Genomic DNA, 57,671 nt, shown 5'->3' on the forward strand with positions numbered 1-57,671 from the left:
TATCTTTTTTGTTAATCAACAAGTTCTGCAATCATACTATGTTTGAGTGGTAGACTACACATTACTAGAAGGAAGATAAATGATGATTGAATCCAGAAAAGAGCCAAGTCAAAGATTCCATGTACAGCAACCACTGTTAAAAATGAAAGATAAAGGCCAAGGATAGGTCGTTTACTTGGTACTTGACTCATATCAATTAATTTTCGGATTGGGTCAGAAGAAGCAATTCCTAGTAATACAGTCCCCACTACACCGTAACTCAATATCGTATCGATATAGATACTATGCGCATGTTCATGATAAGGTGCAAAAATACGAGGATAAGCATGCATGTATGTTAGTGGACCTTCTCCCCAGAATGGATTTTGTTTGAATAAGGTCATCCCCGCATTCCAGATAGATACTCGTTCTTCCATAGATGAATCAAGGGTTCCCATTCGAACTCCTAAATCACTCGAGAAGAGAAAGGCCAAGCCGATACCAAAGACTCCAATACTTAACCAGAAAGCTCGCCAGTTCTTAATGGTTGTGAACAGATAAATAATCGCACCAAAGATAATGGCTGGAAAAGCTGTTCTATTTTGAGTAAAGTTGAGTCCAAATAAATTAGCAAAGATTGCAATTACTGAGAAAATTCTCAACCATCTCAATTTAGTTGTACTAATTAGGTAAAATCCAATCATAATACAGAAGCAACAGATAATCCCATAATAATTAGGATTAAAGAAGGCTACTTCTGCTCGGTTCTGGTGCCAAACCTGCATCTTTGGTGATAAGAAGGTATAATCAAATTTCTTAACGATTTGAAAATGCTCCAGAGCTGCGAAAACTGAAGCTAGCACACTAAGCGATAAAATTCCTTGTAATACTAATCTAAAAAATTTAGGGGTTAAATGCGCCTGGTAATAGTAAAAGAAAATCGCAAAGAGGAACATTCCTAAAGTAGCAACCATCCCCATGACATTTTGTGCTAAAAGAGAGATAACACCACTATAGCCAATAAATATAAGCAAGATAGAATGGTGGCATAATCGTTTTAATATCCCCTTCATCTCTCCTGTAAATATAAGACCTATTAAGTAGGCGATAAAAATAATAACGAAAATATAAAAAGGCAAGAAAATACTTAGAATAACTGCTAGCAAGACTAACTCTTGCTTGGATAAGCCTTTCAATTTTTCAATGATACCTATTGATTTCACAACAGATCCTTTCTCTCTGCGCTATAAAGCTCAGATAAATAAACTATTAAAACATTTTACCATTTTTCAAATGATTTGAAAACCACTTTGTCCATGGCACCCTAACTAAAACTAGGTAAAATTTTATAGTGGGTGAAGATATCTCTTAAACCACGCATCCTTTTTTAAAAATATGGTACAATAAATCTAGTTGTTTCAGAAAGGACCTAGTATGAAATCCTACCAAGAAGTTTACAAAATCTTAGCTCATGAAACAGATTATTTAAGCGGAGAGAAAATCGCTGAACTATTAAACCTCTCTCGCACCTCTGTTTGGAAGGCTATCCAACGCCTCCAACAAGAAGGTTTAGAAATTGACAGTATCAAAAACCGTGGTTACAAACTTCTTCATGGTGACCTAATCTTACCTCAAGAAATAGAAGCTAACAGCCCAATCTCAGTTCAATTTAAACCTATCACCAAATCAACCCAGAGTGATGCCAAGGAGGCTATGGAAGCTGGTGCCAAAGGAGATACACTCTACCTCTCGACTAGCCAAACGATGGGCCGTGGTCGATTTCAACGTCCCTACTACTCTCCAGACAAGGGGGGAATCTATATGTCTCTCCACCTCAAACCCAATCTTTCTTATCTAGATTTACCAGCTTATACACTCTTAACTGCTGCTGCTATTTATAAGGCTGTTAAAAATTTGAGCTTGATTGATTTAGACATTAAATGGGTAAATGATCTGTATCTAAATCAGAAAAAAATAGCTGGTATTCTAACTGAAGCTATCACTTCTGTCGAAACCGGACTTGTTACAGATGTTATTATTGGTGTTGGAATTAACTTTTCTATCGCAGATTTTCCAAAAAATCTGCAAGGGAAAGCTGGAAGTCTCTTTTCTAAAAGCAGCCCCATCACTCGCAATGAACTGATTGCTGAAATTTGGAAATGTTTCTACGAAACAGATGCCGATGAGCTACTTTATCTCTATAAAAAACGCTCCATCGTTTTAGGAAAAGAAATTTCCTTCAAGAAGGATCAGGAAATCATCTCAGGAAAAGCCTGTGACATTTCGGATCAGGGCCAACTACAGATAGAATTAGCAACTGGTGCAAAAATCTGGCTCAATAGCGGTGAAGTTTCGCTTACCAAATGGTAAATACTCGTCAACAACATAAAAATCGACCTCTCTATTGAGAAGGTCGATTTTCTTATCGTTTATTTTTTCAAACGTTCAACATCACGCGCAATAACAAGTTCTTCATCCGTTGGAATGACAAGGACACGAATTTTTGCAGCATCTGTAGAGATGTCTCCAGTTACACCAAAAACATTTTTCTCTGGATCTACATCACAACCAAACCAAGAAATGCCTGAGATGACTTTCTCACGAACAAGTGTTGCATTTTCACCAACACCAGCAGTAAAGATGATAGCATCTGCTCCGTTTAGGACTGCCAAGTATTGGCCAATATGTTTTTGGATACGGTCAACATACATTTCAAAGGCCAAAGTAGCATCATGATTCCCTGCTTCCATTGCAGCAATCACATCACGCATATCACTAGACTTCCCTGAAACACCCAGCAATCCTGACTCACGATTAAGAATACGACTGATATCCTCAGGCTTGTTAAAGTCCTCTGTATATTGCATTAAATAAGGAATGATAGCTGGATCAATATCCCCTGTACGAGTTCCCATCATAACACCACCAAGTGGAGTGAATCCCATTGATGTATCGATTGATTGACCACCTTTAACAGCTGTGATAGAAGCACCATTACCAATATGGCAAGTGATTAATTTCAATTCTTCTAGTGGGCGACCCAATAGTTTTGCTGCTTCTTGAGCAACATATTGGTGACTTGTACCGTGAGCACCGTATTTACGAACCTTGTTCTCTGTATAGTACTTAGTTGGTAATGGATAACGGTATGCTTTTTCTGGCATTGTTGTGTGGAATGATGTATCAAAGACAGCTACGCTTGTGATATCTGGCAACAATTCTTTGAAGGCACGAATACCAGCAGCATTTGCAGGGTTGTGCAATGGAGCAAGAAGTCCTAGTTCTTCAATTTTTTCCAAGACATCGCCTTCAACAACTGTAGACTCTTTGAAGTACTCACCACCTGCAACGACACGGTGTCCAACACCAGTAATCTCATCATAAGATTTAATAATATTAAAACGAATCAAGTCATCAAGCAAAATCTTAACAGCTAAGGTATGGTTTTCAATATCAAGAACTTGTTCTTCAGAACGACCATCAAATTTAACTGTAGAAACAGAATCCTTCAATCCGATTCGCTCAATCAAACCTTTTGCAAGTACCTTTTCTTCTGGCATTTGGTAGAGTTGCCATTTCAAGCTTGAGCTTCCAGCGTTAATTGCAATGGTTTTTGTCATAATGTTTCCCCTTTTTTAAGCGTTTTCAACTATTATATCAAAATTTACATTAGATTTCATGTTCTTGACACCAATTTTGAAAATTTTCCTTAAATTCCATCAAAATTTCAGGGTCACGAAGACTCGTAAGTGGATAAACAAATGGTTCAATCCCTTCTCCCGTCTTCTTCTGTAGAACAAAGATTGTTTTAGACTGAGCTCCGTGTGCAAAGAGATCCTCTGGTAAAGCTATGATTGCCACTAGTTGAGCCTGGTCAGTGAGCCATGATTTCAAAAGTTCACTCTGAGGACTTGTCAGGAGATCTATTGGAGCTAGAAAAATCGCATAGCCTCCTGTTCTGAGATACTTGAGTGATTGTTCCATTAACAAATGATGAGCATAAGTATGTTCATTCTTAGCTGCTACTTGATAACGTGAGGCTGTCTGATCATCTGGATAGTAACCGACAGGCAGGTCGCTCACAATGATATCACTTTCTTTTAATACTTGTGGACGTACTGCATCTCCTTGGACAAATCCCATTTGAAGATCCATTACTTCCGCCATGCTTGCCGCTAAGTCAATCAAGAGGTCATCAAGTTCTATTCCCAGGTAATCTACCTTTTTGTTCATGGACGTTAAGAAGCTAGCTCCCAGAATTCCCATCCCAGAACCCAACTCTAATAGACTCATATTTTCAGCAGGGAAAAGTTGTTCTATGATAAAAATCATCAAGTGACCAATCGCATCCGGTGTGAACTGGTGATTTGCTTGGAGAGGTTCTGTTTGCGCTGCCTTCATTAACAAAAATTGATAGGTCCGTAACCACTCCTCTTTTCGAAGTGCCAAACGTTTTAAGGCCTGGTTATTTTTTTTGACTTGCTCCAGAGCGGTTTGACCATCGAGATAGATCCCATTTTGTTCAATCAAGGCATCATAAAAACTTGTCGCCAAATCGTTTTGAATGATTTGGACATTTTCTAATAAATAAGTATATGCTTGTTCAATTTTTTCAAAATCCATAATCTTATCTTACCAAATTCAGAGCTGATTTTCCAGATTTTCATAATACTGAAAACAAATTAAAAACCTCTGAGATAACTCTCAAAGGTTTATTCTACTATTTACTATTTTCAACAGCTGCTGTTACAAAGGCAGTGTAGAGTTCTTCTGGGCGGTTTGGACGACTTGAAAGCTCTGGATGGTACTGACAAGCCACAAAGAATTTATTTTCTGGGATTTCCACAATTTCGACCAAGCGGTTGTCTGGTGAAACACCTGAGAAGACAAATCCTGCTCCTTCAAACTGTTCACGGAAGGCATTGTTAAACTCATAACGGTGGCGGTGGCGACGTTGGACCACTTCTTTGTTATGATAAGCTGCAGCTGCCTTGGAACCACGTTTCAACTTAGAAGGATAAAGTCCCAAACGAAGGGTTCCACCCATGTCCTCAACATCAATCTGATTACGCATGATATCGATGATAGGATAGTTTGTATCAGGATCAAGCTCTGCTGAATTAGCCCCTTCAAGACCTAAAACATTTCGTGCAAACTCAATACAAGTCAACTGCATACCCAAGCAGACTCCAAGCATTGGTACATCATTTTCACGCGCATATCGAATCGCTTGAATCTTACCCTCAGTACCACGTTGACCAAAACCACCTGGAACGATGATTCCATCAGCATTAGCTAGGAGTTCTGCTACATTGTCAGCTGTCACGTCATTAGCATTAATCCAATCAATCTTGACTTCTGTATCATTGGCATAACCAGAGTGTTTCAAGGCCTCTACGACAGAAATGTAGGCATCTTGCAACTCGACATACTTACCAACAAGAGCAATTTTGACTTGTTTTTTGAGATTCATGACCTTGTCGACCATAGCTGACCACTCTGTCATATCTGCTGCCGGTACATCAATCTTCAAATGGTCACAGACGATTTGATCCATGCCTTGTGCTTGCAGATTAAGTGGGATTTGGTAAAGATGATCCACGTCCAATGACTCGATAACTGCTTCTGGTGCCACATCACAGAACTGGGCTAGTTTGTTTTTAATCCCTTGTCCTGCAGGTTTTTCTGTACGAATGACCAACATATTTGGCTGGATTCCCAAACCACGTAATTCTTTGACAGAGTGTTGAGTCGGCTTGGTCTTCATTTCTCCAGCTGCCTTGAGGTAAGGAAGCAAGGTGGTATGGATATACATGACATTTTCTGCGCCGACATCAGACTTCATTTGACGAAGCGCCTCTAAGAATGGAAGTGACTCGATATCTCCGACTGTTCCACCAACCTCTGTAATAATGACATCAGAGTCAGTCGTTAGGGCAGCACGCTTGATTTTTTCTTTCAAGGCATCTGTAATATGTGGAATGACTTGGACAGTTGCTCCAAGGTATTCTCCACGACGTTCCTTGCGAAGGACTTCACTGTAGATTTTACCAGTTGTCACGTTTGAGAATTTATTGAGGTTGATATCTATAAAACGTTCATAGTGACCCAAGTCCAAATCTGTCTCAGCCCCATCATCTGTAACAAAAACTTCCCCGTGCTGATAAGGGCTCATGGTCCCTGGGTCAATATTGATATAAGGGTCAAATTTTTGAATAGTTACCTTCAAACCACGATTCTTCAAAAGACGCCCAAGGCTCGCTGCAACGATACCTTTCCCAATAGACGACACCACTCCACCAGTTACAAAAATATATTTCGTAGACATAGATTCCTCTTTCTAAAATGCTCAAGGTCCTATTCGCTAGTAGGGGAGATAGTAAACAAGACCTTCATCAATAACCACAATCCAGGATAAAAGTTCCCGGAAAAACAAAAATAGCTCCCTAATAACTAGGGAGCTCCGACCTCTAAAAGAGGTGCCCGAACAATATCTTACCTCAATTTGACTCATTTGTCAAATATCACTCTTTGCTAGATTTATAATTCTACTGCAGAAAAGAAAACAACAAGGAGATTTCCTTGTTGTTTGATATTATTCTTCTTCTTCCTCAGAATCTTCGTCATCTTCTTCAACGAGATCCACATCTTCCCCAAGATCATCTGGTGCGATTTCGTTGATTTCAGCGTCGTATGCTTCTACTTCGTTCTTCTCATCATCTGGATTTTCATCATCATAAGAAAGAGCTGGATCTTCTTCGTAGGCATCTTCATCTTCTGGATCATCTGCGCCATAATCAATGGCATCAGCATCTCCGTCCATAAAGGCATTAACGCGTTTTTTCTTAGCTTTAGGAGCTACTTCCTCATCATCACTTTCCTCAAGCGCAATGATTTCTTCGTCAATTTCATCTACTCCATACCATGAACGAAGTCCCCATTTGTTATCTCCAAGAGAGATAAAGCTACCATCGAAGTTCAATTCTGTATAGAACAAAGGTAGTGCTTCACGAATATCGCTATTAGAGGTACCAAGATAGTTTTGGATTTCATTGACCAAATCGCTAAAATGCATTTCGTGATCGCGACCACGGAGTTCCAAGATGGCACGAGCCACCTCAATCATAGATAGTTCACTTTTTTCTTGCCCAGCAAATACTTCTAATTCCAAAGCGTTTCTCCTCATTTTTTACTACTAACGCCAAAGCATACAAACTCTGGTCTCATTTTATCATGTACTCTTTATTGTACGATAATTTTCTTTATTAGTCAAAGGTTTAGAAGAAATTAATGTGAAATATTTCAGCTAATTGATACTCAATGAAAATCAAAGAGCAAACTAGGAAGTTAGCCACAGGCTGCTCAAAACACTGTTTTGAGGTTGCAGATGGAAGCTGACGTGGTTTGAAGAGATTTTCGAAGAGTATAAAAGACCTGGGAGATAGGCTCTCAGGTCCAATACATTATTTATAGTTCATAGCTCGTTTAAAGGTTTTCCAGATGCCTAAATCATCCGTCTGGAGGACCAAACTAGCATACATACGTCCAATAAAGGCTGTTGCAGTCACGGCAAATACAACTGTTATAGCAAGCGAAATCCATGCTTCTAAACTACTTGCATAGCCATTAATAGCCCTGAAAGGCATAAAGAAGGTTGAGATGAACGGGATATAAGAACCAATCTTCAAAATCAAATTATCCCCAGAAGTTCCTAGGGCAGTTACCCCAATAAAACCTACCATAATCAAAAGCATCAAAGGGGACAAGGCCTTACCAGAGTCTTCGGGTCTAGAAACCATAGAACCTAGAAAGGCTGCCAAGACCACATACATAAAGAGACTGACCAAGACAAACAACAGGGTATTGACTGAAAAGGCTTCTCCCAAATGGTTTAGAATACCTGAATTAGCCAAGAAAGGCATATCTTTAAAGAATAAAAGAGCTCCAAATCCTCCAATGACATAAATGCCAATATGAGTCAAAATGACAAGAAGTAAGGCAATCATGCGCGCGTAAAAGTAGTGGCTAGCACGAATACTTGAAAAGACCACTTCCATGATTTTAGTTCCTTTTTCACTGGCTACTTCTTGAGCGGTGACACTAGCATAAGTAATCAAAATCATATAGAGGAAGAAGCCTAGTCCTGCAGCCGCAAAGGTTTGGACCATCTTTTTATTTTCCTTGGCTTCATCAATCTGCTCTGAGAATTGAATCGTTTGCGCCAAGTGTTGTTCCTGTTCCTGAGATAAATGTGCTTTTGAACGGTTTAGTTGGTATTGGAGTTCATTCAACTTAGTGGTCACAGCTAATTTAATACCACTCTCTAGTGAAGTCTCTCCATGATAGACCGCCTTTAACACACTATCTTCTTGATTAATAGTCAGATAACCTTTTATTTTCTCATCCTTGATGGCTTCTTGGGCACTTGCTTCATCCTTATAGTCAAAGTTAATGCCATTGGTCGACTTGAGCCCCTCTGTTACAGCAGGTATCGAACTAACCACTGCTACCTTATTATTTTGAGCTAGAGAAGAACCTTGGAGATACCCAATTCCTCCAGATAACCCGATAAAGAGAAATGGCGAGATTACCATAAAGAAGAAACTCCAGGATTTGACATGACGTAGATAGGTTTCTTTGATTACAACCAACATATTTCTCATACTTCCACCCCTGATTCTAGTTTAAAGATTTCATCAATTGTCGGAGCTTGCTGATCAAAGGTCGCGATATAGTGTCCTTGAGTCAAGATAGCAAAGAGCTCCTGTCCAGCATTTTCATCATCTAGGATGAGCTTCCAAATTCCCTGCTTGGTCAAGCTAGCATGAATGACATGTGGGAGTTTTTCCAAGTCTTCCTGACTCTTTTCACTTGCGACAAAGAGTCGCGTTTTGCCGTATTGATTACGAACATCTTGGACTGGTCCATGCAAGACGACACGCCCATCACGAATCATAAGAATATCATCACATAGCTCTTCGACATTGGTCATGACGTGGTCTGAAAAGATAATGGTTGCACCACGTTCTTTTTCTTTGAGGATAACCTGCTTGAGCAATTCGGTATTGACTGGATCCAGACCACTAAAAGGTTCATCTAGGATAATCAAATCTGGTTCATGCATTAAAGTAATGATTAGCTGAATCTTTTGTTGATTCCCTTTTGAGAGACTCTTAATCTTGTCTGTCAGTTTCCCCTTGACTTCCAGTTTTTCCATCCATTGAGGGAGTTTTTCTTTGACTTCTTTGGCATCCATGCCTTTTAAGGTTGCAAGATAGCGTACTTGTTCAAGAACTGTCAATTTAGGCATGAGACTACGTTCTTCGGGTAGATAGCCAATCCGAGCATAGGTTTCCTGACGAATTTCCTGACCATCAAACTGAATCTCGCCCTGATATTCTAAAAATTTCAAAATACTATGAAAAATGGTTGTTTTCCCAGCTCCATTTTTCCCAACTAGACCTAAAATTCTTCCAGGCTGAGCTTGAAAGTCAACTCCAAACAAGACTTGTTTGGGACCAAAATTTTTTTCAAGATTGCGGACTTCTAACATAATCCACCTCCTACTAATCTTATCCTCATTATACTCCTTTTTTGGGGCATTACAAGGATTTATGTACATTTTTATTCGTAGAATTTGCTTGGGTTTTTTCATACCAAAAATAATAAAATTTACATTTATTTATCTTTCCAATATTCGGCATTTGCAAAGATAAAAAATCCACCCCTAGGGATGGATTTTAGACTTTTAACGCACTTCTGCATGCACTTTTTCTTCGAGTGATGCTTGGATTTTTTCCATATAGCGTGCGACTTCTTCGTCGGTCAAGCTATCTTCTGGATTTTGGAAGGTCAAGCTGTAGGCCATTGACTTCATACCAAGTCCTAGTTTTTCACCTGAGAATACGTCAAAGAGTTTGATGTCTGTCAAACGTTTCACGCCCGCAGATTTGATAGCATCAACTACATCTTGGTGAGTCACTTCTGCTTTGAGAAGAAGAGCAATATCACGGCTAACTGCTGGGAATTTAGTGATTTCCACAAATGGAGCGGCTGGTTTAAGAGCTGTCTCAATAGCTGAAAGGTTGAGCTCTGCTACATACGTTTCTGGAATATCGTAAGCCTTAGCTGTAACAGGATGTACTTGACCGAGGAAACCAAGGACTTGGTCACCGAGTGAGATCAAGGCTGTACGTCCTGGATGAAGACTAGCAATTTCAGAGGTTGCTGTATAAGTCACTTCAAGACCCAAGCGAGCAAAGAGGGCTTCCAAAATTCCCTTAGCATAGAAGAAGTCAACAGGAACTGCTGCTGTTTGGAAGTCTTTTTCAGCAACTAAGCCAGTCAAGGCAAAGGCAAAGCTATTGATTTCGTTTGGCAATTCTTCTTTTGGATTACCAGTTTGCTCGAAGACTTTTCCAATCTCATAAAGAGCCAAGTTTTTGTTCTTACGCGCTACGTTGTAGGCAACTGTATCAAGGATACCAGAAACCATATTTTGACGGAGGACCGAACGATCCACGGTCATTGGCCACATGAGCTCTGTTAAATTGCTTGGCGATGTAGCAAATTCAACGGCTTTTTCAGGGGTTGTCAGAGCGTAGGTAATGATTTCTGTTAATCCTGCTCCTTCAGCAATGGTACGAACTTGACGACGGAGTTTTTGTGTCGCAGTCAATTCACCAGCTGTCCCATCGTCTTTTGGAAGACTGGTTGGCAAGCGGTCATAACCATAGATACGTGCGATTTCTTCAAAAAGATCAGCTTCAATAGTGATGTCCCAACGGCGACGTGGAACACTCACAGTAAAGGAATCAGCATTTCCAGAAAGGCCGAAACCAAGGCGACGGAAGACATCTTCAATATCTGCGTAGGAAAGCTCTGTACCGAGGACACGGTTGACGTCAGCAAGAGTTGAAGAAACTTCTACATCTGAAGTGTCGAGCTCACCCGCTGAAACGATGCCCTTACGCACGGTTGCACCTGCAAGCTCTGCAATCATGCTCGCTGCCGCATCAAGGGCTTCATTGACAGTTGCCACGTTGATGCCTTTTTCAAAGCGAGAAGATGATTCAGAGCGAAGGTTGAGACGACCACTAGTCTTACGGATCGATTTGCCATTGAAGACAGCAGCTTCAAGGACAACACGAGTAGAGCTTTCAGAGATTTCTGTAGCCTGACCACCCATAACACCTGCAAGGGCTACTGGTTTATCAGCAACAGTGATCACTAAGTCATTTGTTTCCAACTCACGCTCTTCACCATCCAAGGTTACCAATTTTTCACCAGCACGTGCTTCACGCACACGGATCTCGCTTCCTTCAAAGGTATCTAAGTCAAAGGCATGCATCGGCTGACCAAAGTAAAGAAGGATATAGTTGGTCACGTCCACCACGTTGTTGATTGGACGGATGCCTTCATTCATGAGGAGGTTTTGCAACCATTGTGGACTTGGTGCGATGGTCACATTGTCCAAGATACGGGCTGCATAGTATGGAGACTTGTCTGTGTCAATGCTGACAGAAAGAGCATCGGCTATAGCTTGGTCTGTTTCTGAAAGAGCAAATTCTTTAAAGTTAACTGCCTTGTCATAAATCGCTGCTACTTCGTACGCTACCCCACGCATAGAAAGAGCGTCTGCACGGTTTGGAGTGATAGAAAGCTCGATGATTTCATCATCCAAGTCTAGGTAAGAGAAGACTTCATCTCCTGGAACAGCATCTTGAGGCAAGATTTGGATCCCATCTGCGAATTCTTTCGGTACAACAGAATCAGAAATGCCCAACTCACCAAGTGAACAGATCATCCCGAGTGACTCTAAGCCACGGATTTTTCCTTTTTTGATCTTGTAGTTATCAGCAATGCGTGCACCTGGAAGAGCTACCATGACCTTGATGCCAGCACGCACATTTGGTGCTCCACAGACGATTTGACGAGCTTCTTCTTCACCCACATTGACTTGGCAGACATGGAGGTGTGTTTCTGGTACATCTTCACAAGACAAGACTTCTCCGACGACAATTTTTGAGAGACCAGTAGCTGGTGATTCCACACCTTCCACCTCGATCCCTGTAGTTGACATTTTCTCAGCCAACTCTTGTGATGGCACATCAATGTCCACCAATTCTTTTAACCATTTGTATGATACTAACATAATTCTGAGTATAAGATCTCAAGGAGCGAGACCTTTTCGATTCCTTTCTTTTTCTTTGAGGCAGTCCTCACCATTTCTCATTGAGAGAAAATGATTAGTACAGTATAGGACTGTGTTTCAGGTTTCAATCTTATTTAAACTGTTCTGAGAAGCGGACATCGCCTTGGTAGAATCCACGGATATCGTTGATTCCGTAACGAAGCATAGCGACACGTTCTTGACCAAGACCAAAGGCAAAACCAGAGTAAACACTTGCATCAATCCCACTCATTTCAAGGACACGTGGGTGAACCATTCCGGCACCCATAATCTCGATCCAACCTGTTTTCTTACATACATTACATCCGTCTCCGCCGCACTTGAAGCATGAAACGTCAACCTCAACAGATGGCTCTGTGAATGGGAAGTAAGATGGACGCAGACGGATCTGGCGCTCTTCACCAAACATTTTTTGTACAATCAACTGAAGAGTTCCTTGAAGATCGGCCATAGAGATGTTTTTCCCAACAACCAAACCTTCGATTTGGTGGAATTGGTGACTGTGGGTCGCATCGTCTGTATCACGACGGAATACACGTCCTGGTGAGATCATCTTCAAAGGACCTTTAGAAAAATCATGGGCGTCCATAGCACGCGCCTGAACTGGAGACGTGTGGGTACGGAGCAAGATTTCTTCTGTGATGTAGAAAGTATCCTGCATATCACGAGCTGGGTGATCTTTTGGAAGGTTCATACGTTCAAAGTTGTAGTAGTCTTGCTCTACTTCAAATCCATCCACAACTTGATAACCCATACCAATGAAGATATCTTCGATTTCTTCACTGGTTTGTGTAAGGACGTGACGGTGACCTGTCGCAACTGGACGACCTGGGAGAGTCACATCAATACTCTCACTTGCTAGTTGAGCTGCGACTTTCTTTTCTTCCAAAAGCTTAGCTGTTTCTTCAAAAGCGGCTGTTAAGACATCACGAGCTTCATTGACGTGTTTTCCGATAACAGGACGCATTTCAGCAGAGACATCTTTCATCCCTTTGAGAATTTCAGTAAGCGATCCCTTTTTCCCAAGGACTGAGACACGCAAGTCTTGCATCTCTTTTTTATTTTCAGCAGTAATCTGCTTCAAGCTAGCCAGCGTTTCTTCACGAAGCGCTTTTAATTGTTCTTCAATAGTTGACATAATTCCTCCATCAGTCGCTCGTAGATAAAAAGAAAACCACATGCCAAAAACTCCACTCGGAGCGTTGACACGCGGTACCATCCGTTTTCATCTGACAAGTCAGACCTTCATTTCTAAATCCATGCGCAAGTGAATTCACTCAACTTTCATATAGAGAGCTTGCAGTCACGGCTCTCCTCCCTGATATACTTCCCTTGAGTTACTAGTCTTGCAGATTCCTATTTAATTACTAAATATTTTATCAAATTTCAAGCATTCTTGCAAGATGTTTTGCGACTAATCAACATAGTCTCCACCTTCAAAGCCATAATACTCTTCCAGACTGAGGCCACTTGCAGCGATTTCTTTGGCTTCTTTACCAACATAGCGAAGGTGCCATTCCTCAGCCATATAACCAGTTTCTTTTTCCTTACCTTTGAGGTAACGAACGACAAAACCATAGTCTGCCGCATGGTCTAGTAGCCATTGGGCAGCCTTTTCTTCAGTCACTAAATCTCCATTTGTATCAATAAGATCAAAAGCTAAGCCAGTTTGGTGTTCACTATATCCAGGCCGAGCCGATTCACGATCAGCAGTTTCTTGTCCATCTTCAACAATATATTTTTGATAAAGTTTTTCTTGTGATTCGTAGCTTCTAAAACCGCTGTAATCATCGCTAATTGCAAATCCCTCTTCTTGCATGGCAACAATCAACTTCAACAACTCTGCTTTAGCTGTGGGATTTTCCCCTGGATTGTAATCTTTTGACATAGGATAGTGCTTATTTGCAACTACAATCTCATCGTACTTACCTTGAATGCTGTAGTGATCTCCTTTGTTGACTACTTCCGCTTTCTTTTGCTTACTTTCCTCGCTACTAGTTGTAACTTCTTGCTCCCTTATGCTTTCAGTTTTTTCTTGAACAGTTGATTGCTCTGAAGAAGTTTTTGCGTCAGGAGTAGCTGATTTTTCTTGTGAACAAGCTGCCAATGTCAAGGCTAATAATCCTGATAATACAAGATATCTTTTCTTCATCTTTAATCCTTTCATTTTACTATCTGGTTTAAAGTTTCTGATAATGTCGCAATCAAGTTTTCCAGTCTCCGATCCTTAACTTGATATTCTTCAGCGACCATTTCTTCCCAAGGAACCCACCAGACTGGACCACGCCCATTAAGTCCGTGTCCCTTCATATCACCCTCTCGTCTTGGAAAAATATGCCAGTGGGCATGTGCATCTCCATTTCCTAACAACTCTACATTCATCTTTTCAGCAGAAAAGGCCTTATAGACAGCTTCCTGAACCAGACTCATTTCCTCTAAAAAGCGGAGTTTGAGACTTGGACCTAGATGATGTAATTCTGTAACATGTTCTTTTGACAGGAATAAAGTATAGCCTTCAAAATACTGGTGGTCTCCAATGACAACATAGCCTGTTTCTAATTCCTTCACAAAGTAGGGATTGTCACCAGTCTTGATGAGTTCAATTCTTTGGCAAATCAAGCACATCTTAGTCCACCAAGTCACTCTTGAGATAAGCATCTACCATACGCTCAGTAGCCACTACAGAATCAATATGAGTACGCTCATAAGAATGGCTTGACTCAATTCCTGCTCCTAGAAGAGCGTGCTTAACCTCTGCTCCAGCTGACATGGCTGCAGAAGCATCCGAACCGTAAAATGGATAGATATCTAGTTTAAATGGAATGTCTTGCTCTTTAGCTAAAGCAACTAAATGTTGACGGAATTCATAGTGGTAAGGACCCGAAGCATCTTTGACACAGATAGAGACTGTGTACTCGTCCGTCTGCTGGTCATCTCCCATCGCTCCCATATCTACTGCCATATATTCGACAACTTGACTAGGGATACTTGAGTTAGCACCATGCCCCACTTCTTCAAAGACTGAAAAGGCAAAATGCGTAGTAACTGGAAGTTCAATTCCTTCTTCTTTATAGACTTTAAGGAGATTGAGGAGAATAGCTGCGCTGACCTTATCATCCAAATGACGCGATTTGATAAAGCCTGAATCAGTCACCACAGTTCGTGGGTCAAAACTGATAAAGTCTCCAACTTCGATACCGAGTTCGCGTGTTTCTTTTTCGTTTGTTACTTTTTCATCCAAACGTACTTCCATATTGTCCTGCGTACGTTCCGCAGTTCCAGCATCCTTATAGACGTGACAAGAAGTTTGGTGGATTAAAATGGTACCTGAAATAGCCTTACCTGTACTAGCCACATGAACAGTACAGTTTTCCCCCTCAATCATGTTCCAAGGGTATCCACCGATACGATCCATTTTGAGACGACCATCTGGTTTAACAGCGCGAACGATAGCTCCCAGGGTATCCACATGGGCAGTTACATAACGTTGTTTTTCATCATTTTTACCTTTAACAGTAACGTTGACACCACCTTTGGCAGTACGGACAGGTTGATAGCCTAACTTTTCAAGTGTCTCAACTAAATAATCAGTAATCTCACGTGTAAAACCTGTTGGCGATGCGATAGCAGTTAGTTCTTTAATATATTCTACAGTTTGATTCATTTCTTCACCTCTTCTTACCATTATATCACTTTTCCCATTTTAGTATGTGTAAAAAGGAAAAACTGACATACTTTGATAATGAAAGTATGTTATGGTATAATAAAAGTAGTTCTTATGATGAAAGGAAAAAATATGAACAGATATTTCAAAATGACGCTTCTCTTAGCCTTACCGTTGGCATTCTTGTTGGGATGTTCTAAACAATCAACAACTTCTAACTCTTTAAAAGCAGAAACAAGTGAAGTAAAATCTACCGAAACTGAAACTACTGAGGCTGAAACTACAGAAAAGAAAGCTGAATCAAAAACTGTAGCCTTTGTTCATGACAGTAATCCAGGAAGACATTCTACCTTGACATACACTGTTGAAGGCGATGATGTTATGAAACAAGAAGTTTATAATGTTTTTGAACCTGAAGTACTCAATAAGAGCGCCGATGAGATTAAAGAACTTATCGTGAAAACTTATAAAGGGTATGAAGGAATTAAGGGCGTTACACAAAATATCGAATTCAAAGATGGAAAAGTCGTCCATACCATGGTCATTGACATGACTGTAGTCAATCTTGATGAGATGAAAAAAGCAATGCCAAATGAATATTCAGGAGCTGGAAAACGTGTAAGTTTTGCAAAAACTAAAAAAATGCTTGAGGATCTTGGGTATACTGAAAAAACGAACTAAGAGTAATAAAAAAACCTTGGCAGATGCCAAGGTTTTTTATTACATCTCAAAAGCTTCACTTTCTTGTTTGTTAGGAAGAACAAGAGAAAGTAAAATTCCGATAAAAGCTGGTACTAACCATGGCAATGAAGCCTTAGCAAATGGTAGAGCATTCACAATGTTGGCAAGGAAGGTCACTTCAAATGAACTTCCTAAGACGCTAGCTATGGCAATAGCAGTTACAAGTCCCATAGTCAATTGCATCCCTGGTTTTGAAAGTGGTACAAATTTGTTCACAATCACAATCATAACAATCACAATGGTGATTGGATACAAGACAACTAGTACTGGCACTGAGTACTTGATAATGGCACTTAAACCAAGGTTTGCAATAGCAAAACCAATCAAAGTAAAGACAGTCGCATAAACCTTGTAGCTGATTTGTGGGAAACGTCCGTTAAAGAACTCCGCAGTTGACACAATCAACCCTACAGTAGTTGTAAAGCAAGTTACGGTTACCATAGCTGCAAGGAAAAGCTGAGCAGTAGAACCAAAGATTTCTTGAGTCGCTTGAGACAAGATATAAACTCCAGGAGTTCCACCCTTCATCGCTTCTTCTGTAACTGGGAAATGATTCCCAAGGAATCCTAAACCGATATAGAGAGCACTAAATCCTAAAGCTACAACGATTCCAACGACCCAAATAGTTGAAATGTATTCTTTCTTACTTGAAAATCCAAGCTGTTTCAAGGTTTGAACAGCGATAACACTAAAGGCAACAGAAGCAAGCGCATCAAGTGTATTATATCCCTCAAGGAAACCTGCACCAAAGGCTGAAGTTTGATAGGCACCTGATGCTGCTTGCGCTGCGTTCCCACCATATTTAAAGGCCCCAAGGATAACCAAAACAACAATCAAAATCGCAAATACTGGAGTCAAGATTCGTCCGATACGATCCAAAATCTTTGAAGGGTTAAGGGCGATTAAATAGGCTGCAACAAAGTAGAGAATGGTAAAGACAATCAAACCTAACCCCTTATCTGCTTCGGCCAGGAGGGGACTAATACCGACCTCAAACGATGTTGTTGCTGTACGTGGAATGGCAAAGAATGGACCAATCGACAAGTACAAAGCTGCAAGATAAATCGTCGCAAACCATGGAGAAATTTTCTTAGAAATCTCATAGATATAACCCTTAGGATTAAGGGTCCCAATAATCAAAGTTAGGACGGCAATCCCAACACCTGAAAATACAAATCCTGCAATGGCAGGAAGGAAGTTTTCTCCAGACTGTGCGCCTAGAGTTGGAGGGAAAATCAAGTTACCTGCTCCAAAAAATATTCCAAACAGAAGTAATCCTGTTAAAGCACCTTTTTTAGCCATAAACTCTCCTTATAAAATTAAATTACTTTCTTAGTATAACATGTTTAAAGGCATGAAAAGGCTATCTCGAAATAATTCTAAAATGTTTTCAATTTTCTGATTTTTAGAGCAAAAAAAATCCCTTTAAAACCTTTCTTATTTTCGGTCTCAAAGGAAGTTTTTCTTATTCTAAAGCATCCATGCCACCTTGGACATTGATAACTTCGTAGCCCTGCTCTGCAAGGAATTGACAGGCGCGTGCTGAACGCATTCCTGATTTACAAATCACGTAGTAAAGCTGGTTTTTTTCCAGTTGTTTATAAGTATCCGCTAGTTGGCTGAGAGGGAAATTACGAGCACCTTCTAAATGAAGAGCTTCAAATTCCTCTACTTCTCTCACGTCCACTAGAGAAAGTTGCTCATTTTGATAAAGCTGGTAAAATTCATCGAAGGAAATTTCTTTCATTCTTTTTCTCCTAAAATTGTTTTAATTCTTTTTTTCAAATCTGGAACCACTTCTTCCTCAAACCAAGGATTTTTTTTCATCCAAATTTGATTACGTGGTGATGGATGCACCAAAGGAAAATAATCAGGTAAATAATCTTTAAAGCGATGCACACGGTCCGTCACCTTACCACTAACTTTCTCATGCAGATAGTAGGCTTGGGCATACTGACCAATCAAGAGTGTTAATTGAATATCTGGCAATTCCTTCAAAAGTTTTGGATGCCATTTTTCTGCAAAACCTGGACGTGGTGGTAGGTCACCCGATTTTCCATGACCTGGAAAGTAGAAATCCATGGGTATGACTGCAAAGTAACCTGAGTTATAAAACGTGTCTTCATCTACACCCAACCATTCTCGCAAGCGGTCACCACTTTTATCCTTCCAGTAAAGTCCTGCTTCTTGAGTTTTGAGTCCAGGAGCTTGCCCAATGATATTGATACGAGCTGTTTTTGGTGCTGCAAATAGTGGCTCGATACCCTGCTCAGTATAACTGGCATTCTGTGGATCTGCCATAATGGCTTGCTTGATTCTTTCGATTTGAGACATTTGCTTTCCCTCCAAAAAGAAGTCCAAGCATAAAATCTCGGACTTCTAGAGCATTATTTGATCAATTCGTAGATAGCTTCAGCGTAGATGGCTGCTGCACGGAAAAGATCGTCCAAGGCGATAAATTCGTTGGCTTGGTGCATAGTATCGATAGAGTCTGGGAACATAGCACCGTAGGCTACACCACGCTCTAACAATCGTCCAAATGTTCCACCACCGATGACTTGTTCGTGACCTTGAAGTCCAGTTTGTTTTTCATAAACATTCAACAAGGTTTGAACAAGCGGATCTTCCATTGGCACATAGTGAGGAGTGTGACCATGTTCAGAAAGGCTGACTGAAGCAACTGGCAAGCTTTCAAGAACTGACTTGATTTGCTCTGGGCTTGTTCCTTTTGGATAACGGAAGTTGAGGGCAATAGTATTGTCAGCACTTGTTTCGTCAAAGCGGAAGACACCCGCATTCATAGAAAGGGCTCCCATCTTTTCATCCACATGAGCAACCTTCAAATTCTTGCCTTCGTGGTCATTCAAGAGAATCTTTCCAGCAATGTCAAGGTAGTCTTTTGCAGGTCCTTCAAAAGCAAATTGGCTGAGGAAGAGAGCAAGGTAAGTCGCACCATTGACACCTGAAGCAGGCATAGCTCCATGAGCTGATTTACCAATTACAGTAACCCTGTACTGACCGTTTTCTTCTTGAATTTCTCCTCTGAGTTTGTGCTCTGCAACGAAGGCATCTAGTTTAGCTTGCAAGTCAGCCAAGTCCCCTGAAACGACTGCAGTTGCTGATTCTGGCACCATGTTTTCACGCAAACCACCTGTAAAGCTGTGAAGACGTGTTGCACCAGTATTTTCACCAGCAAAGTGAAGGTATTCTGTGATATTTCCTTTTTCACCATTGATGATAGGGAATTCAGCATCTGGAGAGAAGCCAAAGTCTGGTTTTGCAAGCCCTACATGCTCAAAGTAGTAGTCCATATCTGCCCAACCTGACTCTTCGTCAGTTCCGACGATGAAACGAACTTTCTTAGAAGTTGGAAGTCCCAATTCTTTGATGATTTTCAAACCATAGTAACATGCTGTAGTTGGCCCCTTGTCATCAGAAGCACCACGCGCATAAAGACGACCATCTTTGATAGTTGGAGTGTAAGGATCAGTATCCCATCCACTACCTGCTGGCACTACGTCCATGTGGGCAAAGATTCCGAGAACTTCTTCTCCTTGACCAAACTCGAAATGTCCGGCATAGTTGTCGACATTTTTTGTTGGGTATCCGTCACGGTCTGCGATTTCAAGGAATTTCTCCAAGGCTTTTACTGGACCAGGTCCAAATGGATGCTGCGCATCTGCCTTGCTGTCATCACGTTCTGAGTTGATTTCCAAAAGGCTAAACAAGTCAGCCAAGAGGTCTTCTTTGCGTTTTTCTACTTCTGCTGTAAAATCAATAACTGTCATTTTTTCTTCTTTCTATCTTTTCTCGATAATTTCATCTACTGGCAAGCGGTAGCTTGGTTCTAACTTCTCATCTGTGTAACCAACTGTGATCAAAAGTTCTGGACGGAAACGTTCTTCGATTTCCAAGACTTCATTGGCTTTTGATTTGTCAAAACCAAGGATAATGTTTGAACCAATTCCCTGGTCAGTCAGTGCAAGGACCAAGTTCATAGCTACTAGTCCTGCATTAAGAGCCAAGTAGTCACTAACTTGTTGATCGCTGTAACGCGCAAACTCAGCTGGAAGATTTTTCAAAAAGTACTGAAGTTGCTCTTCTGAGAAATTGTTGGCACCACCAGTACGGGCAATCTTGCGAGCACGTTTAGCTAAGTCTGTATCTGTAAACAAGGCAATGGTTACAGGTGCAGATGCTACTTGCTCAAAGTTTGAACCGTAAGCCAATTTTGCTAATTCAGAATTTTTCTCACGAACCACGACAAATTTCCAAGGCTGGCTATTATGAGCACTTGGTGCCAAGGTTGCGATTTCAATAGCTGTACGAACATCCTTCGGATCGACAGGTTTATCAATAAAATGCTTAGTCGCATGACGTTTTTTATTTAACTCAAGAAATTTCATAAGCAAGTTCCTTTTCTATTTCTATTGCTTCCATTTTACCACATTCTGAAAGAGCTTGCAGAGATTTTTCATATGTAGAGATCTTTATCCCATCTCTTAACCAGGAATTACAAGCTTTTCGATTTAGTTGTAAGCCATAATAAAAACTTTCTGCACAAGAAAAAGTAGACGATTAGTCGCCTACTTTACTCATATTATTGCGCTGATACAATTTTACTTGCAGATTCAATCGCTTGTTTCATAGCATCACGTGCAGTCTTCAATTGTTGAAGGAAAACAGTACGTGCTTCTTCTGGCATTTCTGTATCATCAGAACCAGCGCTTGACAAGCCATCATTAAATGCCTTTCTTGAAGTTTCTAGTGAGTTAAGAGCAGGTTCCACTTGTTGTTTATAAGCATCTTTTTGAGCCTCAGGAACTTTGTCACCGATTTCTTCAACATATTTCTTATAGCCGTCAATCAACTTACCAAAAAGAGTTTTCATATCTCCAATTGTTTTAGCGTTGTCAATTTCTTCATCTGTTAGAAGAGTAACTTCAGATGTGTTTGTCTTTGAGTTATCTGTTTTTGATGAAGCTGATGTTTGTTCAGTCGTGCTTGAAACTTTACTTGCAGAATCAGAAGATTTATTTCCACAAGCTGCTAAAGTTGCAACTGATAAGAGCACAAGGCCCGCAGTAAGAAGTTTTTTCATGACTATCTCCTTTAAATAGTTTTATGATACCTATATTTTAAAATAAAATAGTTTTATTGTCAAACATTTACCGAATTATTGAAGCTAAAAAGCTCATTGAGTTCACTATTTTTAAAATCTATATTAAATTTATCGAAAATGTTCAAAAGATTATCCAAGACCGAGGTTTAGACTTGAACGTAGTCGACTTGGAAAGCAATGATAATCCAAATAACTACATTATCTTCTCAAGCGATGGAAAAAAATTAAAGAACAATTTTACAAGGTCCTCAAAGAACTCTACCAAGACGGAACCCTTGAAAAACTCAGCAAAACCTATCTCGGTGGTTCCTACCTACCAGATCAATCTCAATTACAATAAGATATATTAAAAACGATTGGCTAGTCCAATCGTTTATTTAGTATCTGTTAATCAAAGCAACTCTTACAAAAAATCAAAATAATTCTTCACATCCTCCACATAGCCATGCTTTTCAATTAAACTAGCTAACAAATCTCTATTATGGCCTTGATAGTTGTCCTCTCGCCGCAATTCTTCATACATTTCGATAAAGGGAAGGCCCTTGGTCTTGGCTGATTCTAGCTCTGCTTCATAGTCATAAACAACCTTACGAAATTGGATATTGACTAATTCACCATTTTCAACCTCAAGTAAGGCATACTGGGCACGGTGATTTTTCAGCCCTACCCAGTCAAAATAAGGCATACCAATCGAACCTGGATTGATGATTTGTTGACCTTGGCTACCATAACGAAGCAATTGCTTGTGAACATGACCATAGACGGCTACATCAGTAGTTTCATCAAGTAGCTGGTCAAATTTTTCGGTATCATTTTCAACCAGCAAATCACCACCATAATTTTTCTCAGGTAAATTATGTGAAAGAGAAAAGCGCAAGCCTTCTACTTCTTTCTTGGCTACCATAGGTAGATTTCTCAACCAATCAATATGCTCTGGGTTTAGACGCTCCATCAGATACTGGGTCAATCGCATAAGCTGAATTTCTTGGGGATCCTCTAAACCATATTGCCCATCTAAAGCCTCTAACACACAATCATCCCAGTTACCTCGAACAGATGCTGTAATGGGAAGGTCTTTCAAAAGAGCCACTAAGTCATTTGCTCCCGGCCCAGGAAGAAAAATATCTCCCAGAAGCCAATATTCAGTCGCTCCCAAATTTTTAGCGTCCTCAAGCACTCCAGCTAAGGCTGTCGTGTTGCCATGAATGTCTGATAAAATTGCAATCTTATGGTTCATTTTCTGCTCTTTCTGTATTGGATAGCATTCAGGGTATCCAAATCACTCTTATTTTTCTTCATTATAGCATAAAATCGCTAGAAGATTTTCACATAGAAATATTATCACCAAGATTCTTTTAAAAATATGTCAAAAATAGTTGACATTTTATTTTTTAAAAGATATACTATAGTCAAATATATGTGACATAATCAAATAAGGAGGAAGCATGAATCGTGTGAAAGAATTCCGCAAGGAATTGGGCATATCCCAGCTCGAACTTGCCAAAGATATCGGTGTCTCTAGACAAACCATCAACATGATTGAGAATGACAAGTACAATCCTACTCTGGAACTCTGTCTCAATCTCGCTCATAGCCTCCAAACAGACCTCAACAGTCTCTTTTGGGAGGACGAATTTTAATAAGGAGAAGAAAAATGAAAAAAGAAACTCTCACTGAAAAACTCATCAAACGCACTTACGGCATTTCTGGACCAATTGATGAACACAAACAACGTGAGGCTGACCGCATCGGAAATAAAATCTTTATGGTTCTCTTCTACCTCATGGTTTTTGGCAATCTCATTCCCTTTGTCCTTGCTTACAAATATCCCCAAATGGTCGCTTTCGGATATCCAATCATTATTTTTCTGGTTTCTATGGCTTGTGCTATCTATGTTTCCACTCAAACTAAAAAAACAGGTATTACTGCTATTGATCCTGAAATGTTGACTTGTAAAGAAAAGAAACAATTGCACTACCCTGGACTTAAGGCTGGTCTAGTCTATGGAGTTTTTATGTTCTTTGGCATGCCACTTCTCAATGTCTTAACGAATGATGACAAGAACTATTTCACCTCTCTTTTCAATTTAGGTCATTTCACATCAATTCTATTCGCAGCCTTCTTTTTCGGATTAATGATGCAACTTGTCGTCTGGCTTCGCATTCGAAAAGCCAAAAAAGATCAAGACGACTATTAGGAGGAATCATATGAAATCATTACAAACTTTAATTCTCAGTCATATTTTGGTCAGTATCTTTATGACCTTTTTCCTAGTTTATGGCTATCTTACACGCCCTTTTCTGATCATCTTCCTGCTAGCCCTTCCTGTCTTGAACAAAGGACAAAGATTTCAGAAAATCACATCAAAAAAAATACGCCTCCTAAACGCATCTCTCTGCTTTATCCTCGTATCTCTCCCACAACTAATTACGAATTCTATGGATTGGAGATATCTCCTATTTCTAACCATCTGTATAATTTTTAGTTTGGTCTACTTCTATACTCTCTATCAACTCTTTAAAGAAGTTAAGCAAAAAGAATGTTATTAATCGCTCTAAAAAACACCCCCCCTAACACTTCTCCGTGCTAGGGGGTCTTTTAGTTTCTTAAATATCTCACATATTCTACTAATACGTAGACAAGGATTGTTAAACAAATGATCGTTTCTAACCAAACGAGGAGGTTAAGAGCTGGAAACTGTAGGATACCCTGGGCCATTTTCAAGGAAGTTGCCGTGATGATGGTTGGGAAAGTTAGAGCTGAAAAGGATGGTTGAAATCCCTGTTTTAGAATTCTCGGCAAGCGACCAAGGACAAAGAAAAAGAAAGTCTGTGATGCAAGAATCATGACCAGTAAAACCCAGCTAGGAAGACCTGGGCCTCCTATCCGAACCAGTGCTGCCAACAGTAGAGAAAATGGAGCACAATAGATTCCTTCTTGACCCATTAAAGCTAGTGGCAATGGATTCTTTTTCAAATCTTGATAAATGAGAGGATACAGGATGAGGGTTAAGATAAAACCAAAAATCCAAGCTCCATAGGCAATACCAACTATCCCCACCACGGGGTAGGTCAAGCTTGCTACTGCTATTCCTACATAAAGAACAGTCCAAGTCGGTGTAGCACTAGCCCTTGGCTTAGTCTGAACGTAATTGATAGTAAAGTAGATGATTAAGCCTACATCTAGTAGAAAGGCAAACCACCAGAGAACCTGCGCAATGAAGTTCAAGCTAACTGGTAGAATTCGCAACAAATAGGTCGATAAAATCATCCCTGCCATGGGAAAGGTCGCCATTCCCGATAATAGAGGAGCTTTCTTAAGTTCTTGCTGGCTTTCTTGCCAATCACTAAGATGACTGTATAAAAAATAAAACCATAAAATCAAGCCTGACAAACTAAAGACGTGGGATAATAGTGGAAAAATATCCAGGATGAGATTGCCTGCTCCAGCCAATCCCAATAAGCACCCTGAAAAGGCTAAGGGGAGTTTCTTCATGTTAACCTCCGAAAATAACGTTACTATCAGTATAGCATAATTAAAGCTCAGCTAGACAAGCCTTCATCAATTTTTTTTGGCTATAAAACGATTGTCCCCTTTTAAAATACTCACTAACAATAATGATTAAAATAAATTCATCAAAAGAGTACCTATCACTTGATAGGTACTCTTTTAACATTTCATTCTATAGCTTGGTTAGCCTTTAAAGGTAACGATAGTCGCTCCAGAACCACCTGCATTTTGTGGCGCATAGCCAAAGCTCTTGACTTGCTTGTTTCTTTGGAGATATTTAGTTACTCCTTCACGGATGACTCCTGTACCGATACCATGGATGATGTCTACTTGAGCCATGTTGTTGAGCAGGGCTTGGTCGATAAAGGCATCCAAGGCTTCCATAGCCTCCTCATAGCGTTTGCCACGAAGATCAAGTCTAGCTTGCGGTGCTTTACCAACAGCACGCTTGACCACGTTGACTTGTTTCTTCTTGACTGGTGCTTCTTGCTGAGCTTGTACCAAGTCAAACTCTTTTTCTTCAAGCGTCATCTTAATCAAGCCAACCTGAGCCTCCCAACGACCATCCTTGAGTTGATTGGTCAAGGTACCTCGTTGACCATAGCTTAAAACGATGATATCATCCCCAACTTTTGGAGCTCGTTTCTTCTTGGCCTTTTGAAGAACCTTGTTTTTAGAAAGATCAACTTTTTCAGGTGCTAATTTTTTGAGCTTAGCCTTGGCTTCAATAATTTCATGTGGTTTTAGTTGAGATTTGCTGTGAAGATTTTTAAGAATATCATCACTTTCAGCCAGAGCCAATTCAACGATTTCGGCAGCTTGCTCACGTGCCTTATTGAGTTCTGTTTCCTTCTCACGATTGAGTTCATTGTAGAGTTTTTTAAGCGCACGGTTCATCTTGAGGTTTTCCTGCTCAACTTGGCGAATATTCTCAAGACGTTTACGGCTTTCAAGTGTCTGCTCTTCTAATTGCTCAATGATGCGATTAACATCATTGTCTTGATTAATCTGCTTGCTAGCGTCACCTACGATAACATCTGACAAGCCGAGACGTTTAGCAATCTCAAAGGCATTGCTTCGACCTGGTACGCCTTGCATAAAGCGATAGGTTGGGCGCAAGCTAGCTGTATCAAATTCCATACTGGCATTTTGAACATAGGCCGTTTCAATACCATAGGCCTTGAGTTCAGGATAGTGAGTGGTTGCCATGGTCTTGACCTGACGCAAGCGTAAGTCTTCTAGGATTGACATGGCAAGAGCAGCCCCTTCTTGGGGATCTGTACCTGCTCCAAGCTCATCAAGTAGCAAGAGCGAGTTTTGATTGACCTTGCCAAGAATATCAACAATATTAGTCATATGACTAGAGAAGGTTGACAGACTTTGTTCAATGGATTGTTCATCTCCGATATCCGCAAAGACCTCCTCGAAAATCCCCACACGACTTCCCTTATCGGCCAAAATCGGCAAACCTGACTGGGCCATCAATTGCGTCAAACCTAAGGTTTTTAGCATGATGGTCTTACCACCCGTATTGGGACCAGTGATAACGATGGCTGTTAGATCCTTACCAAAGTGCACATCATTAGCAACAGCATTTTTCACAAGAGGATGACGAACATGAAGGAGTTGAATCTCCTGTCCTTCAGAGACTTGTGGAACCACTGCTCCTGTCTCCTGGATAAAGCGGACCTTAGCCCGAATCAAGTCTAAATGCCCAATAATCCATGCATCATTAGCAATTTCAGCCGCATGAGGTCGCACTCGCTCAGAGAGTTCTTGAAGGATACGCATCATCTCATAGCGTTCGTCTGCACGAAGACTGGCGATTTCTTCACTCAGCTTGACTACTTCACGCGGTTCGATATAGACAGTGTTCCCGCTGGCAGAAATATCATGTACTACACCGGCAATCTTATTACGATAGGTATTCTTAACTGGAAGAACTTGGCGACCATTTCGACTAGCGATGATACCTTCAGTCAACATCTGTAACTTTTGCTTGAGAAGATCTTGCAGGACATCACGGACTTGACTTTCACTATCATGGATTTTACGACGGATTCGTGCTAGTTCTTCACTAGCAAAATTCTCAATAAATCCAGCCTCGTTGATGGCTTGGAGATTGCCCTGTAGATGTGGGAAGTCATGAAGTTTCTCAAACCAATTTGCCAAGTGGTCCAAGCGTACATTTTCAAGATTATCATAGAAATTTTTCAGTTCACGGCTGGCAAAGATGACACGTTTGAGAAGGAGAAATTCCTCTATGTTGAGATCAGCACCCATCTCCAAACGTTTGCAGGTAGCCGCAATATCTTTTGTTGCCGAAATGCTGAAATGAGGATGCTCAACAAAGAGTTCTTGCATCTCCTTCATCTCTGCAAAGGCTTGTCTAATTTTATCAGCTTTATCTGTTGGGACTAGCTCTTTTAACTGCTCTAGTCCTTGTTCCGTCAAAAGATGAGGCTCAAATAGAGCCTTGACCTTGTTAAATTCTAACGTTTCTAGTATTTTTGTATTCATCTAATTTCCTTAGTAAAAAAGTAATGACTTTTCTTATTTTCAACTTTTTTAATTCAATCTCTTACTTTTCGAAATTGTAAACAAAAGGCTAGGAATAGTTCCCGCCCTTTTTATCCGATTATTTTTGTAACCCAAAGCTGTTTAATAAAATTAGTTGTGAATGGAATGCTTTGGATGATATGTCTAGCTACAAAGCTATTTTCAAGTGAATTTTGAACAATTTGTAATGGCACAGTCGCGAGAATCGTTAGCATCATCTGGAGGACAAACAAGGTCACACCGACTGATAGCACACCCGCACCGATACGGTAGTATTTCCCATCAAGTATCTTACTTGGCACCAGGTTTACAAAAAGACCAAGCAAACGGCCGATGCAGTAAAAAATCGTAAAGGCTAAGAGGAAGCCGACACCTGCATAAAAAACCTTATCTAGTTGGAAAAGTTGATTGGATGGGAAAAAGAATGTTCCCTGTCCTTCCTGCGGATTAGCATAAGGGATTAATAAATTGAACTTCTGCCCTAAAGATTGGTAATATTTGCTTGCAAAATAAGCAGAGACAATCGTTGCTACAAGATAATATGCTTGCAAAATAATTCCTCGGCGGTAGCCTATATAAAAGCTCCAAGCAAGGATTAATAAGAGTAGAATGGAAATCATAGGGAATCCTCAATCTTACTCTGCTCTTGTTTAGCCGCAACCACCTTATAACGGAGCGATTCTAACTCTTGCTCCTTATCATCAAATTCAATCTCACGGCTGAGCTGTGTTGACAAGCAGTTAACTGCTAAAAGGATAGCTACTGTCTCATCATCAGCTCCAGGCATTTGTTCTTTGATTGCTTCATACTTTTCTGTCGCAACTTTAGCAATCTCCTCCATGAAAAGATTATCATGCTCAGTTGTCAGCGTTAATGTTTTTTTCCCAAATGTAAACTTGAATCGATTTAAATTTGCCATAAAATTCACCTCACGATATTATACCAAATTTCACTAAGTTTGTCAGTTTTTACCAATTCTAGCGCTTTTATGGTACAATAGAGACTATGGCAAGTATCACATTAACTCCGAGTGAAAAGGAAATTCAGGCTTTTGTTCAAAAGCATGAGCATGCCCTCACTCCTAGTAAAAATCCTTATATTCGCTACTTTTTAAAACTTCCTCAAGCCAGTGTTTCTGTCTATACATCTGGGAAAGTCCTCTTGCAAGGAGAAGCTGCTGAAAGCTATGCTAGCTTTTTTGGTTATCAGGTAGCACAAGTAGTTAGCGGGCAAAATTTCCCCTTAATTGGAACAGATGAAGTCGGAAATGGTTCCTACTTCGGTGGTCTGGCTATAGTGGCGTCATTTGTAACTCCTGATCAGCATGACTTTTTACGAAAACTTGGGGTTGGAGATTCTAAAACACTAACTGACCGAAAGATTCGTCAGATTGCTCCCCTTCTTAAGGAGAGGATTCAGCATCAAGCACTCCTTCTTTCGCCAAGTAAGTATAACGAAGTCATTGGGGAACGTTATAATGCTGTTTCGGTCAAGGTAGCTCTTCACAATCAAGCAATCTATCTCCTCCTTCAAAAGGGAGTTGAACCTGAAAAAATTGTTATTGACGCCTTTACTAGCTCACAAAATTATGAAAAGTATCTAAAAAATGAAGCCAATCATTTTCCTAATCCAATCACGCTAGAGGAAAAAGCTGAGGGCAAGTACTTGGCTGTTGCAGTTAGCTCCATTATTGCGCGTGATCTCTTCCTAGAAAATCTTGAAAACTTAGGGCGAGAGTTAGGCTATCAACTTCCAAGTGGTGCTGGAGCTGCTTCTGATAAGGTAGCTAGCCAAATCCTTCAAGCATATGGAATGAAAGGCCTCAACTTCTGCGCCAAACTTCATTTTAAAAATACTGAAAAGGCCAAAAAACTTCTATAGAGGTGAACCATGAAATATTTAAAATCATTTATAAGAGAATGGGGAATTTTCTTCCTGATTATTGCATTAGTAGGTCTCAGCCGTCTCTTTCTCTGGAGCAATGTTCGTGTAGAAGGACACTCCATGGACCCTACTCTAGCTGATGGAGAAATTCTCTTCGTTGTCAAACATCTCCCAATCGATCGCTTTGATATAGTTGTCGCTCATGAAGATGAGGGAAATAAAGATATCGTGAAGCGAGTCATCGGATTGCCAGGTGATACCATCCGTTACGAAAATGATAAGCTCTACATCAATGGACAAGAAACCGATGAGCCTTACCTAGCTGATTATCTCAAACGCTTTAAAGAGGATAAACTTCAAAGCACTTATACTGGGGATAGTTGGGATGGAAAAAAAGGTGAGTACTTCAGAAGTCTTGCTGAAAAAGCTGATGCCTTTACCTTAGATGTTAATTTCAATACTAGCTTTACCTTTACTGTTCCAAAGGGAGAATACCTCCTACTTGGTGATGACCGTCTGGTATCAAGTGACAGTCGACATGTTGGTACTTTTAAAGAAAAAGATATCATTGGAGAGGCTAAATTCCGTTTCTGGCCACTCAAACGTATCGGAACATTCTAATAACACTAAGAGGCCGAGAACACGAATCTCAGCCTCTTCTCATTCTATTCTGAATGATCTTTTCTCATTCATGAATGTAAAGGAATTATATGGAAGTCTATTTTACAGGTACGATTGAACGTATTATTTTTGAAAATGTCAGCAATTTTTACCGTATTCTCCTCTTAGATATAGAGGATACCAATGCTGAGGACTTTGATGATTTCGAGATCATTGTTACAGGGACCATGGCTGATGTCATCGAGGGAGAAGAATACACTTTTTGGGGGCAGATTGTTCAACACTCCAAATATGGAGAACAACTGCAAATTACCCGTTACGAAAGAGCAAAACCAACTAGTAAGGGATTGGTCAAGTATTTCTCTAGTAGTCATTTCAAGGGAATTGGTCTTAAAACCGCTCAAAAGATAGTAGAACTCTATGGAGAAAATACTATCGATGAAATCCTTGAACATCCTGAAAAACTTGAAACTATCTCAGGGCTGTCTTCTAAAAGTCGTGAGGCCTTCGTTTCCACACTTCGCCTCAACTACGGGACTGAAATGGTCTTGGCCAAACTTGCCAACTACGGTATTCCTAATAAATTAGCTATTCAAATCCAGGATACCTATAAAGAGGAAACCATCGATATCGTTGAAAATTATCCCTACCAACTGGTCGAAGATATCAAGGGCTTGGGCTTTACTATCGCTGACCAATTAGCACAGGAATTGGGGATTGAGAGTCAGGCACCTGAACGCTTTCGAGCAGGTCTTGTTCATAGCCTTTTAAATGCTTGTATGGAAAGCGGGGATACTTATGTTGAAGCAAGAGATCTATTAGAAAAAACTCTAACCCTACTTGAATCCTCACGACCTGTTGAACTGGAGCCCAGTCAGCTTGCACAAGAATTATCCAATCTCATTGAGGAAGAAAAAGTTCAACAGGTTGACACCAAAATCTTTGATAACAGTCTCTTTTTCGCTGAAGAAGGGATTCACAATCACCTCATTCGCATTCTTGAAAAAGAAGAACCCAATAAACATGAAACAGAAATCATCCAAGAGCATATTGCTACGGTTGAAGAAGAATTAGGCATCCAATACGATACTATTCAAAAGCAGGCAATCTGCGACGCTATCCAAAACAAGGTCTTTATCCTGACAGGTGGACCTGGTACGGGTAAAACCACTGTTATCAATGGGATTATTGGTGTTTATGCTCTAATGGAAGGACTTGATCTCAAGAAAAAGAGCAATCTACCGATTCTCCTAGCTGCTCCAACTGGTCGCGCGACTCGTCGTATGAATGAGTTGACAGGCTTGCCAAGTGCAACGATTCACCGCCATTTGGGGATGACTGGAGACGACGATACCAGTCATTTGGAAGATTATCTAGATGCTGATTTTATCATTGTGGATGAGTTCTCAATGGTGGATACCTGGCTAGCCAACCAACTCTTCTCCAATATCTCCTCTAATAGTAAAATTCTCATCGTAGGCGATAGTGACCAGTTGCCATCGGTTAGTCCTGGTCAAGTCTTAGCTGACTTACTCCAGATTTCGAGTATTCCTCAAACACGCTTGGAAAGAATCTACCGTCAGAGCGAAGAATCAACCATCGTCACCCTTGCTAGTCAGATTCGTCAGGGAATTTTACCTGCAGATTTCACTCAGAAAAAAGCAGACCGTTCCTACTTTGAAATCGCTAGTAGCCATATCCCTGCGACCATTGAAAAAATCCTAGATGCTGCTATTAGAAGTGGCATTCCTGCTCGTGATATCCAAGTTCTAGCTCCTATGTATCGTGGTACAGCAGGAATTGACGCGATCAATCAACTCATGCAAGAACTGCTCAATCCTCTTCAAAAGGGACAGATCAGTTTTGAAGCAAGTCAGTTTCATTATCGCACAGGCGATAAGGTCATTCATCTGGTCAACGATGCAGAAGTCAATGTCTTTAATGGAGATTTAGGCTATATTACAGACCTGATTCCTGGAAAATACACTGAATCCAAACAAGATGAAATTATCATCGATTTTGATGGCAACGAGGTTTCCTATCCTCGAAATGAATGGTACAAAATTCGCCTGGCCTATGCCATGAGTATCCATAAGTCACAGGGGAGTGAGTTTCCAGTTGTGATTCTGCCAATTACCAGTGCTAGCAAGCGCATGCTGGAGCGAAATCTCATCTACACTGCTATCACTCGCGCCAAAAGCAAACTCATCCTACTTGGTGAACTACAGGCCTTTGACTATGCGACCAAGCACATCGGAACAGCTCGCAAGACCTATTTAATTGAACGTTTCAGCAACTTAACTAAAAGCTCTGAAGAAGTAAATGAGCCTATTCTTGAAACCACAAATCAATCTACCCCTCATCAATCCTACATCCTGACCGAAGAAAACTGGTCTAGTATCCCAGCTATGATTGGAATTAGCCAGGATGACCTTCAGGAGTTTTTCGGAAAATAAAGCATAAGAAAACCCACCGAATCCGGTGGGCTTTTTATCTTTTCAGATTATTTTACTGTTGCAGTGCTTGTAATCAATTCAACAGCTTTTTTGATTGTGATATCGTGTTTCAACATATCTGCTGAAAGCAAGCTTTGTACTTGGGCAACTTCCATGTTGTAATCTGCAGCCAATTGCTCGATTTCTTTTTGGATTTCTTCTTCAGTAGCGTCAAATCCTTCAGCTTTCGCAACCGCTTCGATAACAAGGTTAGTCTTCGTACGTGACTCAGCTTCTGCTTCGTATTGTTTGTGAAGGTCTTCTTGAGTAGTTCCAGTGATTTGGAAGTACATGTCAGGGTTGATACCTTGACGTTGCAAGTTGCCAAGGAATTCATTTACTGAACGGTGAACTTCTTCGTGGATCATTTCTTCTGGAAGATCAACGATTTCAGCATTTTCTACAGCTTTATCGATTGCTGCACCTTCAACGGCATCTTTGTATGCTTCTTCTTTAGCAGCAGCCAATTCTTTGCGGTATTTTTCTTTCAATTCGTCAAGAGTTTCAACTTCTTCGTCGATATCTTTTGCAAGTTCATCATCAAGTGCTGGAACTTCTTTAGCTTTAACTTCGTGGATAGTTGTTACGAATTTAGCTTCTTTACCTGCAAGGTCTTCTGCTTGGTAGTCTTCTGGGAATGTTACGATAACATCAACAGTTTCACCAGCTGAGTGACCTACCAATTGGTCTTCAAATCCAGGAATGAATTGTCCTGAACCAAGTCCAAGTGAGAAGTTTTCACCTTTTCCGCCGTCAAATTCAACACCGTCGATAGAACCAACGAAGTCGATAACAACAGTGTCACCTTCTTCAGCAGCACCATCTTTGATAACCAACTCAGCCAAGTTGTTGCGTTCGCGTTCGATACGAGCATCTACATCAGCGTCAGTCACTTCTTTGTCTACATCAACTGAAACTTCAAGGTTTTTGTATTCACCCAATTTAACTTCAGGTTTTGTAACAACTTCTGCAGTAATAACCCAGTCTTGACCTTTTTCCATAGAAGTTACGTCAATTTTTGGTTGAGCAACTACTTCAAGACCAGCTTCTTTAACAGCTGCTTCATAAGCATCTGGCAAAAGAGCATTCATTGCATCTTGGTAAAGGGCTTCTTCACCAAATTTTTGGTCGAAGATAGGACGTGGAAGGTGACCTTTACGGAAACCAGGAACGTTAAGAGTTTTCTTTACTGAGTTAAATACACGGTCCAATTCTGGTTTGATTTGGTCTTGAGAGATAGTGAAAGTCAAGACACCACGGTTTGTTTCTTTGTTTTCAAATGATACAGACATTCTGTCATTTCTCCTTAAAATTTTTAATACAGTCCATTATACCATATAGTAGCGAATTTTTTCAAGTAATGGATGCGCTTTTCCTCCATGCTTAAGTTGCTTTCAAACTTCTCTAAAATTCGTCAGGGCCTACCAAGTGGTGCTGAAAGGCATAAACAGCCACCTGGGTACGATCACTAACCTGAAGTTTAGCAAGGATGTTTGAAACATGAGTTTTAACAGTCTTTAGAGAGATAAAAAGCTCATCTGCGATGCGCTGATTTTCATAGCCTTTAGCGATTAGTTGAAGGACATCTCGTTCACGAGCTGTCAAGTCTTCATGTAATTCGACGTGATTACGGTTGTATTCTACCTTCTTGCTCACCTCTTGTTCAATAGCAAATTCACCTGCTGCTACCTTACGAACTGCGTGTAGCAACTCATCTGCGCTCGAAGTCTTGAGCATATAACCCCTAGCTCCAGCATTCAGAACTGGCATGATTTTTTCATTGTCTAGGTAAGAAGTCACAATCAAGATTTTAGCCTCTGGCCATTCTTTGAGAATAGCAAGTGTAGCATCAATCCCATTGACTTCAGGCATAACAATATCCATGACAATCACATCAGGACGCAGTTCCAAGGCCATAGAAATCCCTTCTGCGCCATTGGTTGCTTCTCCTACAACCTCAACATCTTCCTGTAATTCGAAATAACTTTTTAATCCCAGACGCACCATTTGGTGGTCATCTACCAATAATAGTTTCATCATTACTTCCTCTTATTTATCTAAATCAAGCAAGGGAATGCGGATATCAACAGCTAACCCTTGCTTGGGTGCCGTTAATAGTTGTATGGTTCCTGCCATATCTTCCACTCGTTCTTTGATATTCCGTAAACCATAACTCAGTTCGTCGCCATCATCTAGCTGAAAACCACGACCATTGTCCGCCACCTTCAACTGCAATTCAGTTTCCGTTTGATAAAGGTAAACATCTAGACAGGAAGCTTGAGCATGGCGAAGGGTATTACTGATCAATTCTTGGACAATCCGGAAAATATGTTCTTCAATCTTTTTAGGTAGTGCAGTTACCTGATATTTAAAGCTTACCTTCAGCTCACTTTTTTCTTCTAGTTCTTTAAGGAGTATCTGAATCCCCTCCACCAAACTCTTTTGTTCCAGTTCAATTGGTCGTAAATGCAAAAGAAGAATACGCAAGTCTCTTTGAGCTGTCTCTAAAATGGCAGTCACACTCTGAAGCTGAGTTTGCATCTTTTCTCTATCTAATTTCGAAGCTTGTTGGCTGAGCCCAGATAAAATCATATGGGCAGCAAAAATTTCTTGGCTGACCGTATCATGCAAGTCACGTGCGATTCGTTTGCGCTCCTTTTCAATAATCACTTCTTCTTTGACCAAGGCTTGATTGTCTGCTTTTTGAATAGCTTCTGTCAACAAACCAAGCTTTCCTGACAAGTTTCTAAAACTTGCGTCTAAATCAGCATCTCCCAGACTTTCAATATCTTTACCAGCTAGCAGACGTTTGAGATTTGCTTGGATTCTTCTTTTTGAAATTTCATCAACCAATGTCCAGAATAGGACTAATAAAAAGGCTAGGGCAAAACTAAACATCAGGGCTAGAAAAAGGACTTTTTCTGTTTTTTCTAAATCTTGGAAGAGAGAAGTCCACTCTAAATCCAGAACCTTAAAAATGCTTCGAAATAGAAAGGCAACAAAGAGAAATGAGGTGAGTCCAATTAAAATATAGGGCTGTTTTTTCATCCGCGCACCACCTCAACATCTCCAACCATAGTTGTCAAAAGAATCTTAACACTCTTTGGACTCTTGAGATAATCTCTGGTTTCTTGGTGGAATTGTTCATTGCGTAAAGCACGTTTAGGTTGATCAAAGAAGGTTAAATCTCCATACAGAGAATTGACACTAAGGCTGACTTCCACATCCACTGGTACGATAATTCTAGTTGTACCGACTAGTTTTCTCAAGATGATGACATTATCGTGATTGCTTAAAATTACGTGCTCTAGATGAATGGTATCCTTCCCCATAAGACGAAAAAGGTTGATATCATCAAAGCGGCAAGTCTGGTAACTTGAAAAATGATGGAGGTTCCCAAACCAGCGATTTTTCTCTCTCTTCACCGTCACTACTTCTTCAAAAATCAGATTGGTGTCTTCTCTTTCCTGATTCATCATAGGATAAAGCAAGAACAGGCTGTAAATCAAGGCTACAAAAATCGCTAAAATGACAAAGGGATTGAGCATGATGATAAATAAAAATAGGATACTCACCGCCACTAAAATGAAGTTATTACCCTGTCTTCCAGTATAGTATCGAATCAGCAGTAAAAACAAAAGCAATATCAGCAGAAAACGGGAAAAATGCTCTGATACCATCATAATCAGAGCTCCTGTCAATAAACAAGCTTCAATAAATAGAAAAATTTGAAATTTTCGCATGTATCCGTCCTCTCTATTTTATTGTATCACAAAACCAAAATGTCACATCAGTCTGAGGAATGATAAAAAGACCGGGACCAAAATCCCGACCTCCTTATAGTTGATCTTTTGCTTCTTTTAATTTCCCATAAAGGAGATAGTCGACCTTTTGCAAATCCTCAATCCTTGCACAATTAAGGGCACACATAATCAAGCGTAGGTCTTCCTTCCAACCTTCAACAATGGAAATAACGACATCAACTGAGTAATTCTCAACCAGCTCTAACATGGTGCGTGAGAGTCCAACCGCCTTGGCTCCAAAGACCAAGCATTTGATGATGTCTAGTGGATTGCGAACTCCTCCGCTTACCAGAAGCTCCATCTTATCTTTCCAGTCTTGGGCATTGATAAGAGCCTGCATGGTTGATTGCCCCCAATCATTGAGGTAGTCCCGTTGACCGCTACGACGATTTTCGATATAGGCAAAACTAGTTCCCCCACGGCCAGACAAATCAACCGTACGTATGCCTATCTCGTATGCCTTAGCAATGGTCTTCACATCCATGCCAAAGCCGACCTCTTTTAAAACAAGGGGAACAGAGATTTGATCAGCATAATCTTTCAGATTGTTTTGCCACAATCTAAATTGACGCTCACCTTCTGGCATGAGCAATTCCTGCATAACATTCACATGAACTTGTAAGAGAAGGGGATTCATATCTGTTACAGTTTGTAAGCCTAGTTCTACAGGTTTATCCAAGCCAATGTTGGTCCCAAGAAGGAGGTCAGGACGATTCGACTTGACAGAGAAAGAATTGTCCGATGGATCCTTAAGAGCAGCACTGTAAGAACCTGTTACAAATAAAATCCCACAGGCTTCAGCCACCTGAGCCAATTTTTGATTGATTTCTCTGCCCCGATCACTCCCACCCGTCATGGCGTTAATATAAAAAGGAAAATCCCATTTCCGCCCTGCAAATTCTGTCGAAAGATCAATCTCATCTAAGTCATATAAGGGTAGTGAGGAGTGGATTAACTCCACCTCATCAAAACTATTATAAGAACTTTTTTGTTCAAGGGCATAGCGGATGTGCTCATCCTTCCGATTCGTCGTCATGTCCTATCCTTTCTTGATACAAGAGCTCAATCCCTAGATTAGCCCAGCGTTTTTTCAGTAATATGGTCGAATCTTGGTCAAAACTGAGAGCAATCCCACAGTCTCCACCACCAGCACCACTACTTTTTGCAACAGCTTTTAAGTCTCGGCTAGCATCTTTTAATTGTCTGAGCGAAGGTGTATAAATATCTGAACTCAAGCCTTCTAAAAGTTGGCTAGCTTGTTCTAGCAAGTCAATAATGGTTTCTTCTTGACCTGCCTCCAAAGCTTTTACCAAGTTAGCTACCGTTTCTTTTGAAGCCTGCAAGAAGCTAGCGTTCATATTATCCTTGATTTGCTTGACCATTTGACTTGATACAGCCACTTCCTTGGTCCAACCCACCAGAAAGTCAAATGTTAAGACCGGTTCAACGCTCGCGATTGAAAATCCCCAATCACGTACTAATACAGTTGGCAAGTCTTCTTTTTCTAGCCATTCTGCCACTTTCTCACGGTCAAATGACTGATAGAGGACCAGGTCTTCTGATACGATACAGGCAATGTCCCCCATGGAGCCATTGTCCCCACGTTTAAGAAGTACAGCACTAGCCAGTTTAAACAAAAGGTCTCTTTCGCCTGGTCTTTCATAGAAAGCAAGCATGCCCTTGATGACCAAGACAACAACACTACCACTAGAACCCAGGCCAAACTTCTTGCCCTCACGCTCCATTTTCCCACGAATGTCTATGGAAAAAGGTTGCAAGTCAACTCCTTGGGCAGTTAGATACTCCTCCACCAAGGCAACTGTTTCTTGAATCAAGGCATAAGAAGAATCCGGTCGCATGTCTACACTATAGGAAAACATATCTGAGTAGAGTCGATAGGCATCAGACGCTTTAATCTCAGCCGTCATATAGATGGGAATAGCCTTTATTAGCGCCAACTGTCCTGGTTCTAAAATGGCATACTCACCAGCCCAGTAGAGCTTCCCACAAGTTTTAACAATCGTCATCTTGGCTCAAATCCTTTGTTTTTGAAACGATTAAGCGATAGCGTTGACCTAAGAGTTCTGATAGATGTTCCAAGTCTTTTTCTAAACAAAGAACCTTGACATTAGGACCCGCATCCATGGTGAAGTAACAAGATTCTCCTTGTTCCCTAAGCTGACGAACAAAATCCATAGCCTCATAACTTGCATCTGTCAGATAAGAGAACGGTGGATTGGCTGTCTTTGTCGTAGCATGCATGGCAAGAGCGTTCTTTTCTGTTAATACTCCAACTTTCTCAAAGTCATTTTCCTTGAGATGGACTAACATATCCTTGTAGTCTTGTTCAGACTGACGAATCCACTCATCAAAAGTTGTCGAAGTCTCCACACAGAGCTTCATCCCATCTCGACTGGAAATTGGTTTTTTCTGGTCTTCCAAGACCAACATAATCATAGCTAATTTCAAGTCAGTTTCGACAGGATAGATTTCTCCACTATCCTTGTCCCAGGCTGCCAAGGGGCCATAAAAACTACGAGATGAGGAACCCGATGCAAACTTAGCTTCCAAGGCCAATTCTATGCGGTTCAGCCCAAGTTGGAAATAGGCATTACAAGCTTTGACTAGAGCAGACAAACCACTGGAACTTGAAGAAAGGCCTGCTGCTGTTGGCATATTGTTCTTGGTATCGATACGAACAAAACCTGCTCCTTCAGGACGGTAGCGGTCAATGATTTTACTCATCTTTTTATGTTCAGCTTCATTTTGCAACTGACCATTGATGTAAAATTCATCTGCCCTAGCATCTGCTGGCAAAGGTGAAAGTGTCGTCTCCGTATACATATTTTCTAAAGTCAGAGAGATACTGCTAGTTGCAGGAACCATCTCTTTTTCTGCTTTCTTACCCCAATATTTGATAATAGCAATATTGGCATAGGAACGTACTGTTACAGGCTTTCGATCCATGTCTGAACAGCTCCTTTCTCTTCTAATCTTTCTGCGAGTTCTTGCGCTTGGCTCAAATTAGCTACTAAAGTTATGATGCAGCCTCCTAGACCACCACCACTCATCTTGGCACCTAGAGCTCCATGTGCAAGAGCAGTTTCAACCAAGGCATCCGCTTCAAGGCTACTAACTCCGATTTCTTTTAGATTCCCATGAGCTTTGGTAAGAATCTCTCCCAGCTTCACGGCATCTTTTGTTTTAATTGCTTCTTCAGCTTCTTGGGTCAACTCTCCAAGTGCATACAAGAAAGGTAAAGCTTCCTTACCCTTGCTCTCTACAACTTGAATAGCTTCACGAGTGTGTCCATAGACTCCTGTATCTGCAATGACCAGATAAGCTGATAAATCCATGGTTAATTCTTCAAAACCAACATTCTTGATAAAACGGATAGGCTGGTCACTAAGACAGGTCTTGGCATCCAATCCACTAGGATTCATATGTGCAATCATCTCAGCGCGATTGACCAAAATCTCTAACACTTCATGTGGAAGTTCTGCTTGGTAATAATCAAATACCGCACGAATGGCCGCAATGCTAATGGCTGCTGAGGACCCCATCCCCCGTTTTTCAGGAATAGCCGAGTCAATTTGACAACGAATGCAAGCATCCTGGATATTTAGGTACTCAAGGGAAGCATAAACAGCCATGGACAAGGTGTCTTCTTCAAACAGACGCCATGGTGTCGCTGCTGGAACCACCCGACAAGTCACTTCAACCTCTAAAAGAGGCAAGGAAATGGCTGGGTAGCCATAAACCACTGCATGCTCTCCTATTAAAATAATTTTACTATGTGCCTGACCGACACCAACTTCTTTTGTCATTTAATCCTACTATCAGATGAAAATCATCTGTCTCTAGAAAAAATTTTAGAACTTTATTCCTTTCTATTTTATTATATTTTCACAAAAAAAGCGATTGTTTCCTTTCACAATCGCTTGTTTTCATTACTGTATCCACTCGCCATTAAAATTTACGTAGTAGCCACCTACTGTGGTATTTACAGCTAAGGCACCTGAACTATAAGCATAGTACCATTTACCATTAACTTGGAACCAGCCTGTCACCATAGCTCCTGACGAACGGAGGTAATACCAAGTATTATCGACATAAATCCAGCCAGTTTTCATATCACCGTTTTGAGCATCTAGGTAATACCAAGTTGAACCATCTAGATACCAACCGGTCGCCATAGCACCTGATGAACGGAGATAGTACCACTTATTACCTAAGTACTGCCAACCAGTTTGCATAATACCAGTTGTTGGATCGAGATAGTACCAAGTTGAGTTATCATTGGCCCAACCACGTACTAGCTCCCCAACTGTTAAACTGTTGACACGAGCATCGAAGCCACTATCCTTCTGTAAATAATACCAGTGCCCCTCATCATGAACCCAATCGGTTTTTAAGGTGTGATAACTTCTTTGGTCTTCAAAATAGTAGACTCGTTTCTCTGCTGGACTATCATATTGTTCCCCATGATGTTTGTTGGTATTTGTAGCAGTTTTTGCTTCCAAAACTTGCTTGCCAACAAATTCTTGTAGTACCCCATCTTGACCAAAGTAATACCATTTTGACATTGGCATGAATTCCAACCTCGTACCATTTGGATAAGGACCAATGGTACTTCCTTGATATGGAAACGGAATGTATTGCCAACCAACAACCATTTCACCATTATAATCAAAATAATAGGTTTTTCCATCAATCACTCGCCAGGCCGTTTCTTTGATGTCACCCTTCTTGTAGTAGGTTCTACCATTTTCTTGGACAAATTGCCAGCCTTCTGAATCAGCATCATCCGCAAATACCGTATTTGTTGCTAACAGACCAAAAAAGAATACTGCTAAGCCGACTTGCATCATTTTTTTCAAAAATTTCATTCTTGTTTCCTCCAAAATGATTGTAGCAAAGACAAAACTATATGTCAATATATAAAAAACTTCAAAAAAGCAGTTACCAAACTGTAACTGCTTTTCTATTCTTGCATGGTGTAACCAACACCACGCACGGTTTTAATGTAGCTCTTTTGACCTTTTACATCAAGTTTGCTACGTAAATAACGGATATAAACATCCACAATATTGGTTTCGGTCGCACTTTCATACTTCCAAACACTTTCCAGCAACTGCTCACGAGTTAAGACCTTCTTGCTTCCCATAAGGGTTGCTAAAAGGTCATATTCACGACGTGTGAGAGCAATCATCTCATCTCCACGATAGACAGTGTGGTTTGCTAAATCCATACGCAGATTTCGATAGGATGTAGGAACCTTCATTTGACTACAGTGTTGGTCTATAAAATCCCGACCTCGGAAAATTGCTGCAATACGAGCCACTAGATCATCGATAATGACTGGCTTGTAGATATATGAAACAGCAAAACGTTGGATTGTTTCAACTTGGTCTTGCAATTCTTCTCGATGGTCCAAGACCATGATAACCGAAGCTGGCTTAGTCCGACTCAACTGTTCTGCAAAATCCTGGGCTGTCATATCCCCTAGATGAGCATTCAGTAAAATCAAGTCATAGTCTGTCTGAAGAGCCATGGAGAGGGCTTTTTGTCCCTCTTCTACCTGATCAACTCGGTATTGCTCTTTTTGGAGTTCCAGACTTAAAAAATGAGCTAGATTTCTTTCTTTCTCAAGTAATAAAATCCGTTTCCCCATGGCTGACCTACTTATTTTTCGTCATACCAAGAGTAGTGGAATGTTCCTTCTTTGTCTTTACGTTGGTATGTGTGGGCACCAAAGTAATCACGTTGTGCTTGGATCAAGTTCGCTGGAAGGTCAGCTGAACGGTAGCTATCAAAGTAAGTAATAGCTGCAGAGAATGTTGGTACTGGTACACCTGCTTGAACAGCAAGAGCAACAATATCACGAACAGATTGTTGGTACTTAGCTGTTACATCCAAGAAGTACTCATCCAAAAGAAGGTTGGCAAGATCTGCATCACGGCTATAAGCATCTGTAATCTTTTGCAAGAAACGAGAACGGATGATACATCCAGCGCGCCAGATAGATGCGATATCTGCAAATGGCAAGTTCCAGTTATTTTCTTTAGAAGCTACACGCAATTGCGCAAAACCTTGTGCGTAAGAAATGATTTTTGAGAAGTAAAGGGCTTGACGGATCTTTTCAATCAACTCAGCCTTGTCTCCTTCAAATTTGAAAGCAGCTGGTTTTGGAAGCACCTTGCTAGCGTGTACACGTTCTTCTTTGTAAGTTGAGATATAACGGGCAAATACTGACTCAGTAATGAGTGACAATGGCACACCAAGGTCAAGAGCTGATTGACTAGTCCATTTACCAGTTCCTTTGTTTCCTGCAGCATCCAAGATATAGTCTACGATTGGTCCGTCTTGACCTTCGTCATCTTTACGGCCCAAAATATCAGCTGTGATTTCAATCAAGTAGCTGTCCAACTCACCCTTGTTCCACTCAGTAAAGATTTCAGCCATGTCTTCAGCAGAGAGGCCAAGCAAGTGTTGCATAAGATCGTAGCTTTCTGCGATCAATTGCATATCACCGTACTCGATCCCATTGTGGACCATTTTTACATAGTGACCAGCTCCATCAGGACCGATGTAAGTTACACATGGTTTACCATCTTCTGGAGCTTTTGCAGAGATTTCTTCAAGAACATCTGCTACCAAGTCATAAGCTTCTTTTTGTCCCCCAGGCATGATAGAAGGACCTTCAAGGGCACCTTTTTCACCACCAGAAACACCTGTACCGATAAAGTTGATACCTGAGTTCGCCAATTCTTCATTACGACGAATAGTATCTTTATAGAAAGTATTCCCTCCATCGATCAAGATATCACCTTTATCCAAGTGTGGAAGAAGGGCTTGAATGGTCGCATCTGTACCAGGTCCTGCTTGAACCATAAGCATGATACGACGTGGTTTTTCAATTGAGTTTACGAAGCTTTCGATATCATAGCTTGGCACGAAGTTTTTATCAGGGTGGCAAGCAATCACATCTTCAGTTTTTTCTTTACTACGGTTATAAATAGCAACTGTATAACCACGGGATTCAATATTAAGGGCAAGGTTACGACCCATTACGGCCATACCAACAACACCAAAGTTAGCTTTTGTCATGTGACACTCCTCTTGTTTAATATGTTTTATTTTATCATGTTTATCTGTGAAAAGAAAGAATTTTATAACAATTTGACTAGTAGTCTAAATCATCCGCATGGCCAGAACCATTCCCAACAAAGTATCCTGTCTTACAGTTTAGAGTGAAGAGATAAGTTCCATCTGGTTTATAAAGGTTGTAATAACCATTGCCATTAACAATATTTACAGGTTCCAAGATATATTGGTTTCCAGTGATATATCCACGTGCACGGGATGTCTCAAGTATTCGTTCAAGGACACCATCTGCAAAAGTCCAGGCAGGATTACTAGTATCATTAACTACGGATTGATTATACGGCACTCGGCTAACACTTCTTTGCAAATTAACACCTTCGCTCGACAATCCACCATTAGTAGATGACGCAGTCTCGTTTGTTGAAGTAGATGGACTACTTTCTGTAGTTGGACTTGAAGCTTCTTGGCTAGCAGCAGTCGTTGAAGCTGTACTTGTTGTTGTACTTGCTAATTGACTCTTACCAAGACTGATTGCTTTATCTAGAAGTTTGTCAATTTCTGTATTACCAGTCTTGATATCTGTAAATTTAGCATCCGCTTTGATTTTTGCATTTGTATCCAAAACACCATCTGTAATAGCTGGAGTTTCAAATTGAGAATTTACTTCTTGAATTGCTTTTATCTGTGTTTCTAAGCTATCATATTTTGATTTGGCTAGAGTATGTTCTCTCGCTCCTTCAAGTTTATCTAGAAGTTCCTTCAATTGATTCAGTTGACTAAACTGGCTATTTTTAAGAGCTGTTTTGTTTTCATCGGTATAGAATGTATCGTAGAGAGTATTAAATTGTTCCAAAACTGACTGATTACTTACCAGACCTGAATCTGCCGCTTTCGTTTGAATTTCTTGAGAAGAACGAGAAATTTGGCGATAAACGTAATATGAACCTCCCAAAATTAAGAGGAAGACTAAAATAATGACTGACAGGATTGCCAATTTTTTCTTACTTTTTGGCTTCTCAATAGGCTGATCAGAACGAGACAAGGGTTGCAGTTGTTCGTCAGTTTCTTCATCAACTACTGCAGCTTGCGAATTAGCAACTTCAGCCATTTCAACAGCATCCAATTCGTCTTTAAAAGGTTGCTCGAGAACTTTTGTTTCTTCAGCATCAACTTCTTGAGCTACAATCTCCGTGGTCTCTGCAGCTACTGCAAGAGCAATTGCTTCCTCTTCTGAACTTAATGCACTTTCTTGTTCAGTTGTTTCTCTCACTTCCTGAATCATATCGTCCAAGCTTTGAGTGGATTCCTCTTTTTTCGTTTGTAAATTTTCAAATTTGTCTGCTTCGATTTCTTCACGGTGTTGCTTGATATATTTGTCTAAGATGGTATCATCTGGAGTCACACCTGCTTCAACCTCTTCGTTCTTACGAATAGCCTGACCAACCGTTAAATCTTTAGCCTCTTCAAATTCAAATTTAGATTCTTGCTCACCTTTATGATGACGATCGCGTCTTTTCTTACTCATCTGCATTCCTTTCTTTTTTAACATCTTGCCTTTTCACACGTTGACCAAAATATTGATATAAATCAACTTTCAAAGTACCGTTATAGAGTTTCCGTTTTTTATCTGCCTGACTACCATATTTACTTTCAAAAGCTTCATCACTAGTCAGGATAAATTTACTCCATGTTTTAAGGGGGGCAAATACTTCTCCCATCTCAGCATAGAGCTTGGTTACTCCTGCATCATCTGACAAGCGTTCTCCATACGGTGGATTCGAAATAATAACTCCATTGATCTTGTCCGTTCGCAAATCCTGCACGCGCATCTGCTTAAAGTGGATATCCTTAGAAACTCCCGCAGCCTGAGCATTTGCCTTAGCAATTTCCACCATGCGGCCATCGATATCACAGCCCATAATGTCTAGCTCAATTTCACGATTAATCTTCTTGCTAGCTTCCGTACGAATTTGCTGAATTAACCGGTCGCTAACCCAGTTCCAATCCTCGAAAGCAAAGGAACGGCGTAAGCCTGGCGCCATATTACGGGCAATCATAGCAGCTTCAATACAGAAGGTTCCTGAACCACAGGTTGGATCAATCAAAGGTTTATCTGGATACCAATTTGATAATTGCAGGATAGCCGCTGCCATGTTTTCTTTGATTGGAGCTCCACCCTTTTCTGTTCGATAACCACGTTTGAAAAGGCTAGAACCACTTGTATCAATCATAACAGTCGCAACATCTTTCAAAATGGAAACTTCAATCTTGAACTCAGGACCATTCTCCATCAGGGGAACACCTTCTGGTCGTGCATAGTGTTTCTGCAATTTCTTGACAACAGCCTTTTTAGAAATAGCTTGAACACTTGGTTCATTATGAAGTTTTGATTTGACACACTTAGCCTTTGAAATCGGGAAACGCGCTCCAAGTGGCAGATAGTTTTCCCAATCTAAGGCAAAAACACCTTGAAAAAGTTCTTCAAATGTTTTTGCGGGAAAAGTTCCAACAACAATCTTAATCCTATCCGCAGCACGTAGCCACAGATTGCTTTCAATGATTGTCTTCACATCTCCTTCAAAGCGAACGCGACCATTCTCAACTTGGCAGTCATAGCCCAGTGCACGCACTTCTCTACCTACAACAGCCTCCAAGCCTGCCGCAGCAGTCGCGATTAAATTAAATGTTTGTTTCATGTCAGTCTTTAAAGACCTTTCTCTTGTTCACCTTTAAAAAATGAGGTTGAGAAAATTTCTCAGCCCCAACCTATATGCAATTTTCTATAAGCCATGTTTTGTTCCAGAAGTGACTAGGACCACTTCTTTCGATAATCATCTGTCTACCACTAACAGCTGAAAGCTGCAGCAGTCAGAGTACTACGTTCGTTTCCGTGCACTCCATGCCCCGACCAAAATTTGGGTTGCTAGCTTGAGGGGTTTACCGCGTTCCACTCTCTCTGTTTCCAGAAAGACTACGTCACTGTGGCACTTTCAGAGCTACTAAAACATATCCGAAAACTTAGTCTATTCACTCGCCGTAACGATTTCTCGTCCCTAGGCTTATGGTTTCGCCTAGCACAAACACTACAGGCATCACAGCCTGTGCTAGCATGGACTTTCCTCATGAAAAGATAAACTCTCCACGCGATTATCCAAAAATTGCACAACTGTATGATTCTTAGAAATCAGAATTTTCTACGATTTGTTTGCCAAATACTTCTTTTTCAAGACGATTCAAGCGTTTCAGGATATCAAAATTAGTCATAGAAGTCGTACTTCCAAGCTCAGCAGGTTCAGACGTTATAGATACAGGTGCCGCCTGAGGTTTGTTCGCCAATTGCTCTTTCAATTCTGCGACTTCCAAACGTAGTGATTTAACCAACGCTGCATAGGTTTCATAGTCCTTGATAACGTCATCTAAGAATTCATCTACCTCTGCTTTACTGTATCCACGTACTTCTCTTCCGAAATCCTGCTCAAAAATATCCTTTGCTGTAAAAATAATACTTGCCATGTCTCTCTCCATTCTCAGTTACTAGTATTATTATATAAAAAAAGGCAAACAAAAAGCAAGGTCAAAGCCTCAATTTTCGGAAAAATTTTCGGCTATTTCGTTTAATTCCTCAAATGTTAATCTTTTTGTCATATAGTTGTCTTTCTTTTTCATCAGTTCGTAAAAAAATCTCAGTTTTGTTTCATTTTCTTCATCGTAAAAAAGATAGGCTCCATCTGTATTTTCGAGTAAAAAAATCTGATAATCTCTCAATTGGACTTTGTGCTCATAAGTTGGATAGGCATATTTGACAAAATCGACCTGTTTAAAATCACTCAATTTGACCTGGTTAGCCTCATTCCAGTTTGATCCATGTGTCTCAAAATCAAAAATAGTCGCTAGTTGAAATTCATAGGCCTCCTTCATGTCTCTAGCTACTTCTAAGACCCAGTGTTCAAAACCAAGAGTGCCTGTGAAAACTAGCCATTTCAACCCTTCCTCAGCTAATCTTTCCAAATCTCTACGAATGGCTTTTTTGATAATTTTTAACCGAATATCCTTTTCATTTAACAATCCTAAATCAAAAGCTGAGTATCCTAAAACCAAGGCTGTATGCATTTTTTCACCCTTTCTGTTGACCTTTGTGGTATAATAGAGTGATGTTATTGTACCAATAAGGAGGATTATGGTCAACTATCCACATAAACTTTCATCTAAACCAAGTAAAACTTCTCTGCCCCAAACTAAAAATTTCGCGAATAGAGGGATGAGCTTTGAAAAGATGATAAATGCTACGAACGACTACTATCTATCACATGGAGTAGCAGTCATTCACAAAAAGCCAACCCCAGTTCAGATAGTTCGAGTCGACTACCCTCAACGGAGTCGCGCTAAAATTGTCGAAGCCTATTTTAGACAGGCTTCAACTACTGACTACTCGGGTGTTTATGAAGGATTTTATATCGATTTCGAAGCCAAGGAAACCAGACAAAAAAATGCTTTCCCGATGAAGAACTTCCACTCTCATCAGATTCTGCATATGGAACAGGTTCTTGAACAAAAGGGTATATGCTTCGTCTTAATCCACTTTTCTTCTTATCAGGAGACATATTTATTACCGGCGATTGACCTCATCCATTTTTATCATCAGGATATGGGAAAAAAATCAATGCCGCTTGATTATATTCGAGATCATGGTTATGTGATTGAGCAACAAGCCTTTCCTCAAATACCATACCTCGATATCGTCAGACAACATTTACTAGGTGGTAAAACAATATGAATAAACATTTTTTCTGGCGCATTGCTAAATATCTAGGAATTGGATTTTTAGCAGCTTTTATTGCTGCAATATTGATTGGTGGAAGTGTCTTCTTCTACTATGTATCTAAAGCACCAGAACTTTCTGAAAGCAAACTTGTCGCAACAACTTCAAGTAAAATTTACGACAGTAAAAACGAATTGGTTGCTGACTTAGGAGCAGAGCGTCGTGTTAATGCTCAAAGCAGTGACATTCCTATTGAACTTGTAAATGCAATAGTATCAATTGAAGATCATCGCTTCTTTAATCACAGAGGAATCGATAGCATTCGAATAGCTGGAGCTTTCCTGCGAAACTTAACTAGTAGAGGTGGCCTCCAAGGTGGTTCAACCTTGACGCAACAGTTGATAAAATTAACTTACTTTTCAACATCATCATCAGACCAAACAATCGCACGTAAGGCCCAAGAAGCTTGGCTAGCTATTCAGTTAGAAAGAACTGCGACCAAACAGGAAATTTTGACATATTACATCAATAAAGTATACATGTCAAATGGTAACTATGGTATGCAAACTGCAGCTCAAAGTTACTATGGTAAAGATTTAAAAGACCTATCAATTCCACAACTTGCTCTTCTAGCCGGAATGCCACAGGCACCTAACCAATATGATCCTTATTCTCATCCAGAAGAAGCAACAGAACGTCGTAATCTAGTCCTATCAGAGATGCAAAAGCAAGGCTATTTAACAGCTGAACAATATGAAACGGCTATAAATACACCTATCACTGATGGTTTACAAAGTCTTAGAGGAAGCAACTCTTATCCTCCATACTTAGACAATTACCTCAAAGAAGTGATTGAACAAGTTGAAACAGAGACAGGCTACAACCTTTTAACTACTGGAATGGATGTCTACACTAACGTAGACCAAGACGTTCAAAAACGACTTTGGGATGTATACAACACGGATGAATATGTAAACTATCCAGATGATGAAATCCAAGCAGCTTCTACTATTATTGATGTATCAAATGGTAAGGTTATTGCTCAACTCGGCTCTCGCCACCAAGCTAGCAACGTATCTTTTGGTATTAACCAAGCCGTTGAAACCAACCGTGACTGGGGTTCTACCATGAAACCAATCACAGACTATGCCCCTGCATTAGAATATGGCATTTATGACTCTACTGCCTACATGCTAAAGGATGTTCCGTACAACTATCCAGGCACTAACATTCCTGTTTATAACTGGGATAGAGGGTATTATGGTAATATTACCCTTCAAACTGCTATCCAACAATCTCGTAACGTACCAGCCGTTGAAACTCTCGATAGAGTTGGACTCGATAAAGCAAAAGGTTTCCTAAATGGTTTAGGCATTGATTATCCAACCATGGTATACGCAAACGCAATTTCAAGTAATACGACCGAATCAGGTAAACAGTACGGTGCAAGTAGTGAAAAAATGGCTGCTGCCTATGCTGCTTTCGCTAACGGTGGTATCTATTATAAACCAATGTACATCAATAAAATTGTCTTCAGTGACGGTAGTTCAAAAGAGTTCTCTGATCAAGGTACTCGCGCTATGAAAGAAACAACTGCCTATATGATGACAGAAATGATGAAAACAGTATTATACTCTGGTATAGGTCGAGATGCTTATATTTCATGGCTTCCACAAGCAGGTAAGACTGGTACATCAAACTATACTGATGAAGAGATTGAAAATTACATTAAGAGATACGATTATGTCGCACCTGATGAAATGTTTGTAGGATATACCCGCAAATATTCAATGGCTGTTTGGACAGGTTATTCAAACCGCCTCACTCCAATCGAAGGAGATGGATTTAGAGTAGCGGCCAACATCTACCGATCAATGATGGAGTACCTTTCCGAGGATGATCACCCAGGTGATTGGACAATGCCTGAAGGTCTATATCGTAATGGTGAGTATGTCTTCAAAGTTGGCGCTCGTAGTAACTGGATTCCCCAAACAACTCAACAATCCTCAACAACAGCTTCCAGCTCAACAACTGAAAATCAAACTTCAGTAGCTGAAACTACTAGCCCAAATACCGCTCAGAATCCAACTGCTCCAAATACAAATCAAAACCCTCAACAAAATCAAAATTCTCAAGGACAACAATAATCAAAAAAACCTAGGAAACATCTTCCTAGGTTTTTATTTACCAAAAGATGGAGTTAATCACTAACTCCATCTTCTTTTATTTTACATGGTTTGCAAGATCTTCTTGCGCTTTTTTATTAGATTCTTCTTTTTCTTTCTTCCATTTATCTTGAGCTTTTTGATATTCATCAGCAGTTACTGGTTTATCTTGAAGTTCAAGGTACTTGTACAAGAGGGCTTCACTCATACCCTTGTTACCTGAGTATGCAAATGGAAGAGTATATGGCACCATCTTAGACAACATTGGACGTCCAGTTTGAGAAGTTGTTGGAATAATCAAAGCGCTATCTGTCAACCAAGCTTGGGCAGCAGCATATTTATCATAACGTTTTGAAACATCAGTGTTTTCGTTCCCGGCTTCAACAACCATCTTTTCGTAATCTTCCAAACCAACTTGTTTGGCAGCAGCGTTGTTTGTACCAGCATCAAATCCTAGATAAGTCTTCGTATTTTCACCAACAGATGGTTTGATGATATCAAGGTAGGTAGATGGGTCAATATAGTCTGGAGACCATCCAACGTTATCTGAGAGATCCCAATCTTCTCCAGCAGCTGTTTCAGCAAAGTAGGTAACATTTAAGACTTCATCTTTTTGAAGTTGTTGAATATCAACAACGACATTGTCAGTTCCTAATGTTGCTTCAAGTGATTGTTTCAATGACTGAACACGTTGAACTTTTGTAGTATTAGTTTGGTCAACTGGCATATCCAAATGAATTGGGAATTGAACGCCCTCTGCTTGGAGAGCTGTCTTAGCTTTAGCAAATTCTGCTTTCGCTTTTTCAGGATTGTAAAGACCATCTTGAGCATCATCTAGATTCACATCTTTCCACTCGTCACCATAGGTTACCAATTTTTCTTTAACTAAGTCACCAAAGTTTTTACCATCAGCTTGAACAAATGTTGGTGGTACGAACAAGTTACGAAGAAGTTTGCTTGCTCCGCTTTCTCCATTAACTTGAGAAGCATAAGCTGTTCTATCAAAACCAAAGGCGATAGCTTGACGGAAGTCTTTGTTTAGGAGAGCTTTCTTAGTTGATGTCTTTTGCTCATCTGTAGTCTTAGAAGTGTACTTGTAAGACTGACGGTCAATATTTGTTCCAACTAAGAAAGTAGCAGAATCTTGTGGTGTATAAACGATGTTATCCTTAAATTCTTTTTCAAGTTCAGGATATCCTGCACTTGTTGGGAAGAGACGAGCCATTGAGAAGCCGCCATCCTTAAAGGTGTCTGCAAGTTTGCCTGTATCTTGACCATCCCAGAATGATAGTTTTACTTTATCAATATGAACATTGTCCTTATCCCAGTAGTTTGGATTCTTTTCAAATTCTACTGAAGATTTTGCTACCAATGATTTCAACAAGAAAGGACCGTTGTAAAGAATACTGCTTGGATCAGTTGCTTTGGCAAAGTCACTTCCTTTAGAAGTAAGGAATTCTTCATTGACTGGTGCAAGAATACCCATGGTTGTCTTAGAGTTCCAGAAGCTTTCTGGTTTATTCAAAGTGTATTGAACAGTTTGATCATCAATTGCCTTGATTCCAACTTCTGAGAAGTCTTTTACTTCACCTTTGACATAAGCGTCAAGACCTTTAATGGATTCTTGAACAAGATAAAGGGCCTCTGACTTATTATCAGCTGCATATTTAAGACCTGTTACAAAGTCTTGAGCTTTCACAGGTGCATACTCTTCACCTTCAGAAGTGTACCACTTAGCATCTTTACGGATTGTATAAGTGTAAGTCAAACCATCTTGAGATACTGACCAGTCTTCTGCCATAGATGGCACGAAGTTCCCGTAACGGTCATTCTCCATCAAACCGTCAACAACATTACTTGTGATATTCGCAACTGCAGCCTTACCCGTTGTCAGATAGTTGAGGCTGTCTGGATCTGTTTCATAAACGTAAGAAAAAGTTTTCTCACCTTTTGCACTAGAGCCTGAACCTGAACAAGCTGCCAAAACACCTGACGCTAACAGAGTCACTCCTGCTAGGGCCATTACTTTTGAAAATTTCATAATAAACTCCTTTTTGACTTTTTATACATTATAGTCCCTTTTTCGCCAAGTGTCAATACAATTTTCAGAATTTTTCAAATTGATTTGAAAATTTTTTCTTCCTATAGTTTTAATATGAAAATCTTTTTAGGAAAATTTCTATCATTGACATTTATCAACTATAGCTTTATGATATAATGAAAGAAGAAAGTTGAAAGGAAATACCATGTCAAAAGAAGTTATTGTTGAAAGTTTTGAACTAGATCATACGATTGTAAAAGCTCCTTATGTCCGATTGATTGGAGAAGAGACTGGACCGAAAGGAGATATCATTTCTAACTTTGATATCCGCTTGGTTCAACCAAATGAGGACTCTATCCCTACTGCTGGACTTCATACTATTGAGCACCTCTTGGCTAAGCTAATCCGTACTCGCATTGATGGTATGATTGATTGTTCCCCATTTGGTTGTCGTACAGGTTTCCATATGATTATGTGGGGACGTCATACTAGCGCTGAAATTGCTGCTGTCATCAAGGATTCACTAAAGGAAATCGCTGAGACTACAACTTGGGAAGATGTTCCTGGAACAACCAGTGAATCTTGCGGAAACTACAAGGATCACAGCCTCTTTTCTGCTAAGGAGTGGGCAAAATTGATTCTTGAACAAGGAATTTCAGACGATGCTTTTGAGCGTCATGTCATTTAACAAAAAAAGAACCAGCTTTTCAGCTGGTTCCTTTTTTGATTCACAAAACCTTGATTTAGGCTTTTTCACGAATGACCAAGACACCATCTTCCATGTCAGCTTCAAGGTGTTTAGCATCAAGATTATCCAAATGGAAGTCTGTTACTTTGTCACGGATTTGTTGTTCAACCACACGACGGAGTGGACGAACACCCATGACTTCATCGTAGCCTTCTTCAGTCATGTATTCTTTAGCAGCTTCGCTAACTGCCAAGTCAATGTCTTTCTTAGAAAGAGTCTTGTTAACTTCAACCAACATAAGGTCTACAATCTTAGAAAGATCTTCTTTGCTCAAGTGTGAGAATTCGATGACAGCATTGAAACGGTTAAGGAATTCTGGACGGAAGTAAGGTTTCAAACGATCCATAAGTTCTGGTTTATCTGCATCTTCTGTCAAATTCGCTTCATAACCAAAGCCAGCGTTTGAAGTTGCGATAATCACAGTATTCTTGAAGTTTACAGTGTTACCTTGACCATCTGTCAAACGACCATCATCCAAAACTTGGAGGAGAAGTGTAATCACTTGAGGGTCAGCCTTTTCAATTTCGTCAAGAAGGACGATTGAGTAAGGGTTACGGCGAACACGTTCTGTCAAAGTATTGCTATTGTCATCATAACCAACATAACCAGCTGTTGTACCAATCAATTTAGAAACGGCTGTGCGGTCGCTATATTCTGACATGTCCAAACGGATGATAGCATCTTTAGTTCCGAACATATCAAGAGCCAATTGTTTAGCCAACTCAGTTTTACCAACACCAGTAGGTCCTACAAAGAGGAAGCTACCAATTGGACGGTTACCTTCGTCAAATCCTGCACGGTTACGACGGATGGCACGTGCCACTGCTTCAACGGCTTTATCTTGACCGATAACCTTAGTTTGCAAACGGTGACCCATATCTTTCAAACGTTCGATATCAGTTGCACCCATTTGTGACACTGGAATACCAGTCATACGTTCTACAGATTCAGCCACATCATTGACAGTCGCTGTCACCTTGTGATCTTCTGTATGGTTAGCAATTTGCTTTTCAAGTTCTTCGATACGAACTTTTGCATTTAAAGCTGCTTCATAATCTTCTTTAGCAGCCGCAGCCTCTTGTTTAGCTTTTTCTTCTTCAATTTCATGTTCCACTGCATGCACATCTGTCACTGGGTGTTGTGCTGCCAAGTGAGCGGCTGTCACATCGACCAAGTCGATAGCCTTATCAGGCAAGCTACGTTGTGGAATGTATTGAACAGAGTAATCAACAGCTGCTTTCAATACTTCATCTGGCAAAATGACGTTGTGGTGTTGTTGATAAAGATCACGAATACCTTGAAGAATTTTGAAAGTATCTTCAGCAGATGGAGCATTAACTTTTACTTCGTTGAAACGACGAGCAAGGGCAGCGTTTTTCAAGATTGTATTACGGTATTCATCTTGAGTTGTTGCCCCAATCACTGTCAATTCCCCGCGTGAAAGAGCTGGTTTCAAGATATCAGCAAGACCTTTAGATCCTTGACCATCTCCTGTGCTACCTGCACCGAGGATTTGGTGGATTTCGTCGAAGAAAAGGATAATATTTCCAGCTTCTTTGACTTCGTTTACCAAGTTTTGAATATTTTCTTCAAAGCTACCACGGTATTGAGTGCCAGCTTCAAGTCCAGAAATATCAATTGAAATGATTTCTTTGTTCTTGATTGCTGCTGGAACATCACCATTCACAATAGCTTGTGCAAGGCCTTCTACTACAGCAGTCTTACCAACACCAGCATCACCGACAAGAACTGGATTGTTCTTAGTACGGCGTGAAAGAATCTCAGAAGTTTCTTGAATTTCCTTGTTACGTCCAATAACCGGATCTAGCTTCCCTTCACGAGCTTCAGCAGTTAAATTACGTCCAAGTTTAGCAAGAATACCGTCTTGTTTCATACCTTTCCCTTGAACGTACTGAGCTTGATCACTTCCTTCGCTAGGAAGTTGACCTGTTTGACGGTAAATCGCGAATTCTTCAGGTGTTACTTCACGACCGTTAATCAAGTAACGACGATTTTCAGAACTGTATCCACGCATACCACCCATCAATTGGTTAAATAAATCATCCATGTTGTTAAAGTTATTAAAGTTGTTGTTCATATTTCATACCTCGTTTAATTTCAAAATTTGCAAGTCATTTTTTGACTTTCTCTGACCTTTATTTTAAAAATTTTAGACTAGCACTTTGCTACTCTACGTATAATTTCTGGTTTCTCTTTATCCAATACAGATTTTGTAATTGGAATTCTAAAAATACTAATGTTCATCATAGGTTGTACCTCATTTCTAGGTTTTACCCATACTTTGACCTTAAGATAAATTACACAATCACCTTAAAATCAAGGTTTTCTAAGGATTTCCTTATCCTTATGTTCTTAGTATACCACTTTGGTCAGTATTAGTCAATAGATTTGACCAATTTTGACCAACTTTTTTTAAATATTTTTTTATATCAAAAAAACCAGTCACTTTGACTGGTTTTTGATTTATTATTTATGAATCTTAGCTCAATGCATCATCCATTGAAAGAACTTCGTGGAAGACACGTTGTGTCAATTCAGTTTTTTGTTCTGGAGTGAGGTACTTAGTATTTACACAGTATCCTGAGATACGTACGATTACGTCTTCACCTGACATGATCTTTTCGTAAACATCGTTCAAGTCCATAACGTTCAAGTTAACGTGTTGTCCACCGTTTTCGAAGTAACCATCAAGGATTGTTACCAAGTTATCAACTTGTTCGTCACGAGTCTTACCAAGAGCACGTGGTGATACTTGAGTTGTCAATGAGATACCATCAGCTGCGTAACCAAAGTCAAGGCTAGCAAGTGAGTTCAAGTTTTGCAACCATCCACCTTTAGCTTTGTTAGATGGGTTCGCACCTGGTGAGAAGAATTCAAGTTTAGACAAGTTCACAGAACCATCTTCGTTGAGGTATACACCTTTGTGGACTGGTGAGTTACCAGTTTGTTTAGAGTAAGCAACGTTAGATGTGATTGTCAAAAGTGATACAGTAGCTTCTGCGTCTTTGTAAAGTTTGTGACTACGTAGACGAGTTGTGTAAGCTTCGATCAACCATTCTGCCAATTCGTTTGAACGTGGGTCATCTTCACCCCAACGTGGGTATTCACCGATTGTTTCATAATCGTAGATGTAGCCATTTTCGTCACGGATTGGTTTAACTGTAGCGTACTTGATAGCTGACAATGTGTCAACAGTGTTAGCGAATCCACAGATACCGAATCCCATGTTAGCACGTTGTTTAGTTGGCAAGAAGGCCATTTGAACAGCTTCGTAGTTGTACTTGTCAGTCATGTAGTGGATGATGTTCAAAGCATCTACGTAAGTGTCAGTCAACCAGTCAAGAGATTTTTCAAAGTTTGCTTTAACTGATTCGAATTCAAGAACTTCATCGCGGATTGGTTCGATGTCAAATACTTTGTAGTCTTTATGAACATCGTCATAACCACCGTTCAAACCAGTAAGAAGAGCTTTAAGAACGTTAACGCGAGCACCGAAGTACTGGATGTTGTGACGTTGTTCTTCGTTTTCTGGATCAAGTGGAGATACACAACATGAGATACAGCTCATTTCACCGTAACCATCTTTAGCCATTGTTGTTACACCTTCATATTGGATAGAAGAGTGTTTGTGGCTCATGTGCATACAGTAGCGACGGAAGTTGTATGGCAATTTATCAGTCCAAAGAACTGTCAAGTTTGGTTCTGGAGAGTTACCAATGTTGTCAAGAGTGTTCAAGAAGCGGTAGTCCATCTTAGTAACACGGTGACGACCGTCGTTACCCATACCAGCCATAGAAGTTGTGATGAAGGTTGGGTCACCTGAGTACAATTGGTCATAAGCTTTTGTACGAGCAAATTTAACTGTACGAAGTTTCATAACGAAATCATCAACAAATTCTTGGATTTCTGATTCAGTAAATGTACCACGAGCAAGGTCACGTTCTGCAAAGATATCCAATACGATTGGCACACGTCCTAGAGATGTAGCCGCACCGTTGATAACACGGCAGACAGCCATGAAGGCAATGTTTACCCATTGGATAGCTTCTTTAGTGTTCATCGCTGGTTTGCGAACATCTACTCCGTAAAGATCACCCAAGCGTACAACTTGTTGCAATGCTTGATATTGAAGGTTGATTTCTTCACGAAGACGGATTGTTTCTTCATCGATTTCTTCGATTGAGTTCCAGTCGTTAACTTTTTCTTGCATCAAGTAGTCTGCACCGTAAAGAGCAAGACGTGCGTAAACACCGATGATA

Annotated in this window: 52 protein-coding genes, 1 other RNA gene and 1 pseudogene (1 of these 54 only partly in view); 12 read left to right on the top strand and 42 right to left on the bottom strand. The window is 40.3% G+C overall.

Annotation, left to right across the window (positions count from 1 at the left end; translation table 11 throughout):
* Window positions 1-11 precede the first annotated feature (11 nt).
* Window positions 12-1,202 (bottom strand): O-antigen ligase family protein, encoded by a 1,191-nt coding sequence (locus QM419_RS05040; RefSeq protein WP_414278102.1) that lies wholly within the window; start codon window positions 1,200-1,202, stop codon window positions 12-14.
* A gap of 211 nt (window positions 1,203-1,413) precedes the next feature.
* Between QM419_RS05040 and birA the strand changes: the two genes are divergently transcribed.
* Window positions 1,414-2,349, top strand: a complete 936-nt coding sequence (birA, locus tag QM419_RS05045; RefSeq protein WP_414278103.1) for a bifunctional biotin--[acetyl-CoA-carboxylase] ligase/biotin operon repressor BirA — start codon at window positions 1,414-1,416, stop codon at window positions 2,347-2,349.
* A gap of 59 nt (window positions 2,350-2,408) precedes the next feature.
* On the opposite strand, the gene QM419_RS05050 is transcribed toward birA, so the two are convergent.
* From QM419_RS05050 to QM419_RS05100, 11 genes are all read right to left on the bottom strand, one after another.
* Window positions 2,409-3,599, bottom strand: a complete 1,191-nt coding sequence (locus tag QM419_RS05050; RefSeq protein ID WP_414278104.1) for an acetate kinase — start codon at window positions 3,597-3,599, stop codon at window positions 2,409-2,411.
* A 49-nt stretch (window positions 3,600-3,648) separates the two neighbouring features.
* The gene (locus tag QM419_RS05055; RefSeq protein ID WP_414278105.1) at window positions 3,649-4,602 is read right to left on the bottom strand and encodes a class I SAM-dependent methyltransferase; all 954 of its coding nucleotides are present in this window, start codon (window positions 4,600-4,602) and stop codon (window positions 3,649-3,651) included.
* 97 nt (window positions 4,603-4,699) lie between these two features.
* Window positions 4,700-6,307 carry a CTP synthase gene (locus QM419_RS05060; RefSeq protein ID WP_414278106.1) on the bottom strand — a complete coding sequence of 536 codons (1,608 nt, stop codon included), beginning with the start codon at window positions 6,305-6,307 and terminating at the stop codon, window positions 4,700-4,702.
* A gap of 267 nt (window positions 6,308-6,574) precedes the next feature.
* Window positions 6,575-7,150, bottom strand: coding sequence for a DNA-directed RNA polymerase subunit delta (gene rpoE / locus QM419_RS05065; protein ID WP_414254410.1), 576 nt, complete (start codon window positions 7,148-7,150; stop codon window positions 6,575-6,577).
* A gap of 292 nt (window positions 7,151-7,442) precedes the next feature.
* On the bottom strand, window positions 7,443-8,642 hold the full coding sequence (locus QM419_RS05070; protein ID WP_414278107.1) for an ABC transporter permease: 1,200 nt from the start codon (window positions 8,640-8,642) through the stop codon (window positions 7,443-7,445).
* Window positions 8,639-9,532, bottom strand: coding sequence for an ABC transporter ATP-binding protein (locus tag QM419_RS05075; protein ID WP_414272608.1), 894 nt, complete (start codon window positions 9,530-9,532; stop codon window positions 8,639-8,641). Before QM419_RS05075 ends, QM419_RS05070 begins: the two co-directional genes overlap by 4 nt.
* 195 nt (window positions 9,533-9,727) lie before the next feature.
* Window positions 9,728-12,133, bottom strand: coding sequence for a phenylalanine--tRNA ligase subunit beta (gene pheT / locus QM419_RS05080; RefSeq protein WP_414278108.1), 2,406 nt, complete (start codon window positions 12,131-12,133; stop codon window positions 9,728-9,730).
* A gap of 130 nt (window positions 12,134-12,263) precedes the next feature.
* Window positions 12,264-13,310, bottom strand: coding sequence for a phenylalanine--tRNA ligase subunit alpha (gene pheS / locus QM419_RS05085; RefSeq protein ID WP_254726395.1), 1,047 nt, complete (start codon window positions 13,308-13,310; stop codon window positions 12,264-12,266).
* Window positions 13,311-13,586: 276 nt separating this feature from the next.
* Window positions 13,587-14,324: an LD-carboxypeptidase LdcB/DacB gene (gene ldcB, locus QM419_RS05090; protein ID WP_414278109.1), complete on the bottom strand. Its 738-nt coding sequence runs from the start codon at window positions 14,322-14,324 to the stop codon at window positions 13,587-13,589.
* A gap of 11 nt (window positions 14,325-14,335) precedes the next feature.
* On the bottom strand, window positions 14,336-14,797 hold the full coding sequence (locus tag QM419_RS05095) for an HIT family protein (RefSeq protein WP_414278239.1): 462 nt from the start codon (window positions 14,795-14,797) through the stop codon (window positions 14,336-14,338).
* A gap of 1 nt (window position 14,798) precedes the next feature.
* Complete coding sequence (locus tag QM419_RS05100) at window positions 14,799-15,836, bottom strand: M42 family metallopeptidase (protein WP_414278110.1); 1,038 nt, start codon at window positions 15,834-15,836, stop codon at window positions 14,799-14,801.
* 132 nt (window positions 15,837-15,968) lie between these two features.
* Here QM419_RS05100 and QM419_RS05105 point away from each other — a divergent pair, with 132 nt between their 5' ends.
* Entirely contained in the window at window positions 15,969-16,517 is a 549-nt protein-coding gene (locus QM419_RS05105; RefSeq protein WP_414278240.1) for a DUF1307 domain-containing protein, read from the top strand.
* 39 nt (window positions 16,518-16,556) lie between these two features.
* Here the strand turns inward: QM419_RS05105 and brnQ are convergent, their stop codons facing one another.
* From brnQ to QM419_RS05135, 6 genes are all read right to left on the bottom strand, one after another.
* A complete protein-coding gene (brnQ, locus tag QM419_RS05110) occupies window positions 16,557-17,879 on the bottom strand; it encodes a branched-chain amino acid transport system II carrier protein (protein WP_414278111.1) in 1,323 nt (440 codons plus the stop codon).
* A 163-nt stretch (window positions 17,880-18,042) separates the two neighbouring features.
* Window positions 18,043-18,324 (bottom strand): rhodanese-like domain-containing protein, encoded by a 282-nt coding sequence (locus tag QM419_RS05115; protein ID WP_414278112.1) that lies wholly within the window; start codon window positions 18,322-18,324, stop codon window positions 18,043-18,045.
* Complete coding sequence (locus QM419_RS05120; RefSeq protein ID WP_414278113.1) at window positions 18,321-18,911, bottom strand: uracil-DNA glycosylase family protein; 591 nt, start codon at window positions 18,909-18,911, stop codon at window positions 18,321-18,323. Before QM419_RS05120 ends, QM419_RS05115 begins: the two co-directional genes overlap by 4 nt.
* Window positions 18,912-18,964: 53 nt before the next feature.
* Window positions 18,965-20,365: a dipeptidase PepV gene (gene pepV / locus QM419_RS05125; protein WP_414259493.1), complete on the bottom strand. Its 1,401-nt coding sequence runs from the start codon at window positions 20,363-20,365 to the stop codon at window positions 18,965-18,967.
* Between the two features lie 12 nt (window positions 20,366-20,377).
* Window positions 20,378-20,983 (bottom strand): nitroreductase family protein, encoded by a 606-nt coding sequence (locus QM419_RS05130; RefSeq protein WP_414259494.1) that lies wholly within the window; start codon window positions 20,981-20,983, stop codon window positions 20,378-20,380.
* A gap of 194 nt (window positions 20,984-21,177) precedes the next feature.
* Window positions 21,178-21,678 carry a hypothetical protein gene (locus QM419_RS05135; protein WP_049494191.1) on the bottom strand — a complete coding sequence of 167 codons (501 nt, stop codon included), beginning with the start codon at window positions 21,676-21,678 and terminating at the stop codon, window positions 21,178-21,180.
* Window positions 21,679-21,815: 137 nt separating this feature from the next.
* Between QM419_RS05135 and QM419_RS05140 the strand changes: the two are divergent.
* Window positions 21,816-22,039 (top strand): annotated as a pseudogene (locus QM419_RS05140) (amino acid ABC transporter substrate-binding protein); the annotation flags it as partial.
* A gap of 63 nt (window positions 22,040-22,102) precedes the next feature.
* Here the strand turns inward: QM419_RS05140 and QM419_RS05145 are convergent.
* The gene (locus QM419_RS05145; RefSeq protein WP_414278114.1) at window positions 22,103-22,936 is read right to left on the bottom strand and encodes a metallophosphoesterase family protein; all 834 of its coding nucleotides are present in this window, start codon (window positions 22,934-22,936) and stop codon (window positions 22,103-22,105) included.
* Window positions 22,937-23,144: 208 nt separating this feature from the next.
* On the opposite strand from QM419_RS05145, the gene QM419_RS05150 reads away from it, so the two are divergent.
* From QM419_RS05150 to QM419_RS05160, 3 genes are read left to right on the top strand one after another with little or no spacing between them, the layout of a single operon-like run.
* A complete protein-coding gene (locus QM419_RS05150) occupies window positions 23,145-23,339 on the top strand; it encodes a helix-turn-helix transcriptional regulator (protein ID WP_178895353.1) in 195 nt (64 codons plus the stop codon).
* Between the two features lie 14 nt (window positions 23,340-23,353).
* Window positions 23,354-23,896: a DUF6773 family protein gene (locus tag QM419_RS05155; protein WP_414278115.1), complete on the top strand. Its 543-nt coding sequence runs from the start codon at window positions 23,354-23,356 to the stop codon at window positions 23,894-23,896.
* 10 nt (window positions 23,897-23,906) lie between these two features.
* A complete protein-coding gene (locus QM419_RS05160; protein WP_414278116.1) occupies window positions 23,907-24,248 on the top strand; it encodes a hypothetical protein in 342 nt (113 codons plus the stop codon).
* A 49-nt stretch (window positions 24,249-24,297) separates the two neighbouring features.
* Here QM419_RS05160 and QM419_RS05165 read toward each other — a convergent pair whose 3' ends face one another.
* The 4 genes from QM419_RS05165 to zapA form a co-directional block, all read right to left on the bottom strand.
* Window positions 24,298-25,194, bottom strand: a complete 897-nt coding sequence (locus QM419_RS05165; protein ID WP_414278117.1) for a TDT family transporter — start codon at window positions 25,192-25,194, stop codon at window positions 24,298-24,300.
* Between the two features lie 198 nt (window positions 25,195-25,392).
* A complete protein-coding gene (locus tag QM419_RS05170) occupies window positions 25,393-27,729 on the bottom strand; it encodes an endonuclease MutS2 (protein WP_414278118.1) in 2,337 nt (778 codons plus the stop codon).
* Window positions 27,730-27,839: 110 nt separating this feature from the next.
* Complete coding sequence (locus tag QM419_RS05175; RefSeq protein ID WP_414278119.1) at window positions 27,840-28,388, bottom strand: CvpA family protein; 549 nt, start codon at window positions 28,386-28,388, stop codon at window positions 27,840-27,842.
* The gene (zapA, locus tag QM419_RS05180; protein ID WP_004252047.1) at window positions 28,385-28,687 is read right to left on the bottom strand and encodes a cell division protein ZapA; all 303 of its coding nucleotides are present in this window, start codon (window positions 28,685-28,687) and stop codon (window positions 28,385-28,387) included. Before zapA ends, QM419_RS05175 begins: the two co-directional genes overlap by 4 nt.
* A gap of 86 nt (window positions 28,688-28,773) precedes the next feature.
* On the opposite strand from zapA, the gene rnhC reads away from it, so the two are divergent.
* From rnhC to QM419_RS05195, 3 genes are all read left to right on the top strand, one after another.
* Window positions 28,774-29,649 carry a ribonuclease HIII gene (gene rnhC / locus QM419_RS05185; RefSeq protein ID WP_414278120.1) on the top strand — a complete coding sequence of 292 codons (876 nt, stop codon included), beginning with the start codon at window positions 28,774-28,776 and terminating at the stop codon, window positions 29,647-29,649.
* A gap of 9 nt (window positions 29,650-29,658) precedes the next feature.
* Complete coding sequence (gene lepB, locus QM419_RS05190; RefSeq protein ID WP_414278121.1) at window positions 29,659-30,273, top strand: signal peptidase I; 615 nt, start codon at window positions 29,659-29,661, stop codon at window positions 30,271-30,273.
* Between the two features lie 89 nt (window positions 30,274-30,362).
* The gene (locus tag QM419_RS05195; RefSeq protein WP_414278122.1) at window positions 30,363-32,729 is read left to right on the top strand and encodes an ATP-dependent RecD-like DNA helicase; all 2,367 of its coding nucleotides are present in this window, start codon (window positions 30,363-30,365) and stop codon (window positions 32,727-32,729) included.
* Window positions 32,730-32,776: 47 nt separating this feature from the next.
* On the opposite strand, the gene tig is transcribed toward QM419_RS05195, so the two are convergent.
* The 16 genes from tig to QM419_RS05275 form a co-directional block, all read right to left on the bottom strand.
* Window positions 32,777-34,060 carry a trigger factor gene (tig, locus tag QM419_RS05200; protein ID WP_016466710.1) on the bottom strand — a complete coding sequence of 428 codons (1,284 nt, stop codon included), beginning with the start codon at window positions 34,058-34,060 and terminating at the stop codon, window positions 32,777-32,779.
* Between the two features lie 112 nt (window positions 34,061-34,172).
* Window positions 34,173-34,805, bottom strand: a complete 633-nt coding sequence (locus QM419_RS05205) for a response regulator (RefSeq protein WP_414278241.1) — start codon at window positions 34,803-34,805, stop codon at window positions 34,173-34,175.
* A 12-nt stretch (window positions 34,806-34,817) separates the two neighbouring features.
* Entirely contained in the window at window positions 34,818-35,816 is a 999-nt protein-coding gene (locus tag QM419_RS05210; protein WP_414278123.1) for a sensor histidine kinase, read from the bottom strand.
* Window positions 35,813-36,511 carry a cell wall-active antibiotics response protein LiaF gene (gene liaF, locus QM419_RS05215; RefSeq protein ID WP_414278124.1) on the bottom strand — a complete coding sequence of 233 codons (699 nt, stop codon included), beginning with the start codon at window positions 36,509-36,511 and terminating at the stop codon, window positions 35,813-35,815. The genes QM419_RS05210 and liaF overlap by 4 nt, the downstream gene beginning before the upstream one ends.
* A 94-nt stretch (window positions 36,512-36,605) precedes the next feature.
* Window positions 36,606-37,607: a type 2 isopentenyl-diphosphate Delta-isomerase gene (gene fni, locus QM419_RS05220; RefSeq protein ID WP_414278125.1), complete on the bottom strand. Its 1,002-nt coding sequence runs from the start codon at window positions 37,605-37,607 to the stop codon at window positions 36,606-36,608.
* Complete coding sequence (locus QM419_RS05225) at window positions 37,585-38,598, bottom strand: phosphomevalonate kinase (protein ID WP_414278126.1); 1,014 nt, start codon at window positions 38,596-38,598, stop codon at window positions 37,585-37,587. The genes fni and QM419_RS05225 overlap by 23 nt, the downstream gene beginning before the upstream one ends.
* Window positions 38,585-39,538 carry a diphosphomevalonate decarboxylase gene (mvaD, locus tag QM419_RS05230; protein WP_414278127.1) on the bottom strand — a complete coding sequence of 318 codons (954 nt, stop codon included), beginning with the start codon at window positions 39,536-39,538 and terminating at the stop codon, window positions 38,585-38,587. Before mvaD ends, QM419_RS05225 begins: the two co-directional genes overlap by 14 nt.
* Entirely contained in the window at window positions 39,520-40,398 is an 879-nt protein-coding gene (gene mvk / locus QM419_RS05235) for a mevalonate kinase (RefSeq protein ID WP_414278128.1), read from the bottom strand. Before mvk ends, mvaD begins: the two co-directional genes overlap by 19 nt.
* A 123-nt stretch (window positions 40,399-40,521) precedes the next feature.
* Window positions 40,522-41,460 carry an N-acetylmuramoyl-L-alanine amidase family protein gene (locus QM419_RS05240; protein ID WP_414278129.1) on the bottom strand — a complete coding sequence of 313 codons (939 nt, stop codon included), beginning with the start codon at window positions 41,458-41,460 and terminating at the stop codon, window positions 40,522-40,524.
* Between the two features lie 95 nt (window positions 41,461-41,555).
* Window positions 41,556-42,245: a response regulator transcription factor gene (locus QM419_RS05245; protein ID WP_414278130.1), complete on the bottom strand. Its 690-nt coding sequence runs from the start codon at window positions 42,243-42,245 to the stop codon at window positions 41,556-41,558.
* An 11-nt stretch (window positions 42,246-42,256) separates the two neighbouring features.
* On the bottom strand, window positions 42,257-43,681 hold the full coding sequence (gene gndA / locus QM419_RS05250) for an NADP-dependent phosphogluconate dehydrogenase (protein ID WP_414278131.1): 1,425 nt from the start codon (window positions 43,679-43,681) through the stop codon (window positions 42,257-42,259).
* A gap of 76 nt (window positions 43,682-43,757) precedes the next feature.
* The gene (mapZ, locus tag QM419_RS05255) at window positions 43,758-45,203 is read right to left on the bottom strand and encodes a cell division site-positioning protein MapZ (protein ID WP_414278132.1); all 1,446 of its coding nucleotides are present in this window, start codon (window positions 45,201-45,203) and stop codon (window positions 43,758-43,760) included.
* Entirely contained in the window at window positions 45,196-46,374 is a 1,179-nt protein-coding gene (locus QM419_RS05260) for a THUMP domain-containing class I SAM-dependent RNA methyltransferase (protein ID WP_414278133.1), read from the bottom strand. Before QM419_RS05260 ends, mapZ begins: the two co-directional genes overlap by 8 nt.
* Window positions 46,375-46,456: 82 nt before the next feature.
* Window positions 46,457-46,837, bottom strand: an RNA gene (rnpB, locus tag QM419_RS05265) — RNase P RNA component class B.
* Window positions 46,838-46,855: 18 nt separating this feature from the next.
* Window positions 46,856-47,191 (bottom strand): cell division regulator GpsB, encoded by a 336-nt coding sequence (gene gpsB / locus QM419_RS05270; protein WP_414278134.1) that lies wholly within the window; start codon window positions 47,189-47,191, stop codon window positions 46,856-46,858.
* A gap of 69 nt (window positions 47,192-47,260) precedes the next feature.
* Window positions 47,261-47,788, bottom strand: a complete 528-nt coding sequence (locus tag QM419_RS05275; RefSeq protein ID WP_214262324.1) for a DUF1273 domain-containing protein — start codon at window positions 47,786-47,788, stop codon at window positions 47,261-47,263.
* Between the two features lie 67 nt (window positions 47,789-47,855).
* Here QM419_RS05275 and recU point away from each other — a divergent pair, with 67 nt between their 5' ends.
* Window positions 47,856-48,452 (top strand): Holliday junction resolvase RecU, encoded by a 597-nt coding sequence (recU, locus tag QM419_RS05280; RefSeq protein ID WP_414278135.1) that lies wholly within the window; start codon window positions 47,856-47,858, stop codon window positions 48,450-48,452.
* Window positions 48,449-50,584: a penicillin-binding protein PBP1A gene (pbp1a, locus tag QM419_RS05285; protein WP_414278136.1), complete on the top strand. Its 2,136-nt coding sequence runs from the start codon at window positions 48,449-48,451 to the stop codon at window positions 50,582-50,584. Before recU ends, pbp1a begins: the two co-directional genes overlap by 4 nt.
* Window positions 50,585-50,660: 76 nt before the next feature.
* Here the strand turns inward: pbp1a and QM419_RS05290 are convergent, their stop codons facing one another.
* A complete protein-coding gene (locus QM419_RS05290; protein ID WP_178895377.1) occupies window positions 50,661-52,643 on the bottom strand; it encodes a peptide ABC transporter substrate-binding protein in 1,983 nt (660 codons plus the stop codon).
* A gap of 205 nt (window positions 52,644-52,848) precedes the next feature.
* Between QM419_RS05290 and QM419_RS05295 the strand changes: the two genes are divergently transcribed.
* Window positions 52,849-53,331, top strand: a complete 483-nt coding sequence (locus QM419_RS05295; protein WP_414278137.1) for an S-ribosylhomocysteine lyase — start codon at window positions 52,849-52,851, stop codon at window positions 53,329-53,331.
* Between the two features lie 55 nt (window positions 53,332-53,386).
* Here QM419_RS05295 and QM419_RS05300 read toward each other — a convergent pair whose 3' ends face one another.
* Together QM419_RS05300 and pflB are read right to left on the bottom strand one after the other, a co-directional pair.
* A complete protein-coding gene (locus QM419_RS05300; RefSeq protein ID WP_414278138.1) occupies window positions 53,387-55,489 on the bottom strand; it encodes an AAA family ATPase in 2,103 nt (700 codons plus the stop codon).
* A gap of 402 nt (window positions 55,490-55,891) precedes the next feature.
* Window positions 55,892-57,671, bottom strand: partial view of a formate C-acetyltransferase gene (gene pflB / locus QM419_RS05305; protein ID WP_178895380.1) — the 3' portion only. 536 nt of this gene lie beyond the right edge of the window; only the last 1,780 of its 2,316 coding nucleotides appear in the window; its start codon lies beyond the right edge, outside the window; the stop codon is at window positions 55,892-55,894.

The sequence above is a fragment of the Streptococcus infantis genome (genome assembly GCF_047464715.1).
In the GTDB taxonomy this organism is placed as follows: domain Bacteria; phylum Bacillota; class Bacilli; order Lactobacillales; family Streptococcaceae; genus Streptococcus; species Streptococcus infantis_S.

Coding starts and splice junctions, on each gene's coding strand:
- tig (WP_016466710.1), bottom strand. CDS start 34,060: ATGTCTGTATCATTTGAAAACAAAGAAACAAACCGTGGTGTCTTGACT.
- QM419_RS05130 (WP_414259494.1), bottom strand. CDS start 20,983: ATGAAATTTCTTGAGTTAAATAAAAAACGTCATGCGACTAAGCATTTT.
- rnhC (WP_414278120.1), top strand. CDS start 28,774: ATGGCAAGTATCACATTAACTCCGAGTGAAAAGGAAATTCAGGCTTTT.
- QM419_RS05295 (WP_414278137.1), top strand. CDS start 52,849: ATGTCAAAAGAAGTTATTGTTGAAAGTTTTGAACTAGATCATACGATT.
- QM419_RS05050 (WP_414278104.1), bottom strand. CDS start 3,599: ATGACAAAAACCATTGCAATTAACGCTGGAAGCTCAAGCTTGAAATGG.
- liaF (WP_414278124.1), bottom strand. CDS start 36,511: ATGCGAAAATTTCAAATTTTTCTATTTATTGAAGCTTGTTTATTGACA.
- QM419_RS05095 (WP_414278239.1), bottom strand. CDS start 14,797: ATGTGCTTGATTTGCCAAAGAATTGAACTCATCAAGACTGGTGACAAT.
- gndA (WP_414278131.1), bottom strand. CDS start 43,681: ATGACAAAAGCTAACTTTGGTGTTGTTGGTATGGCCGTAATGGGTCGT.
- ldcB (WP_414278109.1), bottom strand. CDS start 14,324: ATGAAGAAAAGATATCTTGTATTATCAGGATTATTAGCCTTGACATTG.
- QM419_RS05135 (WP_049494191.1), bottom strand. CDS start 21,678: ATGAAAAAACTTCTTACTGCGGGCCTTGTGCTCTTATCAGTTGCAACT.
- lepB (WP_414278121.1), top strand. CDS start 29,659: ATGAAATATTTAAAATCATTTATAAGAGAATGGGGAATTTTCTTCCTG.
- QM419_RS05275 (WP_214262324.1), bottom strand. CDS start 47,788: ATGCATACAGCCTTGGTTTTAGGATACTCAGCTTTTGATTTAGGATTG.
- zapA (WP_004252047.1), bottom strand. CDS start 28,687: ATGGCAAATTTAAATCGATTCAAGTTTACATTTGGGAAAAAAACATTA.
- QM419_RS05075 (WP_414272608.1), bottom strand. CDS start 9,532: ATGTTAGAAGTCCGCAATCTTGAAAAAAATTTTGGTCCCAAACAAGTC.
- QM419_RS05105 (WP_414278240.1), top strand. CDS start 15,969: ATGAACAGATATTTCAAAATGACGCTTCTCTTAGCCTTACCGTTGGCA.
- QM419_RS05165 (WP_414278117.1), bottom strand. CDS start 25,194: ATGAAGAAACTCCCCTTAGCCTTTTCAGGGTGCTTATTGGGATTGGCT.
- QM419_RS05195 (WP_414278122.1), top strand. CDS start 30,363: ATGGAAGTCTATTTTACAGGTACGATTGAACGTATTATTTTTGAAAAT.
- QM419_RS05175 (WP_414278119.1), bottom strand. CDS start 28,388: ATGATTTCCATTCTACTCTTATTAATCCTTGCTTGGAGCTTTTATATA.
- QM419_RS05205 (WP_414278241.1), bottom strand. CDS start 34,805: ATGAAACTATTATTGGTAGATGACCACCAAATGGTGCGTCTGGGATTA.
- QM419_RS05160 (WP_414278116.1), top strand. CDS start 23,907: ATGAAATCATTACAAACTTTAATTCTCAGTCATATTTTGGTCAGTATC.
- QM419_RS05120 (WP_414278113.1), bottom strand. CDS start 18,911: ATGTCTCAAATCGAAAGAATCAAGCAAGCCATTATGGCAGATCCACAG.
- pheS (WP_254726395.1), bottom strand. CDS start 13,310: ATGTCAACTATTGAAGAACAATTAAAAGCGCTTCGTGAAGAAACGCTG.
- fni (WP_414278125.1), bottom strand. CDS start 37,607: ATGACGACGAATCGGAAGGATGAGCACATCCGCTATGCCCTTGAACAA.
- birA (WP_414278103.1), top strand. CDS start 1,414: ATGAAATCCTACCAAGAAGTTTACAAAATCTTAGCTCATGAAACAGAT.
- QM419_RS05170 (WP_414278118.1), bottom strand. CDS start 27,729: ATGAATACAAAAATACTAGAAACGTTAGAATTTAACAAGGTCAAGGCT.
- pepV (WP_414259493.1), bottom strand. CDS start 20,365: ATGACAGTTATTGATTTTACAGCAGAAGTAGAAAAACGCAAAGAAGAC.
- pbp1a (WP_414278136.1), top strand. CDS start 48,449: ATGAATAAACATTTTTTCTGGCGCATTGCTAAATATCTAGGAATTGGA.
- mvaD (WP_414278127.1), bottom strand. CDS start 39,538: ATGGATCGAAAGCCTGTAACAGTACGTTCCTATGCCAATATTGCTATT.
- recU (WP_414278135.1), top strand. CDS start 47,856: ATGGTCAACTATCCACATAAACTTTCATCTAAACCAAGTAAAACTTCT.
- QM419_RS05060 (WP_414278106.1), bottom strand. CDS start 6,307: ATGTCTACGAAATATATTTTTGTAACTGGTGGAGTGGTGTCGTCTATT.
- QM419_RS05100 (WP_414278110.1), bottom strand. CDS start 15,836: ATGAATCAAACTGTAGAATATATTAAAGAACTAACTGCTATCGCATCG.
- QM419_RS05145 (WP_414278114.1), bottom strand. CDS start 22,936: ATGAACCATAAGATTGCAATTTTATCAGACATTCATGGCAACACGACA.
- brnQ (WP_414278111.1), bottom strand. CDS start 17,879: ATGGCTAAAAAAGGTGCTTTAACAGGATTACTTCTGTTTGGAATATTT.
- pheT (WP_414278108.1), bottom strand. CDS start 12,133: ATGTTAGTATCATACAAATGGTTAAAAGAATTGGTGGACATTGATGTG.
- mvk (WP_414278128.1), bottom strand. CDS start 40,398: ATGACAAAAGAAGTTGGTGTCGGTCAGGCACATAGTAAAATTATTTTA.
- QM419_RS05300 (WP_414278138.1), bottom strand. CDS start 55,489: ATGAACAACAACTTTAATAACTTTAACAACATGGATGATTTATTTAAC.
- QM419_RS05070 (WP_414278107.1), bottom strand. CDS start 8,642: ATGAGAAATATGTTGGTTGTAATCAAAGAAACCTATCTACGTCATGTC.
- QM419_RS05260 (WP_414278133.1), bottom strand. CDS start 46,374: ATGAAACAAACATTTAATTTAATCGCGACTGCTGCGGCAGGCTTGGAG.
- QM419_RS05245 (WP_414278130.1), bottom strand. CDS start 42,245: ATGGGGAAACGGATTTTATTACTTGAGAAAGAAAGAAATCTAGCTCAT.
- QM419_RS05115 (WP_414278112.1), bottom strand. CDS start 18,324: ATGAAAGAAATTTCCTTCGATGAATTTTACCAGCTTTATCAAAATGAG.
- QM419_RS05150 (WP_178895353.1), top strand. CDS start 23,145: ATGAATCGTGTGAAAGAATTCCGCAAGGAATTGGGCATATCCCAGCTC.
- mapZ (WP_414278132.1), bottom strand. CDS start 45,203: ATGAGTAAGAAAAGACGCGATCGTCATCATAAAGGTGAGCAAGAATCT.
- QM419_RS05290 (WP_178895377.1), bottom strand. CDS start 52,643: ATGAAATTTTCAAAAGTAATGGCCCTAGCAGGAGTGACTCTGTTAGCG.
- QM419_RS05225 (WP_414278126.1), bottom strand. CDS start 38,598: ATGACGATTGTTAAAACTTGTGGGAAGCTCTACTGGGCTGGTGAGTAT.
- QM419_RS05155 (WP_414278115.1), top strand. CDS start 23,354: ATGAAAAAAGAAACTCTCACTGAAAAACTCATCAAACGCACTTACGGC.
- QM419_RS05210 (WP_414278123.1), bottom strand. CDS start 35,816: ATGAAAAAACAGCCCTATATTTTAATTGGACTCACCTCATTTCTCTTT.
- QM419_RS05240 (WP_414278129.1), bottom strand. CDS start 41,460: ATGAAATTTTTGAAAAAAATGATGCAAGTCGGCTTAGCAGTATTCTTT.
- gpsB (WP_414278134.1), bottom strand. CDS start 47,191: ATGGCAAGTATTATTTTTACAGCAAAGGATATTTTTGAGCAGGATTTC.
- QM419_RS05055 (WP_414278105.1), bottom strand. CDS start 4,602: ATGGATTTTGAAAAAATTGAACAAGCATATACTTATTTATTAGAAAAT.